At 41.3% G+C, this 44,521-nt stretch carries 55 protein-coding genes; 28 read left to right on the plus strand and 27 right to left on the minus strand.

The genetic code is table 11. The features are described 5' to 3' along the window. Nucleotides 1-139 precede the first annotated feature (139 nt). The 4 genes from D6774_02710 (at nt 140) to D6774_02725 (ending at nt 4,510) form a co-directional block, all read left to right on the plus strand. Nucleotides 140-892, plus strand: a complete 753-nt coding sequence (locus D6774_02710) for a hypothetical protein (GenBank protein RME77900.1) — start codon at nt 140-142, stop codon at nt 890-892. Nucleotides 893-1,003: 111 nt separating this feature from the next. Continuing rightward, the gene (locus D6774_02715; protein ID RME77901.1) at nt 1,004-2,866 is read left to right on the plus strand and encodes a hypothetical protein; all 1,863 of its coding nucleotides are present in this window, start codon (nt 1,004-1,006) and stop codon (nt 2,864-2,866) included. Between the two features lie 48 nt (nt 2,867-2,914). Next, nucleotides 2,915-3,706, plus strand: a complete 792-nt coding sequence (locus D6774_02720; protein ID RME77902.1) for a hypothetical protein — start codon at nt 2,915-2,917, stop codon at nt 3,704-3,706. 63 nt (nt 3,707-3,769) lie between these two features. Next, complete coding sequence (locus D6774_02725; protein ID RME77903.1) at nt 3,770-4,510, plus strand: DUF541 domain-containing protein; 741 nt, start codon at nt 3,770-3,772, stop codon at nt 4,508-4,510. Nucleotides 4,511-4,637: 127 nt separating this feature from the next. Here D6774_02725 and D6774_02730 read toward each other — a convergent pair whose 3' ends face one another. Together D6774_02730 and D6774_02735 are read right to left on the minus strand one after the other, a co-directional pair. Beyond that, nucleotides 4,638-4,994 carry a hypothetical protein gene (locus tag D6774_02730; GenBank protein RME77904.1) on the minus strand — a complete coding sequence of 119 codons (357 nt, stop codon included), beginning with the start codon at nt 4,992-4,994 and terminating at the stop codon, nt 4,638-4,640. A 58-nt stretch (nt 4,995-5,052) separates the two neighbouring features. Then, nucleotides 5,053-5,301 carry a hypothetical protein gene (locus tag D6774_02735; GenBank protein RME77905.1) on the minus strand — a complete coding sequence of 83 codons (249 nt, stop codon included), beginning with the start codon at nt 5,299-5,301 and terminating at the stop codon, nt 5,053-5,055. A gap of 130 nt (nt 5,302-5,431) precedes the next feature. On the opposite strand from D6774_02735, the gene D6774_02740 reads away from it, so the two are divergent. Continuing rightward, on the plus strand, nt 5,432-7,138 hold the full coding sequence (locus D6774_02740) for a hypothetical protein (protein RME77906.1): 1,707 nt from the start codon (nt 5,432-5,434) through the stop codon (nt 7,136-7,138). A 95-nt stretch (nt 7,139-7,233) separates the two neighbouring features. On the opposite strand, the gene D6774_02745 is transcribed toward D6774_02740, so the two are convergent. Together D6774_02745 and D6774_02750 are read right to left on the minus strand one after the other, a co-directional pair. Then, nucleotides 7,234-8,625 carry a dihydrolipoyl dehydrogenase gene (locus tag D6774_02745; GenBank protein RME77907.1) on the minus strand — a complete coding sequence of 464 codons (1,392 nt, stop codon included), beginning with the start codon at nt 8,623-8,625 and terminating at the stop codon, nt 7,234-7,236. A 48-nt stretch (nt 8,626-8,673) separates the two neighbouring features. Next, complete coding sequence (locus tag D6774_02750; GenBank protein ID RME77908.1) at nt 8,674-9,351, minus strand: hypothetical protein; 678 nt, start codon at nt 9,349-9,351, stop codon at nt 8,674-8,676. 144 nt (nt 9,352-9,495) lie between these two features. On the opposite strand from D6774_02750, the gene D6774_02755 reads away from it, so the two are divergent. Together D6774_02755 and D6774_02760 are read left to right on the plus strand one after the other, a co-directional pair. Next, nucleotides 9,496-10,422 carry a hypothetical protein gene (locus tag D6774_02755; protein ID RME77909.1) on the plus strand — a complete coding sequence of 309 codons (927 nt, stop codon included), beginning with the start codon at nt 9,496-9,498 and terminating at the stop codon, nt 10,420-10,422. 173 nt (nt 10,423-10,595) lie between these two features. After that, nucleotides 10,596-11,111 carry a hypothetical protein gene (locus tag D6774_02760; protein RME77910.1) on the plus strand — a complete coding sequence of 172 codons (516 nt, stop codon included), beginning with the start codon at nt 10,596-10,598 and terminating at the stop codon, nt 11,109-11,111. Here D6774_02760 and D6774_02765 read toward each other — a convergent pair. Continuing rightward, nucleotides 11,083-11,826 carry an alpha/beta fold hydrolase gene (locus D6774_02765; protein ID RME77911.1) on the minus strand — a complete coding sequence of 248 codons (744 nt, stop codon included), beginning with the start codon at nt 11,824-11,826 and terminating at the stop codon, nt 11,083-11,085. The two genes, D6774_02760 and D6774_02765, sit on opposite strands and share 29 nt — an antisense overlap. 175 nt (nt 11,827-12,001) lie before the next feature. On the opposite strand from D6774_02765, the gene D6774_02770 reads away from it, so the two are divergent. Together D6774_02770 and D6774_02775 are read left to right on the plus strand one after the other, a co-directional pair. Then, nucleotides 12,002-12,313, plus strand: a complete 312-nt coding sequence (locus D6774_02770) for a hypothetical protein (protein ID RME77912.1) — start codon at nt 12,002-12,004, stop codon at nt 12,311-12,313. Between the two features lie 69 nt (nt 12,314-12,382). Then, a complete protein-coding gene (locus D6774_02775; GenBank protein RME77913.1) occupies nt 12,383-12,784 on the plus strand; it encodes a hypothetical protein in 402 nt (133 codons plus the stop codon). Nucleotides 12,785-12,840: 56 nt separating this feature from the next. Here the strand turns inward: D6774_02775 and D6774_02780 are convergent, their stop codons facing one another. Continuing rightward, nucleotides 12,841-13,476: a hypothetical protein gene (locus D6774_02780; protein ID RME77914.1), complete on the minus strand. Its 636-nt coding sequence runs from the start codon at nt 13,474-13,476 to the stop codon at nt 12,841-12,843. 63 nt (nt 13,477-13,539) lie between these two features. On the opposite strand from D6774_02780, the gene D6774_02785 reads away from it, so the two are divergent. The 3 genes from D6774_02785 (at nt 13,540) to D6774_02795 (ending at nt 14,683) form a co-directional block, all read left to right on the plus strand. Next, nucleotides 13,540-13,734 carry a hypothetical protein gene (locus D6774_02785; GenBank protein ID RME77915.1) on the plus strand — a complete coding sequence of 65 codons (195 nt, stop codon included), beginning with the start codon at nt 13,540-13,542 and terminating at the stop codon, nt 13,732-13,734. After that, nucleotides 13,731-14,111, plus strand: a complete 381-nt coding sequence (locus tag D6774_02790; GenBank protein ID RME77916.1) for a DoxX family protein — start codon at nt 13,731-13,733, stop codon at nt 14,109-14,111. The genes D6774_02785 and D6774_02790 overlap by 4 nt, the downstream gene beginning before the upstream one ends. Before the next feature lie 167 nt (nt 14,112-14,278). Further along, nucleotides 14,279-14,683 carry a hypothetical protein gene (locus tag D6774_02795; protein RME77917.1) on the plus strand — a complete coding sequence of 135 codons (405 nt, stop codon included), beginning with the start codon at nt 14,279-14,281 and terminating at the stop codon, nt 14,681-14,683. 93 nt (nt 14,684-14,776) lie between these two features. Here D6774_02795 and D6774_02800 read toward each other — a convergent pair whose 3' ends face one another. Beyond that, on the minus strand, nt 14,777-15,172 hold the full coding sequence (locus tag D6774_02800; protein ID RME77918.1) for a hypothetical protein: 396 nt from the start codon (nt 15,170-15,172) through the stop codon (nt 14,777-14,779). 74 nt (nt 15,173-15,246) lie between these two features. Between D6774_02800 and D6774_02805 the strand changes: the two genes are divergently transcribed. Next, nucleotides 15,247-15,672 carry a hypothetical protein gene (locus D6774_02805; GenBank protein ID RME77919.1) on the plus strand — a complete coding sequence of 142 codons (426 nt, stop codon included), beginning with the start codon at nt 15,247-15,249 and terminating at the stop codon, nt 15,670-15,672. Between the two features lie 133 nt (nt 15,673-15,805). Here D6774_02805 and D6774_02810 read toward each other — a convergent pair whose 3' ends face one another. Further along, nucleotides 15,806-17,140: a DEAD/DEAH box helicase gene (locus D6774_02810; protein ID RME77920.1), complete on the minus strand. Its 1,335-nt coding sequence runs from the start codon at nt 17,138-17,140 to the stop codon at nt 15,806-15,808. Between the two features lie 269 nt (nt 17,141-17,409). Here D6774_02810 and D6774_02815 point away from each other — a divergent pair, with 269 nt between their 5' ends. Next, a complete protein-coding gene (locus D6774_02815; GenBank protein ID RME77921.1) occupies nt 17,410-17,799 on the plus strand; it encodes a hypothetical protein in 390 nt (129 codons plus the stop codon). 120 nt (nt 17,800-17,919) lie between these two features. On the opposite strand, the gene uvrC is transcribed toward D6774_02815, so the two are convergent. From uvrC to uvrB, 3 genes are all read right to left on the minus strand, one after another. After that, nucleotides 17,920-19,458: an excinuclease ABC subunit UvrC gene (uvrC, locus tag D6774_02820; GenBank protein RME77922.1), complete on the minus strand. Its 1,539-nt coding sequence runs from the start codon at nt 19,456-19,458 to the stop codon at nt 17,920-17,922. 56 nt (nt 19,459-19,514) lie between these two features. Then, nucleotides 19,515-22,355: an excinuclease ABC subunit UvrA gene (gene uvrA, locus D6774_02825; protein ID RME77923.1), complete on the minus strand. Its 2,841-nt coding sequence runs from the start codon at nt 22,353-22,355 to the stop codon at nt 19,515-19,517. A gap of 106 nt (nt 22,356-22,461) precedes the next feature. After that, a complete protein-coding gene (gene uvrB / locus D6774_02830; protein RME77924.1) occupies nt 22,462-24,420 on the minus strand; it encodes an excinuclease ABC subunit UvrB in 1,959 nt (652 codons plus the stop codon). 45 nt (nt 24,421-24,465) lie between these two features. Between uvrB and D6774_02835 the strand changes: the two genes are divergently transcribed. Together D6774_02835 and D6774_02840 are read left to right on the plus strand one after the other, a co-directional pair. After that, nucleotides 24,466-24,687 (plus strand): hypothetical protein, encoded by a 222-nt coding sequence (locus D6774_02835; GenBank protein ID RME77925.1) that lies wholly within the window; start codon nt 24,466-24,468, stop codon nt 24,685-24,687. Further along, the gene (locus D6774_02840; GenBank protein RME77926.1) at nt 24,688-24,936 is read left to right on the plus strand and encodes a type II toxin-antitoxin system RelE/ParE family toxin; all 249 of its coding nucleotides are present in this window, start codon (nt 24,688-24,690) and stop codon (nt 24,934-24,936) included. It abuts the gene before it with no gap. Here the strand turns inward: D6774_02840 and D6774_02845 are convergent, their stop codons facing one another. After that, on the minus strand, nt 24,937-25,791 hold the full coding sequence (locus tag D6774_02845; protein RME77927.1) for a hypothetical protein: 855 nt from the start codon (nt 25,789-25,791) through the stop codon (nt 24,937-24,939). Nucleotides 25,792-25,881: 90 nt separating this feature from the next. After that, complete coding sequence (locus tag D6774_02850; protein RME77928.1) at nt 25,882-26,073, minus strand: hypothetical protein; 192 nt, start codon at nt 26,071-26,073, stop codon at nt 25,882-25,884. A 57-nt stretch (nt 26,074-26,130) separates the two neighbouring features. On the opposite strand from D6774_02850, the gene msrB reads away from it, so the two are divergent. Then, nucleotides 26,131-26,520, plus strand: a complete 390-nt coding sequence (gene msrB, locus D6774_02855) for a peptide-methionine (R)-S-oxide reductase (GenBank protein ID RME77929.1) — start codon at nt 26,131-26,133, stop codon at nt 26,518-26,520. Here msrB and D6774_02860 read toward each other — a convergent pair. From D6774_02860 to D6774_02870, 3 genes are read right to left on the minus strand one after another with little or no spacing between them, the layout of a single operon-like run. Further along, a complete protein-coding gene (locus tag D6774_02860; GenBank protein RME77930.1) occupies nt 26,507-27,082 on the minus strand; it encodes a hypothetical protein in 576 nt (191 codons plus the stop codon). The two genes, msrB and D6774_02860, sit on opposite strands and share 14 nt — an antisense overlap. Then, complete coding sequence (locus D6774_02865) at nt 27,069-27,830, minus strand: dihydrodipicolinate synthase family protein (GenBank protein ID RME77931.1); 762 nt, start codon at nt 27,828-27,830, stop codon at nt 27,069-27,071. Before D6774_02865 ends, D6774_02860 begins: the two co-directional genes overlap by 14 nt. A gap of 12 nt (nt 27,831-27,842) precedes the next feature. Then, nucleotides 27,843-28,319 carry a hypothetical protein gene (locus D6774_02870; GenBank protein ID RME77932.1) on the minus strand — a complete coding sequence of 159 codons (477 nt, stop codon included), beginning with the start codon at nt 28,317-28,319 and terminating at the stop codon, nt 27,843-27,845. 123 nt (nt 28,320-28,442) lie between these two features. Here D6774_02870 and D6774_02875 point away from each other — a divergent pair, with 123 nt between their 5' ends. From D6774_02875 to D6774_02885, 3 genes are read left to right on the plus strand one after another with little or no spacing between them, the layout of a single operon-like run. Continuing rightward, nucleotides 28,443-28,913 (plus strand): hypothetical protein, encoded by a 471-nt coding sequence (locus D6774_02875; GenBank protein RME77933.1) that lies wholly within the window; start codon nt 28,443-28,445, stop codon nt 28,911-28,913. 21 nt (nt 28,914-28,934) lie between these two features. Next, the gene (locus D6774_02880; GenBank protein ID RME77934.1) at nt 28,935-29,201 is read left to right on the plus strand and encodes a hypothetical protein; all 267 of its coding nucleotides are present in this window, start codon (nt 28,935-28,937) and stop codon (nt 29,199-29,201) included. Continuing rightward, nucleotides 29,198-29,395 carry a hypothetical protein gene (locus tag D6774_02885; GenBank protein RME77935.1) on the plus strand — a complete coding sequence of 66 codons (198 nt, stop codon included), beginning with the start codon at nt 29,198-29,200 and terminating at the stop codon, nt 29,393-29,395. The genes D6774_02880 and D6774_02885 overlap by 4 nt, the downstream gene beginning before the upstream one ends. On the opposite strand, the gene D6774_02890 is transcribed toward D6774_02885, so the two are convergent. Continuing rightward, the gene (locus D6774_02890; GenBank protein ID RME77936.1) at nt 29,357-30,256 is read right to left on the minus strand and encodes a hypothetical protein; all 900 of its coding nucleotides are present in this window, start codon (nt 30,254-30,256) and stop codon (nt 29,357-29,359) included. The two genes, D6774_02885 and D6774_02890, sit on opposite strands and share 39 nt — an antisense overlap. A gap of 389 nt (nt 30,257-30,645) precedes the next feature. On the opposite strand from D6774_02890, the gene D6774_02895 reads away from it, so the two are divergent. From D6774_02895 to D6774_02915, 5 genes are read left to right on the plus strand one after another with little or no spacing between them, the layout of a single operon-like run. Then, the gene (locus tag D6774_02895) at nt 30,646-30,879 is read left to right on the plus strand and encodes a ferredoxin (protein RME77937.1); all 234 of its coding nucleotides are present in this window, start codon (nt 30,646-30,648) and stop codon (nt 30,877-30,879) included. Further along, a complete protein-coding gene (locus D6774_02900; GenBank protein ID RME77938.1) occupies nt 30,876-31,523 on the plus strand; it encodes a hypothetical protein in 648 nt (215 codons plus the stop codon). Before D6774_02895 ends, D6774_02900 begins: the two co-directional genes overlap by 4 nt. Next, nucleotides 31,523-32,323 (plus strand): FAD:protein FMN transferase, encoded by an 801-nt coding sequence (locus D6774_02905; GenBank protein ID RME77939.1) that lies wholly within the window; start codon nt 31,523-31,525, stop codon nt 32,321-32,323. The genes D6774_02900 and D6774_02905 overlap by 1 nt, the downstream gene beginning before the upstream one ends. Continuing rightward, the gene (locus tag D6774_02910) at nt 32,320-33,201 is read left to right on the plus strand and encodes a hypothetical protein (GenBank protein ID RME77940.1); all 882 of its coding nucleotides are present in this window, start codon (nt 32,320-32,322) and stop codon (nt 33,199-33,201) included. The genes D6774_02905 and D6774_02910 overlap by 4 nt, the downstream gene beginning before the upstream one ends. Beyond that, nucleotides 33,194-33,577, plus strand: a complete 384-nt coding sequence (locus tag D6774_02915) for a hypothetical protein (GenBank protein ID RME77941.1) — start codon at nt 33,194-33,196, stop codon at nt 33,575-33,577. The genes D6774_02910 and D6774_02915 overlap by 8 nt, the downstream gene beginning before the upstream one ends. On the opposite strand, the gene D6774_02920 is transcribed toward D6774_02915, so the two are convergent. The 3 genes from D6774_02920 to D6774_02930 form a co-directional block, all read right to left on the minus strand. Further along, nucleotides 33,563-34,342 carry a hypothetical protein gene (locus D6774_02920; protein ID RME77942.1) on the minus strand — a complete coding sequence of 260 codons (780 nt, stop codon included), beginning with the start codon at nt 34,340-34,342 and terminating at the stop codon, nt 33,563-33,565. The two genes, D6774_02915 and D6774_02920, sit on opposite strands and share 15 nt — an antisense overlap. 137 nt (nt 34,343-34,479) lie before the next feature. Further along, entirely contained in the window at nt 34,480-34,794 is a 315-nt protein-coding gene (locus D6774_02925; GenBank protein ID RME77943.1) for a hypothetical protein, read from the minus strand. A 20-nt stretch (nt 34,795-34,814) separates the two neighbouring features. Beyond that, nucleotides 34,815-35,072 carry a hypothetical protein gene (locus tag D6774_02930; GenBank protein RME77944.1) on the minus strand — a complete coding sequence of 86 codons (258 nt, stop codon included), beginning with the start codon at nt 35,070-35,072 and terminating at the stop codon, nt 34,815-34,817. A 201-nt stretch (nt 35,073-35,273) separates the two neighbouring features. Here D6774_02930 and D6774_02935 point away from each other — a divergent pair, with 201 nt between their 5' ends. Then, nucleotides 35,274-35,726: a hypothetical protein gene (locus D6774_02935; GenBank protein ID RME77945.1), complete on the plus strand. Its 453-nt coding sequence runs from the start codon at nt 35,274-35,276 to the stop codon at nt 35,724-35,726. Nucleotides 35,727-35,828: 102 nt separating this feature from the next. Here the strand turns inward: D6774_02935 and D6774_02940 are convergent, their stop codons facing one another. The 4 genes from D6774_02940 to D6774_02955 form a co-directional block, all read right to left on the minus strand. Continuing rightward, entirely contained in the window at nt 35,829-36,431 is a 603-nt protein-coding gene (locus D6774_02940; GenBank protein ID RME77946.1) for a hypothetical protein, read from the minus strand. 210 nt (nt 36,432-36,641) lie between these two features. Next, nucleotides 36,642-37,115, minus strand: a complete 474-nt coding sequence (locus tag D6774_02945; GenBank protein RME77947.1) for a hypothetical protein — start codon at nt 37,113-37,115, stop codon at nt 36,642-36,644. 144 nt (nt 37,116-37,259) lie between these two features. Continuing rightward, nucleotides 37,260-37,937, minus strand: a complete 678-nt coding sequence (locus D6774_02950) for a hypothetical protein (protein RME77948.1) — start codon at nt 37,935-37,937, stop codon at nt 37,260-37,262. Continuing rightward, on the minus strand, nt 37,934-38,542 hold the full coding sequence (locus tag D6774_02955) for a hypothetical protein (protein RME77949.1): 609 nt from the start codon (nt 38,540-38,542) through the stop codon (nt 37,934-37,936). The genes D6774_02950 and D6774_02955 overlap by 4 nt, the downstream gene beginning before the upstream one ends. A gap of 289 nt (nt 38,543-38,831) precedes the next feature. Between D6774_02955 and D6774_02960 the strand changes: the two genes are divergently transcribed. Continuing rightward, entirely contained in the window at nt 38,832-41,456 is a 2,625-nt protein-coding gene (locus D6774_02960; protein RME77950.1) for a hypothetical protein, read from the plus strand. Nucleotides 41,457-41,458: 2 nt separating this feature from the next. Then, on the plus strand, nt 41,459-42,283 hold the full coding sequence (locus tag D6774_02965) for a hypothetical protein (protein RME77951.1): 825 nt from the start codon (nt 41,459-41,461) through the stop codon (nt 42,281-42,283). A 4-nt stretch (nt 42,284-42,287) separates the two neighbouring features. Here D6774_02965 and D6774_02970 read toward each other — a convergent pair whose 3' ends face one another. From D6774_02970 to D6774_02980, 3 genes are all read right to left on the minus strand, one after another. Then, a complete protein-coding gene (locus D6774_02970; GenBank protein ID RME77952.1) occupies nt 42,288-42,794 on the minus strand; it encodes a hypothetical protein in 507 nt (168 codons plus the stop codon). A 635-nt stretch (nt 42,795-43,429) separates the two neighbouring features. Then, nucleotides 43,430-44,029, minus strand: coding sequence for a 30S ribosomal protein S7 (rpsG, locus tag D6774_02975; protein RME77953.1), 600 nt, complete (start codon nt 44,027-44,029; stop codon nt 43,430-43,432). Continuing rightward, the gene (locus tag D6774_02980; GenBank protein ID RME77954.1) at nt 44,026-44,463 is read right to left on the minus strand and encodes a 30S ribosomal protein S12; all 438 of its coding nucleotides are present in this window, start codon (nt 44,461-44,463) and stop codon (nt 44,026-44,028) included. The genes rpsG and D6774_02980 overlap by 4 nt, the downstream gene beginning before the upstream one ends. Between the last annotated feature and the right edge of the window lie 58 nt (nt 44,464-44,521).

A 44,521-nucleotide genomic window follows, 5' to 3' on the forward strand; every position in this document is an offset into this window, starting at 1 on the left:
AAGCAGATGACGGATCAAAGGGGAGTGCTGAAAGAGGAGCTGAGGTTGCTCTTTGGCAAACCTACAAAAATTTCAAAGCAAGCCATGGCATGGTCAAATGGTAAGAACATAATGGTAAGAACATAATGGTAAGAATATAATGGTAACAATATCCTACAAACAAAAACAAATGCGAAACGCGCCAAAACAAATCACACAACAACTCGGAGATATAGTACGTCAAGCAAAAACCATCAAGGGAATCTACTCACTCATCCTAGTAAACCCCTTTGATCAAGAACATCACCAAATACTCTGCATTATTGAAGATAACAACAAGGTTGCGGAAAAAAAAGCACTTGAACTAAGCTCATCATTTTGTACTGCGAAAACTATTTTTTGGTCACATTTTTGGCTTCACTTGAACAACAAGAACGCAATTGTTCTTGAATATCTTCGCAAAGGAGCAATTCTCTTTGACAACGGATACGCATCCCCCCTACAAGAACTTCTCTTTCAAGGAAAACTTCGACCAAGCAAAGAAGCAACTTGGAATGAAATGCTTGCAAGCCAAGAAGCAATGAAACGAGCAAATAATCACATCAAACAAGCAGTTGTAGATCTCTACTGGTGCATGGTTGACTGCGCTCACGCTCTTCTTGCAACTCTTGGAGAAGTAGCACCTTCTCCAAAAAACATGAAAACTCTTCTTAATGAAAAAGTCGTAAAAAGAAACCTACTCAGAAAAGAACACGTTGATAACTTTGAAGAAGTATTTTTAGTGGCAAAACGAATTGATCACGGCGAAGTCTTTGAACTATCTGGAAGAGATTATGAAGAACTTGAGAAAAAAGCTCAACACTTCCTCACAGATGTTAAAGAACTCATTAAGGAATTAAGCAAAATCTCCTGAGCATAACCTACAAAAATGTCACACTAACCATATAAACAATACGTGCATAAGTATAAAAAACTGATCGCACAAGCAATAACATAATAACATTGCTCCCACTAACCTAAGATCATGGAATTCCACAAGCCCTACTACAGTCCCCTTGATGAAGGTTTTCACGAGGCAAAGCCACTCTACTCCAAGCCTACACTAGAGCAACCTATCTTCTCCGCAAAAGAAATAGGAACAACAGTTCCCGAGTCCATTGGGGGACAAGGAAACTTCATTCAAAACATTGAATCCCAAATCCGAATGGGTACGGGAACCATGCAACTTGTTCTTACCACTTCACACATGCAACAACTCATGGGACGTATGAAAGCATACGGAAAAGAAGCAAGAGAACAAATGAGAGAACTTGCCCAAGCAGCAGGGGTGACTATTTCAGGAATAGAGATGCCTACCTCTTCCATGACAAACCTTTCAGGATTTGATCAACGCTCAGGCGCAGTAAGCGAACAGCTACGCAGATCCTCCATGGACGAAGCAAAAGAAGCAATTCGCTTCATTGGAGAAGTAGGTGGAGGAGGCGGAGTTGATATTTGGTCACAAGAATTTGCAAGATCCATTAACGAAGCAAACTACGAATCTGATGTCGTTTTCAAAGGCCATGAGCCCGAAGAGCAACAAAGCATAGGACTTGTAGTGGATACAGAAACAGGAAAAATAGTAGCAGATCTTAACAAATCAACACAAGTTCCACGTCTCAAATACCGAAGAGACGCTCAAGGATACTTCATTGATGAGAATGGCAATCGTATAACTGATTTCCATGATTTTGACAAAAGAGCAGTAGAAGTTGATGAACAAGGAAACTACCAAACAGAAGTCGTTACGTGGAGAGAAGTTCAAGAAGAAGCTCAAAAATGGAACCAACTCACAGGACAAGATTTGCGTCCAGAAGAATTCTTTGTGCGAGAACAAGTTGCAAGCCAACTCACACAAGGAAGAGCACAGCGTCTGCAAATGGAAGATCAACTTGATGAAATCAATCGCATAGTTGAAAATCTTAAACAAAATCTTCCCCCTCAAGAAGCAGAGTCAAAGATAAGATACTATGAACAGCGAAAAAAAGAGCTTGCAGAAGCAGTAGCACTCTCCAAACAACAAGAAGAACTACAAAAACAAAAACTAGACAAATACGAATCACTTCACCGATACGCAAAAGAAAAATCTATTGAAGGATACGCAGAGCTTGGAATAGAAGCCCTAAAAACACAAAAACAACTCGCAGATAAAATAACACATGATCTCTACGTCGGACCTGAGCTAGGATGGCCAACAGCATGGGGAGGGCACCCCCGCGAATTTACTGAGCTCATCAAAGGCGCAAGAGAAAAAATGGCAAAAAAACTCCAAGAAGAAGGATACAAAGAAAAAGAAGCCCGCGAACTAGCAAAAAAACACATCAAAGGATGCTTTGATACTTCTCACCTTGCCATGTGGTTTGATTACATGGACTGGAAATCCTTAGGACTAGAAAACGCACCACATGAGAAAAAACTAGAAGCATTCAACAAATGGTTCATGAAAGAAGTTGATTACATGGCAAAAGAAGGAGTTATTGGAAGTGTACAAGCAGTAGACTCCATGTCAGGAGCACACTCCCACCTCCCGCCAGGTCAAGGAGTATTTCCTGTTGTTGACGCAGTAGTACATCTCAAAAAACAAGGATGGGAAGGACCAATCGTCTCAGAAGGACACGAAGAAGAAGGACTCACCAAGGGAAGAATCCAACTTGAGGCGTGGAGAGCTTTTGGAGCGGATGTTGGCGGAGGATTAGGGTATCATCGCCACTCAGGAACCCAACCTGAACTATGGACTGATGTTGCAGGAAGTTACTTCGGGCGCACAAATCCTCCCAATTACATTTTTGGAAACTATGCTCCAGACCCTCAAGAGTGGGTGTTTTGGAGCGGGGTGCCTCTTGAGTGAGCACGTAGATAATCAAAATTATTAACTACAATCATGTGAGAATCTATTATGAATGAAGAACAATCAGAACAACACTCCGCACAAAAACTCGTCAAACAATTTTCAGATGACATAGTACGAGAAGCGCCAGACCTCCTCAAAGCAGTCGTGCATTTCGGATCAACCACAAACACTAAAACAAAGCTTCTAGGATCAGATATTGATGTTCTTCTCATCGTTGATGACTTAGTGCGTGTAATGAGTCCTGAGGTTATTCAAGGTTTCAGAGTGATCGTGGAAAGAGTTGCATCCTCAATAAGTCCTCGTTTTCACATAAACACCATGCGTATTACTCAATTCTGGGAGTATGCTAGGAAAGGAGACCCTCTTCTCGTAAACATCTTAAGAGAAGGTATGATTGTGTTTGATACTGGAGTGTTTGCAACAGCACAAAAAATGTTCAAAGATGATATGATCAAACCAACAGAAGAGGTGGTGTTTAGTTACCTTTCTAATGCTCCTAAAATCCTTAACAACGCGAAGTGGCATGTAACAAGAGCAGTTATGTCTCTTTACTGGTCAATGCTTCACTCAGCACATGCAGCACTCCTCGCACATGACATCGTTCCTCATGCACCTCAACAAGTAGGGGACTTAATCGAAGAATACTTTGTAGAACCTCTTGAAATAGAAGAACACTATCTTGACATTTACAGGCATCTCGAAGATTTCATGACGCACATCGGAAAAAGAGAAATTATGACGGCGAGCCCTCAAGAATATGATCGCATGCATGAAAAAGTAGAACTTTTCAATAAGAAAATGGAAGAACTCGTCATGCGAAAAGAACTCAAAATATAATGCTTCAAAGAGCACATAACTGCGCCTCCACAGCGCGAGGAAAGGCATTTAAAGAAGCTACCTATGAGAATAACTATGAAAGACAATAAAATACAACAAATACTTATTCTGGGCGTTGTGCTCTTAGCGCTTCTTGTCGCTGCAAAGTTTCTCTTCATACCTGCAACAATTGATGCAAGAACCATTAATGCAGAGGGAACAGCACAGATGACTGCCCAACCAGATGAGGCACAAATCTATGTTCGCATACACGTACTCGAACAAACTGCAGAACTTGCAGCAAGCAAGAGCAAAGAAGCCGCAAATAATGTTGTAAACGCACTTAAAAAGATTGAAGGCGTTCAAGTAGAGACCACAAATTATAACATCTACAAACGTGAAGACTGGACAGAAAACGGACAAGAGTTCAAGGGATACGAGGCAACGTACACTATCAAAGCAACCACTCAAAACCTTGATCGAGTAGGAGAGATCATTGACACCGCAGTAGATAGTGGTGCAAATGGCATTGATTCAGTACAGTTCACGCTCTCAAAAGAAAAAGAAGAAGAACTACGTGCTCAAGCAATTAAGAAGGCTGCACAAACTGCAAAAATGAAAGCACAAGCAACTGCAGAAGGTCTAGGAGTTAAACTTGGAAAGATCATCGCGGTTAATGAAGGTGGCTTTTATGCTCAGCCCTACTTCTACGATCGTGCGGAAAGCCTTATCGCAGAAGCAAAAGCACAAAGCGCACCTCTTGTAATTGAGCCGGGATCTATTCACGTTTCAGCATCAGTAAGCGTGACGTACGAGATCAAGTAAGAAGAGAGAGTAACACGAGATATGCAGTTTACTTTCATTAATCTTTTCCATTTTTTTAGGGATCTTTGATTCTTTTGTTCTTATGGTGGCGGTATAGTAAAGATATACTTTATCGTGGAGGGACTACTTACTTTGGTGAGTAGCTTTGCAAATCACGTTTCATGTAGTTTGAATTATTGTGCTCTTTTGAAAGATAGGGCATCATTGCTTCTAGTACGGGTTCAAGATAGCATAATCGCAGGGAATAACTTCCATTGTTATGGACGTCAAGAGCGATTTCGTATGGCTTTGTCTGTTCAATAAACTCGTAAAGTGCAGAGTCTTGTTGCAGCAATCCATAAAGAGGAGACTCTTCAAGAAGCGCAGGATAATAAAGCGCGTAGGGTTGCTGTTCCTCTGCGTGAGGAGCATAAGTGGTATCGGCCGCTTGAAAGCGGGGAATGCTTGTGGTGTTGATGGTTTGTTCTAAATTAGGTGTATTCATGATAGTACACCTCCGTTGTCTTATTTTTCTCTTACAAGAATGATGAAGTTTTCTAGCGTTATAAACACTTATTTGGTAAACTGGGTAGTACTGTGACAGTTTCGTCAGCTTCTTCTTCGTTCTTTTCTTCTGATTTTTTCTCTTCAGATTTCTTTTCTTCTGAGCTCTTCAATTGTTGATACATAACTTGCAGGGCTATTTTTTTACGTAGAATGGGGGATTTGGAAATGGTGGTGGTTGTGGTGGTTGTGGTGATTGTAGGTGGGGGTGATGCATTTCTTCGTTCCCCCCTTTCTTTGTTCTTCAACCTCTTTTCATTTATAAAGTTTATAAATAACAGGGGTTCGTGTGCACACCACTTACAACCCAACAGATATACCACTTTACAGTAGTTATTTTGGGAATGTTTATATATGGGTGGTGTAAAATAAAGCTCTATGAATAGAACAATCTTCACACAAATCCTGGTGATTTGTCTTTTTCTACTTACTTTGCAGACCATAAGTGCACAAAATAACGTTGCACCGATACTCGATGAAATTTCCAATCTCACACTAACAGAAGGCATTCAAGCAAACATTACCTTTCATGCAACTGACGCTGACAACGATACGCTCACCTATGCAAAGAACATCGCATTTGCAAATGAAACCTTCAACGCTTCAAGCGGTCTTTGGACGTTCACACCAAACGCAAGCGAAGTAGGAGTCTACACTGTTCTTGCAAGCGTAGGGGATGGTAATAATGGTACTGACTCACAAACATTCACCATTACGGTTACGTCTTCAAATACTACTTCAAACACATCCTCTTCAAATGCTTCTTCCAACACAGCACCTCAAATTGCACCCATCGAAGATCAAATAGCCATAGTAAACACCACTTTTACCTACCAAGTCATTGCAACAGATGCAGAAAATGATACACTCAACTACTCCTCAAACGTTCCCATTGACCAATCTGGGCTCATTGAATACGTTCCCCTCCAAGTGCAAACCAAAAACATCACCGTTACTGTCTGTGACTATGAACTTTGCACAATAGAGTCCTTCCTCCTTCAAGTATCAGAAGATCCCTTCGCACAAAACAACAATCAAAACAATAATCAAACAAACCAATCAAATCAAACACAACAAGAACAAGCAATGCGCTTTAAAGATATCACAGTAGAAGTTGATGGCAACAAAGATTCAAGCGCAAATGAAAATGGAGGAACCATAGACAAAGACGTAAAACCAGGATCAACTGTTAGCTTTGAAATGGAAATTGAAAACCTTCTTGACATCGACATAGAAGATGTTGAAATCACCCTTACCGTCTACGATATCGATGATGGTGACGATATTGAAGAAGATACAGAAATAGATAAAATCCGCGATGGAAAAGATGAATCAGCAACGCTTAGCTTTAAAGTACCTCTTGAACTAGATGAAGACTCCTATGATGTCCGCCTCGTCGCAGAAGGAGAAGACGAAGAAGGGAACAGCCACGAAATATCCGTAACATATACTCTTGAAATTGACAAAGATGATGATGACATTCGTATCCTCAACCTTGATCTGGACCCACAAAGACTCTCTTGTAATAGACAAACCTCGCTTGACCTAGAGATCATCAACGTAGGAGAAGATGATCAAGAAGACGTCAAGGTCAAAGTCTTCTCAACAGCACTAGGCATTCGTGAAGAACGCACAGGAATAGATCTTGAAGCAGACCCTGATGATGATAACAAGTGGGAAGGCAGATTCAACATCGAAATAAGCAACCAACAAAAACAAGGAACATACCCTCTTACTGTTGAAGTCTACTACGAAGACGGATCTCTTGCCCAACGAGAATCATTAACCGTACAGGTAAGCAATTGCGCTGCAAGCAATACTAACTCAGGATCAACTGGTTCCGGGACAGCCAGTTCAAGCAAATCATCAGCAAGCACGTCTGGAACAGACTCCTCAGAAGTTATCGTACTATATGGTGGTTCAACAACAGGAATTGCCACACAACCAGGAGCATACGCGAAAAATACCAAAACCACCTCCGCAATTCTTAACGAAGAGAGCTACACCATCATTCTCGGAGCGCTCATTATTCTCTGCCTTACAGGAATTTTCTGGGCAGGAAAGATCCTAAGAACCTGGAAGTAAGGCACTATAACAAAATAAGGTGTTTAACAAAATAGTGCGTTTACGCACACCGCTACACACCGTTCGTTTGTGCAGTTAGCTTTAAAGAAAAAGGACTATTGTTTCATACTCATAAATGCTTCTCTTGCATTTCTCGCCGCGTTTCGCACAATTTCAGGAAGAGCGGGGTGAATGTAAATCATCTCAAGAAGATCATCAAGTTTTGCTTTTTTCGTCATCGCATAGATTAATTGATGAATCATCGTCGCAGCTTCATCACCTATGATATGCGCTCCGATAAGGCGTTTTTTCCTATCAAAAATAAGTTTACAAAAACCATGATCTGATAATCTTGCCATACCCATAGCACTTTTCTGATATGGATTTAGACCAACAACGTAATCTTTTCCTCGCACTTTATTCAGTTTAATGAGCTCATCCTCAGTAACGCCAACCCCTGCAAATTCTGGTTGTGTGAACATTGCATGAGGCATGGGAGGATACTTAATCTTTCTTGGAATAATGCGTTTGTACAAGTTTTCAAAAAGGTATTCGCCTTGAAAATTTGCAGCATGCCTGAACATAAACTTACCAATAACATCTCCTAGTGCGTACACTCCCTTAACGGAAGTTTCCAAATAGTCATCAACTTCTATAAACCCTCTTTTATTTGTTCTAATTCTTGTTTTATCAAGACCAAGATCATCAGTGTTGGGAACAACACCAACAGCAACAAGCAAAGCATCTCCTTTCGTCTTGAAACGCTTACCTTTATGCTCATAGGTCAGAGTAAATTGTTTTCGTTTATACTCTACCTTAAGAGGAGTGGAGTCAAGATGTACAGTGTGTCGTTTAGTAAACACTTTTGTAAATTCTTCACGAATGTCTTTATCTTCGTGTGAGATAAGATCTGTTCGTACAATGAATTCTACTTCGCTTCCAAGCATAGCATAGGCAGCTCCAAGCTCGCAAGCAATATATCCTCCCCCAATAACGATAAGCTTCTTAGGAAGCACTTTGTTCTTAAGTGCTTGTGTGCTCGTCATGAAAGGAGTACCTTCAAGACCTTCAATATCAGGTATTCTTGGTCTTGCGCCTGTAGCAAGAACAATTTTTCGTGCAGTGATCTGCGTATTACCAACTTGCAGCACTTTATCCGAGATAAAACGTGCTTCGTAAGGGTAGAAGTCAAAATTCTTTGCAGCAACATACCTTTTTCGAATCGCCTCAGACTCTTCACTGACAGTTGCGTTGATACGCTCAATAATCTCCTTGAAATAAACTTTTCCTATCTTTGCTTTGGCGCCAAACTTTTCAAGATTTCTTGCAGCCTCAATTTGTTCAGCAGGGTAGATGAGCATTTTAGAAGGAATACAACCTCTGTTAAGACAAACACCGCCAAGTTCTGCTTTTTCAACAATTGCAACTTTCTTACCTAAGTGTATTGCAGGAACAGAAACCTTTGATCCCGCACCAGAACCTACCACGATTAAATCATAAACCTTCATAATGCGTTTGAATGGGCAAGAGTATTTAAGAATGTTTTGAAAAAAATCTCACCACTTGTTAAGTTTTCTAAACTTCTTAATAACGCTAACAATAAATCCTTGTTTTTTTAACTTAAAATAAACCCAGGACGCGACGCTAACAACTAACGCACCAAGTCCATCAACGATGAGATCCCCCATGGTGTCCATAAGACCTGATTTCTGCATTGATGTTCCAAATAGCTGATCCATGGTGAACTCAAAAATTTCCCACAAAGTACCCATTGCAAGTGCGAAACTGAAAATGAAGAGTGCTGTGAGGATAGGGCTCGTTTTGAGTTTTTTCTCCTTCGTAAGCAAATAGAGAAGAAGAAATCCACACAGACCTAAACCAATACCCGATCCCGCGTGAAGAACCAAATCCCACCACCAAAAACGAGTATAATAACTATGAATCTCGCCCAAAAAAAGCGAAGCATAAATGAAAAGAGTAACAAAAAATTCAAACTCAATAGGGAAATGAATGCGGTAATTTCTCTCAATAATTGACGGCATGGCACAAAGAAAAAATGCAAGCGAACTTACGAATAAAGTAAACCACTGTTGGTGCCACGCAGCCCACGCAATAGCAAAGGCGAGAACAACACGAAGAAACACCGATGCGTAAAATAAGGTCCTCTCAGCGCGACTCATGGGCAAAGGATGATCAGACGAGAAGAGAATGTGCAAGTACTCTTTAAGGTTCATAGTGTGTTCTCAAAGAAGACCTCTATATAATAGTTACTCTGTTCAGTTACTCTGTTTTGCTCATTTCTTATTGTGCTTGTAACTCACCTGCTTAAGAAGTTTCTGCGTTACAATTAAATAATTGAGATTGCTTGCACAGTAAACATGAAGCAAGCACCTATGAAAGACCTCATTAAAACTGCGAGAAAAGTAGTTGAAATCTGTCTTGAAATTAAACCCTGCGAGCGCGTAGTACTCGTCAAGGATCATGATTCCCGCATCATCAACGCGTTCGAACAAGTTCTTGACCAGTATGAACTTGTTGAGATTTCTCCTCATCGCTCAAACTCTTCGCCAATTCCCGAAGCAACAGAAGCGTTTTCCCGTTGCGACGTCATTATAGCACCAACAAAATACTCTATTAGCCACTGTGCAGAAACTACTGCGGCAAGAAAACAAGGTGCGCGCGTAGCAACGCTTCCAGGAATCACCGAAGAAATTTTTCTTAAGATTCTTGAGTGTGATATACAAGAAATTGAAATAGTAAACAGGAAAGTTTATGAGTGTGTGAAAAATGCTCGTACGATACGCATCACATCACCAGCAGGAACTGACATTCTGCTTGAACTTGACCCTCGACGTGAATGGATACTCTCAGGAATGAAATGCACATCTCCAGGGGATATTGTCAATCTTCCTGATGGAGAGATCTTCTGCGCACCACTTGAAACAAGCGCAAAAGGCATCATCATAATTGATCGCTGGGGAAAAATCACCACGCAAGACCGCGCACAAATAACAGTTGACAACGGACGCATCACCTCCTGGAATGCTGCAGCAAAACCCTATGTTGATCGACTGATAACAGGAGGGGAACGCGGATTAATCATAGCCGAGTTAGGCATCGGCACAAATAAACAACACACTCTTCCAATAGGAAACATTCTTTACGACGAGAAAATCTACCACTCTTGTCACATCGCTTTCGGAGAGAACACCTCTTTTGGAGGTGTAAACAAAGCAGGAGTCCATGAAGATATGATCATCATGCACCCTGTCATTCTCGCTGACGGGAAAAGAGTGGAGTATTAACGGTGTTAAACACTGGTCGATATCGAGTGGTAGGTATGAGCGCCACCACCAAGCGTAGCAAGACACACAGAAGATATTGTTAAATTTATGTAGAGCTGTACAACAAGTTCACGTGTGCTGTCTTCTGAAAGTGACAAGTATAATTTATATTTCCCCTTACGGACATTGGATACATGGTAGAGTACTTAGGCATTGATGAGTCTCATATTTCCGAACATGTTCACGTCTATGTAGGGGTTCCTAGCAATGAAGAGGTATCTTGTAGGAAAAAACAACTTGGAAAAACAAGAGGGTCTCTTCAGTACTCTCGTTTATGCAATCTTGACTTTCGCTTTGTAGTGGTGCGAGATTGGCATCTTCATCACGTTCCCTTTCACGTTGCACAATCTGCAGCGCATGCAACACTCATACAGTTCTTCAACCCGACCAGCGTATTCATCGATGGAAAACGCATAGAAAAACATGCACGCGCACTTGAAGAAAGACTTCACAAAGAATCAGAAATAGATATACACTACATTCGAAAAGGAGATAAAAAAATTCCTCTTATCAATCAAGCAGATCACCTCGCGTACTTACTTAGGCGTCACTTCGAGATTTATGGATACTTTGCGCGATGGGCGCAAGGAAAAGAATTACTGCCGCTTCCCTTTGAGTATTCTAATCTGTTTGTAGCATCCAATCAGTAAACCAATGTGTTGTTGCAAGAACTAATCGCTTCTCATACTCTCCAGAGAACATATGGTCCGCACCACCTATCGCAAGAAACTCCTTGGGTTCTTTTGCATGCAAGAACACGCCATGCGTGTTGGAAAGTGTGATTAATTCATCTTTGGCTGCGTGAATAACAAGGACAGGACAAGATACCTCTTCAATTATTTTTGTTGCATCATAGTTTCCAAGATCTTGATAAAATGAAAAATGAATCTTAATTGGTCCCTTGATTGAAGGAAACTCCACATAGCCCTTCTCCTCCCACTCCTTTTTTCGTTGATTAAAAAGAGTATCCCATGCAAGTTTTGCAGGAGCTGCTGCAACAACAAGAGCGTCAACTTTTGTTTTACAAGTAGCTGCAATGGCAGTAAGCCCACCGAGAGAATGGCCAAAAAGACCGATGTTTTTCACTCCTTGCGTCTTAAGAAAATCGATTGCTGAGAGTACGTCTTCAACTTGATGCGTAACAGACATATCTTCGCAAGTACCTTGAGACGAACCAATACAATCAGCGTAATCAAAGCGCAATACATGAAACCCTGCTTTAACGAGACTCTTTGCTAATCTATAATAGTGCTTATATTCTTTAAAACCGGTAAAGTGGGGACAAAGAACAATGCCAACTTCGCCAGTTCCTTCAACAACTCCACTTAAAAGATCCCCTCTTTTGTTGGGAAATGTTACGTTCATCACTGCTGTTGTTCGTAGCGTTGCATTTAAGTGTTGTGTTTGAAGAGTTCAAAGTCACTTTTCAACAATCACTTTTTGTATAGTTAATTCGTACACAGGTTTTATAGTCTGATCTTATGCATTGCTGTAAAGAGGTGATAGTATGAAAAACATAATGATAGTCATGACACTGCTTATGCTTATCTCTCTTGTCTTTGCAGTACAAGGAGTATATATGCATCAGCAAGTCACGAGCAAAGAAGCACAGTTCCATGCTGAGCAAAACGAATACTTTGCCGAACACACCAAAGCGGAACGAGACTCCGCAGCTGCAGGAAGCGAACTTGCACTTCAGCAAGCAAGAATTGCTAACACTCCGTCTGAGCTGTTACGTCTTAAGCTTGTGGGTATTGGTAAAATTCTTACAGGAATCTACGTCTTGCTTTTTGCAATCCTCGTAGCCCTTGTCATGATGCCAAAGCGTCTTGCAAAAGTTCTACACAAGTAAGGAGAAAAGTAAGACACAGGAGGAATTTCCCTCCTTAATTTTTTAAATGCTTCTTTGTTTTTTCAAAATATGGATACTAAATTTATCGGAAAAATCATTCGTGTTGATGACCATTCACTCATGCCCTATCACTTATGGGCGTTTAGCACTATCTTTGGTGTTGAAAACCCCCTTCTTGAAGGTGAAAGCGTATCAAAAGCACAAAGACGCTTACAACTCAACATTGCGTTCTGGTATGAAACCGAAGGGGAGAGCAAAGGCATTGAGGGTCTTGCACAAAAACTCTATGGTTTTTTAGAGGGGATGGAAAACAAACCCGATCTTTCAAGAAAATCCATTCTTAAAAAAGACCTCATACGAGAAGTTCTTCTCAAGAATCCGCAGTATGAACAACATATGAAGTGGTATAGGGAGGGGTATGATGCTGCACGAGAAGCACATCTTCGTATCACCCCCGAGTTTCCTCTTTAAGTATTCTTTTGGTGCTCTTTTCACTCTTTCACACGTATCATTTTAAGAGAGTAGAACTAACAACGCTGTTTGAGATACCCTCGCAAGAGCATGGTGCCCATTTGGGAAACCTTTACAAACATGCGATTCTGCTCTTCTTTTACATCCACAAGCCGATATTCCTTAAGTCCTTTATACTTTAGATTTCCATTAATGTGATAGGAGAGCAGGGAGAGTGACATGTTAAGCTTCTTTGCAAGATCGTTGAGCTGTACGTATCCTTCACCTATTGCTTCAAGAATGTCAAGTTTGGTCTGTGAGAGTTCGTGATAGTAAGAAAGCTTCATGATAGGGAGAAGCATTGCTTGGCCGTCTTCTACTCCAATCGCTTTAAGACCGTTTGCGTATGCTGCTGAGAGTGTTGCACAGGTGCTCATACGATCTCCTGTCGCAACATTGACGATAAGATCATCAAAATCATATTGTGTGATGATCTGGGAGAAAACACGAAACATCTCAGGCATGATTTGATCAGCGATCTCAATGATACGTGAGGGTATGGTAAACGTCTCAAGTTTTTTAACAAGTTTTTTTGCATCCTTGCATTTTTTCTTTGTGGTGATCAGAATGACTTCTCTTGTGGGAAATTCCTTCATTCCCACAAAGAGTGCTTTAAGATTATCTCCTACTGGTGCAATAATGGTGTAGCTCATGATGTTGTAGTTCTCCTCTACGACACTTAAATTATTCTTTTATTACTTAAAACTTTGTTTTAAGTGTTTGAGGAAGCTCCTAAAAGAGACGTTGCTTCATGGAGATCAACAAGAGGTGATAGTATGATACAAGACATTATTTGCTCAAAAGGGCGTTGCAAAGACAAAACACAGAAAACCTGTGAAGAGTTGTTCAGCAACCCTGTGGATATCATTGAGTGTGAACTCCTAAGAGTTCAGCTCGGAGAAGAACTATGAACAAAAATTATGCACCAACATTGCAAAGAGCAGCACTTGCGCTCATATTTCTTGTTGCAGGCATCGGCAAGTTGATGCACCCTTCAATGATCATCGATATGCTAGCAGGAATGGGATTCCCCCTTGCAGCATTCTTCGGATGGTTGGTCATAGCAATAGAAGTTCTTGGAGGACTTTCTTTGCTTCTTGGCTGGAAAGTAGAATACAGTGTATGGCCAATGGCAGCAGTACTCTTCGTTGCACTCGTCACGGTGCATCTAGGAAAACTTGCAGACCCTATGGGCCAGATCATCGCGGGATTCCATGTCCTTGGTATTACTTCACTCATCAGTCTCTACCTTTCAGGTCCTGGTGAGATGAGTGTATCCAGGGGTTGATAGGGGAGTTGATTCGCTAACTGAGAGGAGAATGGATCTGCTTTTCAGAAAAGGTTGTTGAATTTTTTTTGTATGTTTTTTTATGTTGCCTTTTTGATCGCAGGAATTCTTATCTTTTCCGATGTCTCGCGGTAACTTTTTAAAGTCTTTTTTGTGGCTAGTGTATCATGACTGATAAGTATTCGGAGTCTTTGGATAACATTCTTGAGTTTCCTCAAAAAAATCGTAATCTTGAGATCATAAGCTCCACTTGTAAGAGTGTTTTTTCTTATGGTCTGCCCTTCACATTGGGTGTTGGAGGACTTTTCTATTTTTCAAAAGTGCTTTTTGATGGCGATGCTGATTTATTTGGTTATAGTGGTGTTGCGTTGGGGATGAGTGTTTCTGGTTTTCTTACGGGATACGTTTTGCGTGATTTGTTCAAACGGTTATCTCGACGAGGTGGTGGGTATGACGATCCTGATCCTGACGATCCTGAAAGGGATGATATTCCCGAACGTCCTTTGAACGTTATTGAGTTGGATGCTGTGAGAGATAGGTTTTACAGAAATTCTGTTGCGAATTATGATTAGTCCTTTGTTTGTTGTTAGTTGGTGGGGGTGTTTTACGAAGTTGCAAAGTGTTTAGAATTCCGTTTAGACTTTTTTTGGAGGGTGTGAGACGAATTATACACAGCTACAAGGCTTAAAGCCTTTGTTAAGAGCGGTGTTTTTCGTTTTGAAAACAATTCTACTTTTTGGTTTGATGTTTTTTGCAAAGGGGCAGTGTTTGTCGTGAAATTTTTTCCCGGTTTTTGATGCCCAGTAGGTTTTCTTGGATGATTTTGATGGTGTTTTGACTTTTTTTTCAACAATTTTAGTAACGGCCTTTGCAGATTTTGATTTTTTCTCAAGTGCGTTGATTTTTGCATTGAGTTGTTCTTGATTTTTGCGTAGTTCGTCAATGATTTCAAGAAGTTTTTCTTGTGTTTGAGAGAGTGCGAGAATCTCTTGGTGTGTACGCATAATGTCTTTTTTCACCATGTGAAAAGAACGTCTGATGTTTTTTTCAAACTGCTTCATAATGTTACTGTACAGTAGTAAATATTTATAAATCTTTCGTAGGCTATTTATAAAAGATCTCCTTTTTTTAGCTCATGTTCATCTATGATGTGGCTCTCTACGTCCCGGAACAAGGAAAACACCACATAGAATTCAGACACAGTACAGACACCTATCTTTACTGCACATTTTCCCAACAAGATCCTTCTTTTTTTTGCTTGCTTGATCCGCGTCTACGCGTAGATGATCTCCCCCCACTTCTTCGTAGCATGGAAGAAGGAACCTTTTTTCGCGGAGAGAATCTGGTGCGATTCCTCTTACAACAAAACCCCTTGGAAGAGAGGTGGAAAACAAACATAGAAGAAGGCCTTCGTATAGGACACGACGTACAAGCATATTTTGAAGTGTGGCAAGAAGAACAAAAAGAATGTTTGGAACAACACGGCTACGTTCAAACAAGAGAAAATGATCTACGAATCTTTGACATCATATCCAAGACATTACAAAGAAGACGTTTTTAGGGCGTTCGTGGAGAAGGTCAAACATATACTTGGGCAAAATCACAACTGGTGCGGGTAAATAAAGTGAAAAGAATTAATGGCGTGTGCTTTCACGCCTCAAAGAGTTGTTAAGAGACTCTGTTTTCTTCCGGCTTTATGCTCTTTCTCGCCAGCTATCAGAGCCTATCTTAAACGCAGTTGGTTTTGGTGATCTTCGCGGACGATCTCCTGTTTTTGTTCTTTGAGAGAATTCTCCTCGCCTACTGCCAAATCCTGAATGAGACCTTCCTCGCTCATGTCTGCTTGAGCCTCCTCTGAAATTTCTCGAACTGCCTCCTCTGTTATCTCGCCTTACGTGGAAGGGGATGCGAGGGAATTCTTGAGGTTCCATTTTTTGAATCTTCAAATGAGGGTATCTTCGCTTAATTGCCGCGAAGTGCTCATGATCTCGTGGTGCAAGAAGGGAGTAAGCAGAACCTTTTGTTCCTGCTCTTGCAGTACGTCCGATCCTATGCACATATTCTTGCGGATCGCGCGGAAGATCGTAGTTAATGACGTGAGTTACGCCATCAATATGAAGTCCTCTTGCAGCAACAGTTGATGCTACGAGGAGTTGGATTTTTCCAGCATTAAACTTATCAATAATGTTCTGACGCCTGTTTTGCGAGAGTTTCCCGTGGATGTGTTCACATCGCAGATGCTGTTTCTTGAGATTTTCTGCAACGAGGTCAACCGTGTTTCTTGTTGAACAAAAGATGATGGTTCCGTCACGTTCGTCTTCAAATTTTTTGAGAAGGTGCATGAGCATGCTAAATTTATCTTTTGCACCTACATCTACGTAGAACTGTTCAAGATACTCTTCTTTAACGTGAGATTCTGATTTCACAGTAACGGGGGAGTTCATGAATTCTCGTTCAATGCCTTTAACTTCATCAGAGATGGTAGCTCCATACAAAAGGATTTGTCGCGTTTCATTAGTGTGACTAAGAATTCTGCGAACGTCCTCGATAAAGCCCATCTCAACCATTTTATCTGCTTCGTCAAGAACAAAGAGTTTGATTTTTGAGAGGTCGAGTGTTCTTCTTTCAAGGTGATCAAGAACCCGTCCAGGTGTTCCTACAACAATTTGTGATTTTGCAATTCTTTCTATTTGGGGGTTGATTGCAACTCCGCCATAGACTGTTGCTACTTTGATTTTTCTTGCACTAAATTTCTCAAATTCTCTTGAGATTTGCACTGCAAGTTCGCGAGTTGGTGCAAGAACGAGTGCTTGGATTCCTCCGAAAGGGTCAACCAGCTGTACTGTTGGAACGCCAAAACTTGCGGTTTTTCCAGATCCTGTTTTTGATATTCCAATAACGTCTTTTCCTTCTAGGGCAAGAGGGATGGTCTTTGCTTGAATGTCTGTTGGTTCGGTAATTCCTTTTTTCTTCAATGCTTGTACAATTTCTTGTTGTACTCCTAATTCTTCAAAATTTTTTGTGTTCATTGTTTGTACTCCTTGGAAAACGCTGTTTGATACTGTTCGGAGTTGTGGTAAACGTGGTGTCTCACTTTGTTTGACAAAGTGTCGAACAGGTAGTTGAGACAGAAAGAGTAATTTTCGGGAATGCACCCGCCTGTCTCGGCCTTCCAATTATGTTGTGCTGTACGTCTTGCGTTGCCTTTTTAAATGTTTTGTTTTCTCGCAGTTTTTTAGTCTCTTTAAAGTAGTGAATTTAGAAAGCTTTATAAATATCTGTTCAGCCCGTCCCTTTCATGTTTGAAAACTACATATCCTCAACACTTGCACACCATCCCTCCATAGATGAAGTTCCCCCCACTCGATGGGAGTCAGCCAGTTTTGCCATAAAACTGCTCAATAACATTGCGAAATTAGTTGAAGCGGGTAATGCAGATGCTGCATGCTCTTACTCAACACTACTCTCTCGTTTTCTCGACTCCAAATATTCCGATCTTGACGCAGTAAGCAGATCATACGTACAAGACTGCCAAGAAAGTCTGATTGTAGCAGCACAAGGAGTTTATCTGAACGATCCTCAACACTTTCATCTCGGTTATGATGATGCCAAAACCAGTCTTACCATTTTAAACGAAGTTCTTGAAAGAAGACTCTTTGATCAATACTCAGGAAAAACATCCCACTAACACAACTCAATAGGCGTCACAACAGAACATCCCCTTCTCGCGTGAAATCGGTGTTCCCATAAGATCATTTAAGAGATCACCTATCAACGATGTTATTTATTTAGTTGCGTTTAGTCGCTTTTATTCAGTCACTTTTTTTCGCTTTTTCAACCGGGAATAACTAATTGAAAACCTATGCACACTATCACGCATAGACCGAAGTAAGAGCATCATCTCAGAGTTCTTATCAAAACGAAGCGGCTCATCTTCGTGAGGGATGAAAATCTCTTCATTCTTTTTTGCTAACGCAATAAGCGGGATCTGCAAGCCCAGTTGTTCAAGACTCCAAAGCGCAGCATTTAACTGTCCTTTCCCGCCATCAATAAGAATAAGATCGGGCATGCGAACATTCTCTTCACGAAGTCGAGAGTACCTTCGATACACTGCTTCTCGCATCGCAGCAAAATCATCTTGCTTATTCGTCTTAATCTCAAACCGCCGATAATTACTCCTATCTGGTTTAGCATCAACCCAACGGGTCATACCCGCAACAACCACTTCATCACCATAATTAGAAATATCAAAACACTCAATTATCCGAGGCACATCTGCAAGGTTGAGCGCTTCTTGAAGTTCCAAAAGCCTCTTATCCTCTTTTCTGATATTTGCTAACGCTAACTGCATAAGCCTCAACTTTTCTCCTCGTTGAGGCCGCGTAAGGGTCACCTTCGCACCTTTAATTCTCTGCAAATACTTCTCAATACTTGGATCTTCCACCTTCCTATTCACAATGATTTCCTGAGGAATGTAATTTTGAGAATAATACAGTTTGAGAAACGACTCAAAGACATCATCTTGCATTTCAAATCTGAAATCTTGCCTTTTACTTATCACACCCTTATTAACAGATAAGAGCGAAAAAACCGCAATAGTATCAAACTCCTCCATTACCACAACATCCTGGTCGAATCGTTTAAGCGTATCCACTGCTTGTTTTTCCTGCAAGTGCTCAATTGCTTCAATCTGTCTCTTCTTCTCCAACGCCTGCTCAAAAAGAAGCTTGTCCGAAGCTTGTTTCATCTCCAAACGCAATTTCTTAACAACGTCTTTGACATCTCCCCTAAGAAACGCCCTTGCACCTTCAACCTGCTGTGCATAGTCGCTTTGAGACACGCGTCCAATACAAGGAGCAGTACAAAGTCCGATGTGATAATTAAGACATGCTTTTTTAGGAAGCGTTCTGCACGTGCGTAATTTGAAGAGCTTAAGCGCTAATCTTCTCAATTCATTTCTTGCAGAACCATCAGTAAAGGGGCCAAAAAACTCACCTTTCTTATCAACGCTCCTCGTAGAGATGAGCCGAGGATATTGTTCATCAGTAAGTTTAAGATACGCATACGTTTTTGCATCTTTGAGTAGAACGTTATATTTTGGCTTGTGTTGTTTGATGAGTTTGTTTTCCAGAAGAAGCGCTTCTACTTCATTACCAACTACGATGTAATCAATATCAGCAATTTGAGAAACTAAGAATTGTGTTTTGGGTGTTTTAGGAGACCTGTCAAAGTACTGCCTAACCCTCTGCCTGAGTTTTTTTGCTTTACCTACATAGATAATGTTGCCCTCTTTATTCTTGAAAAGATAACAACCAGGCTCAAGAGGAATGTTTTTTAGAGGAATCATTGCGGTTAAAAATTCCTCGTACTATATAAAAACCACCGCGTAGGACGAAGTAACAGCTACAAAAGAGGTTTCAAAAACTTTGCAGTATGACTCTTCTTTACTTTGATAATGTCTTCAGGCGTTCCCTGTGCAACAATTTCTCCTCCACCTGTTCCGCCTTCCGGGCCAAGATCTATGATGTAATCACAGCACTTTACCACATCCAAATTATGTTCAATGACGTAGGCAGTGTTTCCCTTTTCAACAAGCCTATTAAGAACTGCTAAAAGCTTACGAGTATCTTCAAAGTGAAGGCCTGTTGTAGGCTCATCAAGAAGATACACCGTATTTCCTCGTTTATATTTTGCAAGTTCTCTTGTAAGTTTTATACGCTGACTCTCCCCTCCAGAAAGCGTTGTTGCGCTCTGTCCCAATTTAATGTAGCCAAGACCCACATCAAACAATGTTTCGATCTTTCTTCTCATAGAAGGGTGGTTTTCAAAAAAGGGAAGGGCCTCTTCTACCGTCATGTCCAAAACATCTGCGATGTTCTTTCCCTTATACGTTACTTCAAGTGTTTCTTTATTATACCGTTTGCCCTTGCAGTCCTCACACTCAACATAGACGTCAGGCAAGAAATTCATCTCAATCTTGATAAGTCCATCACCAGCACAGGTCTCACACCTGCCACCAGGAACATTAAAAGAAAACCTCCCCGGTTTATACCCTCTTTTCTTTGCTTCCTTGGTTTCAGAAAACAATTTTCTAATATCATCAAAAAGCTTCGTGTACGTTGCAGGATTAGAACGCGGCGTTTTACCAATAGGTTCTTGATCAATGACAATAACGTTTTGTATTGTTTGAGGCACTTTGAGTTTTTTGTGCTTACCAATTTTCGACTCTCTTGCACCAAAATATTTTTTCATTGCGGGAATGAGTGTTTGATTCATCAGCGTTGATTTTCCAGAACCTGAAACGCCGGTAATACCACAAAGAACGCCTGTGGGAAAGCGAACATCAATATTTTTAAGATTGTTTTCTGCGCAGCCTTTAAGTTCAATAAAGTCAAGAGGTTTTCTACGCGTCAGCGGAACTTCAATCTTCTGCCTCCCAGAAAGATACGCACCAGTAAGAGACTCTTTATTCTTCATGATTTGTTTTGGAGTTCCCTGAGCAACAATGTGGCCTCCGTGAACACCTGCGCCAGGACCAATATCTATGATGTGATCAGCAGATTTCATGGTGTCTTCATCATGCTCAACGACGATCAAAGTATTTCCAAGATCTCGCAACCTATGCAACGTATCAATGAGTTTCGCATTATCTCGTTGATGCAATCCAATACTTGGCTCATCAAGAATGTACAAAACACCCATCAAGTTAGAGCCAATCTGTGTTGCGAGTCTGATACGTTGAGCTTCCCCACCAGAAAGCGTCCTTGCAGACCTTGAAAGAGTAAGATATGATAGTCCCACGTTATTAAGAAAGCCCAACCTGTCAGTAATTTCCTTTAACACTTGTTTTGCAATAAACCTCTCTTTTTCAGAGAGTTTTAAGTTCTTGAAAAAGTCCAAAGAATCCTTAATGTTCATATCCGTCACATCAATAATGGACTTTCCATTAATCTTAACCGCGAGAATTTCATCCCGTAATCGTTTCCCTTTACATGTTTTACAGGGTTTTGTTGTCATAAGCTGTTCAAATTTCTCCCTGCGATAATTAGAATCCGTATCTCTCCACAAACGCATGGTCTGAGGGATAACTCCTTCCCAACCATTTTCCATATTCATAGAAGCACCATTACTCCACTTCGCTTTAATGGGCTTTGACGTACCATACAACAACACCTCTCTTTGCTTTTTAGTAAGCTCTCGTATAGGTGTGAATACCGTAAAGCCAAACTGTTTTCCCACTGCTTGAATCTGCTGACCCCTCCAAGAAAGATCCATCTTACCATAACAGGCAAGAGCGCCATCCATAACACTCAACGAATCATCAGGAATGAGCAAATCCTCATCAATAATCATATGCTCGCCAATGCCGTTACACGTAGGACAAGCACCAAAAGGCGAATTAAAAGAAAACATCTTCGGCTCAAGTTCTTTGAACACTACTTCGGGATGTTTAGGACAAGCACCAAAGGTGGAATAAATGTGCTCAGCGTTTTGACGCTCAATTTCTTTAAGCTTTGAGAAATCTTTTTTCGCATCAACAACCTTAACTGTGCCCTTTCCCTTGTGCACTGCTTGCTCCACAGCATCACTTATCCTAAGACGATTATCTTCAGAGATAACGATGCGATCAATAACTGCTTCAACCCAATGTTTTTCGTACCGTTCGAGCTTTGGTTTAAACTCATCAAGACGATACACCACACCATCAACGCGCACTCGCACATAACCTTCTTTTTTCAAATCCTCAAAGACTTTTTCATGAGTTCCTTTTTTTCCGTCAAGAATTGGTGCGAGGATAAGGACTTCCTTGCCCGTATCAGAGAGGATAAGATTCACAATGTTTTCTGCAGATTGCGGTTTAATTGCAGAACCGCACTTAGGACAATGCGCAGTACCAATACGTGCAAAAAGTAGTCTAAAATAATCATAGATCTCCGTAACCGTTCCAACCGTTGATCGCGGATTCTTACTCGTCGTCTTTTGCTCAATAGAAATTGCAGGACTAAGACCCTCAATAGAATCAATATCTGGTTTGCTCATCAATCCCAAGAACTGTCTTGCATACGCACTGAGTGATTCAACATACCTTCTCTGACCCTCAGCATAGATCGTATCAAACGCCAAGGTAGATTTTCCACTACCTGAAAGACCTGTAATAACAACTAGCTTATTTCGAGGAATGGTTACTGTGATGTTTTTAAGATTGTGTTCCCTTGCACCACGCACTACTAAATTCTTCTGCATAGTCTAAAAAAACGAAAAAAGGTTTAAGAAAGTTGTGATTAGTGAGAACTACACGTTGCAGTCACATCAAACATACAACTATTTTTTCTAAACTCCTTACAATATCCTAAACCTCTTTCTTGAGCCTCTCCAAGGTATCTCGTATCTCAATTGCCTTCTCAAAATCTAATTCATCAGCAGCGCGTCTCATCTGCGCTTCAAGATCTGCAATTTTTTTCACAATATCATCATAGGCCATGTGCTTGACACCTTTGATCTCACGTCCCTTCTGCGCAACTTTCTTACGAATTGTAGTTGGTGTTATGCCATGTTTCTTGTTGAACGCTATTTGCGCCCTGCGACGTGCATGTGTTTTTGAAATTGCAGCTTCCATTGACTTTGTTATGGTATCTGCGTACATAATGACGTGGCCGTTTTCATTACGCGCAGCTCTTCCAATCGTTTGAATAAGTGAGGTCTCATTACGCAAGTATCCTTCTTTATCCGCGTCAAGAATAGCAACCAATGACACTTCCGGAAGGTCCAGTCCTTCACGCAACAGATTAATTCCTACAAGGACGTCAAACTCACCTGCACGCAACTGTCTGATCAGCTCAATCCTATCAAGGCTATCAATATCTGAGTGCATATAACGAACGGAAATATCTTGTTGGGAGAGGTAATTCGTTAAATCTTCTGCCATGCGTTTTGTGAGTGTTGTTATCAACACACGCTCATCTTGATCTACTCTCTTCTTAATTTCTTTAATCAAATCAGGAATTTGGTTCTTCGTAGGACGAACCTCTACTTGAGGATCAAGAAGTCCTGTGGGCCGAATAATAAGCTCAACAACTTGGCCTGAATGTTCTAGTTCATACGGACCAGGAGTTGCTGAGACAAACAACACCCGACGAAAATACTTTTCAAACTCCTCAAACTTAAGCGGACGGTTATCAAGAGCAGAAGGGAGCCTAAACCCAAAATCAACAAGGTTTTTCTTACGTGAGTAATCTCCTTTGTACATGCCATGTGCTTGAGGTATTGTTTGGTGTGATTCGTCAATGATGAGCAAGAAATCCTCCGGAAAATAATCAAGAAGCGTAAACGGAGGCTCACCTGGTTTGCGCGATTCAAAGTGGCGAGAATAATTCTCAATACCCGAACAATACCCCATCTCCTCAATCATCTCAAGATCATAGTTCGTTCTTTTCTCCAAACGCTGCCGTTCAAGTTCAGGAAGCTCTGGCAATCTTTTGTGAAGTTCAGCTCTGATACTCTCAATGGCCTTTTTTTGTTTTTCTTCAACCACGACGAATTGCTTTGCAGGAAATATCTTAATAGCATCAAGATGTGTGATGACATCACCTGTTACGTGATCAACTTCTTGCAAGCGTTCAATCTCATCACCAAAGAGTTCAATACGAATAATCTCTTCATCGTAAGCGGGAATAACCTCAATAACATCTCCGCGTACCCTAAACTTTCCAGGTTCAAGTGCGTCACGCGTACGCTCATACTGCATCTCCACAAGATGTGTAATCAGATCATCACGCTTAATAGCATCAAGCTTCTTGAGTTGCAACGAGAGTTGAGCAAAATCCTGCGGATCCGTAAGACCATAAATACAGGAAATAGATGCGACCACAATAACGTCATCACGCGCAAGCAAAGACGCAGTTGCCTTAAGGCGCATTTTCTCAATCTGCTCATTTACTGTTGATTCTTTTTCAATATAGGTATCAGATGAAGGAAGATATGATTCTGGCTGATAATAATCATAGTACGAAATGAAATACTCCACCTTGTTTTCTGGAAATAATTCTTTGAGCTCTTGGTAGAGTTGAGCTGCAAGTGTTTTATTATGTGCTAAAACTAGTGTAGGGCGCTGAACTTTTTCAATGACATTTGCCATAACAAATGTCTTTCCCGAACCCGTAATACCTAGAAGGGTTTGCTTAGGATATTTCTTAAAACCTTCAACAACTTTCTTGATTGCTTCTGGCTGGCCTCCTGCGGGCTTGTATTCAGATCTAAGATGGAATTTCACTAATTTACAAAAAAATTGGCCGTTTAAATACTTTTCAATATCGCCTGAGAAAAACTTATAAACTATAGATATCTATAGATATCTATGGCTCTCACGAGTATTCAAGTCAGCAAAAGCCTTGTCGAAGAACTCAAGAAAAGAAAGATGCATCCTAATGAATCCTATGAAGAGGTCATCTGGGATGCATTGGAAGATTCTCTTGAACTTTCAGAAGAGACAAAACGACGGGTCAAATTAGCTGAGGCAGATATCAAGGCAGGTAGAGTATACACTCTTGAACAAGTCAAGAAAGAACTAGGTCTGTAAATGTTTGATCTTATCTTTACCGCACAGGCAAAGAAATTCTTAAAGAAACTTGACAAGAGTGAGAGTGCACGTATCATCGCAACGCTTGAACGGTGCAGAGTACGACCTCATGCATATGCAAAAAAACTTGTCGCATCTCCTTATTTCAGGATCCGTGCAGGAGGGTATAGGATCATTGTCGACATCAGTTCAGGCGATCTAATCATTCTTGTTATTGAGATCGATCACAGGAGAAGAGTTTACAAATGATTACTCCCTTGCAATATTATATCTCTCCCTTGCTTCTTCTTCAATAAGTTTGAGATCAAGACCGCAGTCGTTCTTCGGATGAATGAGGCGAGTTTCCCAACGATTGTTGCGTGTACCAATAGAGGTCTCTTCATATTCACGCAACACCCCTACAACATCCTTTCCATCAAGATGCACAAAGACATCTGAAGAGCTTGGCGTTACTTTCGATTCAACTTCTCCTCGATTGAGTTCGTTAATAAGACTCGCAGTCACTATTTCTAAGGATGCTTCAGCAAATTCACCAAAACCACCATATCCTGCAATGTAAATAGGTGCAGCCATTTGCTCTTCTCTTCGACGAGTACAACCCGCCCACACAACATAGGGCATTGCCAAGACATCACCCGATCTGCTCTTAAGAGGGTGTTGTGCAAGAGCAATGCTTTCACGAAACTGAGTTTCTTGCTGAGGGCTCATATTCCTCAAAGATGCTTGCTCATGAACATAACGAGAAGGATTTGCCACAAGAACACTAAGGGCAGAAGCAAGCCGATTGCGAGCACCATATTTCTCAACCGTCTGAGGTGAATAGGCCTTATAGATAGCTTCTGCTTGAATATGCTTAGTTCTTGTAATCTTTGTACGATCTTCTCTTCTTGAATACAACCACTCATTGTTAAGTATTCTCAATGCGGTTTTAATCATCTCTCCCAGCGGAAGAAACACACCTCTGCTCATTGCATTCTCATAAAGAAGGGTCACACCATCATCTTGCATTTCTTCACGAACAGCCTGTCTAAAATCCTTTGAAGGAACTTCTTCACGAACCGGTTCAGTTCCTTCTGCAGTTTCAAGAATGTACTCTCCTGGCAAGAATAGACCCCCTTTATCGTCAAGGTCTCCTTTTGCTTGTTCAGCAGTAAGTGGTGGAGCAGTGCCTTGAAGCGTCTTGTGAAGAAGACTCTATGCAGTATCTGTGCGAAGAGCAATCAATTCTGTTACGAGTGCTGTTCCCACTAACTCCTTTTTAGTAACCAGACTCCTCTTCGGCTTTGCTCGTCTCTTATATATCTTAGTAAGAAAAAATACTACTTTGTTGCTATGTACATAGCATTTGGCAAAAATAAGCAAAGATGTAAGCACTGATAAGTGCATATGCGCATTCTGAGAAAATACAAGTCTTTAAAACGTCCGCTCCTTTTTCAATCATGTATGAGTACACAGCACACCGAAGAAGAATTCAAAAAGAAACTCACCAAAGAACAATACGCTGTTCTGAGAGAAAAAGGTACCGAGCCACCAGGCACAAGTCCGCTTCTTCACAATAAAGACAAAGGAGATTACAAGTGTGCTGCTTGCGGACAAACACTCTTCAAGTCCGATGCAAAATTTGATTCAGGGACTGGCTGGCCCAGTTTTGATCAAGCAATCCCTGGAGCAGTTGAGTACAAAGAGGATCATACGTTTTTCATGAAACGAACAGAAGTTGTCTGCTCCGCATGCGGATCGCACTTAGGACATGTCTTTGATGACGGACCCAAAGAGACCACGGGAAAACGATACTGCATAAATGGATGCGCCTTAGCCTTCAAGAAGAAGTGAACGTCTCATAGAATTTTTCAAGCAAGTCAAACCACGTCTCAATCGCGTTGGGATAATTATCAATGAGCTTTCCCCCGCTCATTTCAATGTAACTGGTGATCTGCGGATTCACCTTTGCTGCCAAGTTCTCCGCAAGACGAAGATCTGAGCGCAAAGCGAAGATAGGGCCGATCTCACGTCCTGCGTAAAAACCGATCTCTCCTGAAACACCATCATCAAGCGCATGTCCTCCATCAAGGATTGCGCCCATGCAATCAGACTCAATCATGCCTTTGTTATTCGTAGGACCTACTTGCCTGTTGAACTCCTCCCAAAACCTTTGATGGCCCGAAGCCTTATCACAGATCTCAAGAACGCTTAAGTCAAGAAGCTTGCCGCACTCTACAAAAGGGTCAAAGACATCAAAACCGATCTCTTTAAGCCGGGGTATGAAAAGGTGATCAAGGACATAACGCCCAGTCTCAGAAAATCCTAATTGGTTAGCAAGGTAAATTGTGACCATGGTGCTCCAGTTGATGCATTCTTTTTTAAACTTTGGTGAGAAAAGATCAAAACAGTTCATCAGATCGTAGCACTTGCATCTCTTTAAGCGCGTTTTTTATGCCTTTAATCATATTTCCCTTGCCACGCCTAAGCAAATCCTGTACGAGATCAGGAATTCTTGTAAGCAACATCTTATCTTTACTTTCAAGCACCGCATTGAAGTAATTCGGAGCAACATTAGCAGGACCCAATACATAATGAGAAACTCCAAGATCAAAAGAGTCTTCCAAAAGATCCACGTGTCCTTGTATGACCTTGAATGTTTCCGATTGCACATCAAGCAATTGGTGAAAATACCCGATCTGGCCTGAACTATCTTTAATGCCAGCAACACTTTGCTTATACTCGTCCACAACGTCAAGAGGTAAGTTTTCTCCTCGGTGAATTTCTGGATTATTGTAGAGGTAAAGAGGAAGCTCGCTCATATCAAGACAGGTCTCAATCACCTCACGAGGATTCTCATAACAAGCAGGTGCAAGAACAATGCTCTTAGCAGTACTCTTATTTGCCAGTTCTACTAGCACTTTTGTCTCCTCAAGAGAACTAGCGGTAACACCAATCCATACCGGTTTTGTTGCAAGCGTTGTTGTAAGATCAATGAGTTTTTCTTTTTGTTCAAGAGTTAATTTTTGAAACTCTCCTGTGGTGCCCAAGATGAAATGCGCATCAACAAAAGAATCCTCTAAGAAAAGAAGCAAATTGCGCAGTGATTCAACATCAATGTGTAGATCTTTTTTAGGAGTTACCAGTGGAACAATAAGCGCCATACTCTCGTTGAATCACTTCAACTCATAAACATATCGGTTAAGTTCAAGAGAAAAACGAAACCCTTGTTTCATCGCGGCTTGATCGTACCTTTTGAAAAGGCGCTCATAATTACTCTCGTTACAACCAGGAATAAGATCTGCGGGAAGAACCATTATGGCCTCGTAATCCCAGCCGGAAAATCTTTTTTTGGCAGCGTAGAGAAGTGATTCATCCCAACGAAGAGGGGTGAGCTCTTTATACGCACCACGTGCACCTTGTATTTGCAAACACTCAACAATAGTATCAAGACTAGAACAACCCGCAAATGCAACAACCCTCCCCCCAGTGCAAATGGTAGGCCCAAAAGGCGCAATATCGGGCAGGTAGGGAATGTTGCCCTGAGGAGGAAGTTCCTCATAAGCAAAACCAAAGGAGTACTCCTCAGGTCTAACGGGAAGGCCTGTTCCGTTAATAAAGAATTCTCGAGGAATCTCTGCAAGCGTCGTCATTGTATGCTTGCGTCCAAAAGAGCCTATTTAAAAATGTTCGCACGTACATGCAAATCCCTCTTAGAATCATTCTTGTTAATATCCGTTTAGTCTATATAGGAGAAGTTCTTCTCACCAAGTACTATGAAAGATCCATACGCACATCTTAACATTAGGTCTTTTACGTTCTGGGATCTCTACCTCCATGAACAACAATACCCTTATGTTGGGCGTAGCTATGCATGGGCCAAAAGAGATGCAAACACGGTCTTAGAAATAACTGCACAAGAACGTGAAGAACTCTATACTCTCATCATTCCAGCGTGGTGGAAAGTACTCAAACAACTCTTTAACCCTGATAGACCAAACATAGCTTGTTTTGGAAATGAAGCGCCTCACTTACATTATCACTTGATCCCTCGCTACCGGCATAATGTTTTTGTTCAAGGAATTCCTTTCACCGACCCCAAACCTGATAAGAACTACGCTCCCTATGAAAAAAGGGTTCTACCGGTTGAAGTTCTTTGCCATATCAAAGAGGAGATGCAAAGCACGATCGAGAAAATAGTGGAAGAATTGGTGTCATCACAAGGAGACAAAACCAGTTTTAAATAAGAGTGTGCCCTCGTTTCTTTTATGAATATTAAAATCAGAACCACAACCAAACACTTACAAGCACGCCAAGAGTTTAAAACATCTGTAAAAGAAATTATGATCCATGAAGATTTACTTAATCCAAAAAATGAAACCATTGCAATAGGCTTTGCGCAAGGAGAATCTTCAGGAATCATAGAATTTACCGTTGCAGAATTTGAAAAACTCTACAACGAAGTCAAAGACAAAATGCACCTCATTAAAAGCTTCAAAAAATTTGAAACAGGAGGAGCACTTCTCTTCAAATGAAAGTAAAATTCTTACAGGCGATGAGTATCATTGTTCTTGCCTTCTTCGCCATCTTTCTTCTTAGCTTTGTTCTTGCAAACAAAGGAATAAAAATATTTGACCTGGGATTTCCTGGCGTTGTTGAGAATTATATCGTCATCATCTTCTGCGTGGTATCACTTGTCAAGGCGTTCATTGAAATTTATGAAGCGTAAACTGACCCTTGCATTTCTTCCATATTTTTCACGATCAATGACTTTTTTATACTCCAAATTGGACAGCACCGCAGAAACTTTGGACTTTGACCAGCCCAATTCCTTAACGAGATCTTTTTGCATGACGGCATCCTTTTTTTTCTGCAAAACTTGCACCACAACTTTCTCATCAGGACTTAAAAGGTGAAGTGGAATTGATGAGATTTGTGCAGCGTAACTCTTTTTAGGTGATGAAAAAAGAACCCCTAGGATAAATCCTAACACTCCAAAAAATATCATGAGCGTCCATGCCTGCCATTCCTCAAACTCACTAAAGAATTCGCCTATGTTTTTTTCTTGTGCTTCAGCGGATGCGAAGGTAATCTCGTAGATTGCTGGAAGCTTAGGGCTATGATCACTCCATTTCACGATAATGTGCGATCCATCAGTATCAATCCCTGAAGGGAGAGGAACAATCGCAGGTGTATCTGACTTTTGCACGACGGCTCCTTGAGGCAGTTTGACATCATACTCAAACATCAAAGGTGTTACGGGAATTGAGACTGTCCTTGTGAACTTATGCACGTCGCCTTGTTCTGTTACTACGTTGGGAAGGGTGTAAGAGAATTCAATTAGACACGATTCACATTCCAATGAGAAGTTGAGAACATCATTTTCAAAGGTGTGTGCAAGATCGCTTGTAACATCTTTTGCTCCCCGGGGGAGGTTGAGTGAGAAATGGTCTTGCGTGTTATTCGTGAGCACGATGTGTACACTCTCAAGAGCATCATGCTCGGTAAGGGTATCTGCAAGGGTTACTTTTTCCACTTGTGCAGAAAGCACTGAGGGTAAGAGTAAGATTAAGATAAGGAGGTATTTCATGACTTTCTAAATTGTTCAGAACTATTTAAATATGGTGGTTGAAAATAAACGTTTTCTTTTATTGTTCTGAACTCTTAAACTATTGTATTGTCGCTTCTCAGAGCATTTCGAGTTCTTTTAAAGCATTTGGTTTGTATGGTTTACACAGATGTATTATATACTATTTATTGGTGATTGTCCACATAAATGGTTCGCGTATCCTTGCGACATTCCTCTTCATACTTGCAAGTTCTGCAAGATCAGAGAAGGGGATTTGTGCGGGAGCTTCCCACACGAACATCCTAAGACTTGCAAAGAATCTAAGAGCTGTGGGAGGAAGAACACTATGCATAAGAGTCAAAATAAGAAGTATTCGCGAGGAATACTATCAGTTGACTTAAGGAGGCGCTATGGCGTATATTATTGAATACAAACAAGAAGATTGCATCGGAGCAGGAGAATGCGAAGCCCTCTCAAAGGACTTCTGGAAACTTAACAATAAAGGAAAGGCAGAGCTTAAAGGGGCTGTGCGTAATCCCTCAACAGGAAAATATGAGCTTCTCATAAGTGATGAGGAATACGAACGCCAGCAACAAGTTGCAGGAAGCTGTCCAGTTGGGTGTATTTGCATTAAGAAGAAATGATTCCCGCAATACTGCACTCCATGGAGGATGTAGCACAAGGTGTGCGCAATATACACCTCAAACTCAAAGAGCCTCTTAATTACAAGGCAGGGCAGTATGTTATGCTCGCATTTGAGGATGCCCTTGAGCAAAAACGCGCGTTTTCCATTCTTAACACTCAAGGAGATCTACTCACTCTGGGAATACAAGAACATAAAGACTTTACCAAAAGACTTTTCTCTTCTACAGCTGGAGAACGTATCGCAGTTTTTGGACCTTATGGGAGGTTTACCTTACGCTCTCCTCATAAAAACAATATTTTCATTGCAGGGGGAATAGGTATTACACCTCTTCTTAGCATGTTGAGAGAGCTCCCTGAGCACGCGAATGCGCATCTATTCTACTGTGCAAAGTCACCTTCACACATGGCATATCTAAAAGAGGTACGCGCACTTCCTTTTGACGTAAGACTTTACTTTACACGAGTTGAAAGTTCTCTTGGGAAACATTCGCACATTACCCTGGAGGATATCAAGACGATCCCTCATTGGAGCAGTAGTGATTATTATATTTGCGGACCAAACGCCCTGATTGACACGTTTAGATCGGACCTCATCGCGGCAGGAGTCAAAGAAGATCACATATACAGCGAGGACTTCAGATAATGTATGAGCGTAGTTATCCTCTTATGGGAGATAAGATCACCTTCACAATCTATGGAATTGAAGAAGTGATTGCAGAACTGCTATGTGCTGACGCTTATGACTACGCCCTGAAACTTGAGAACATCTTCAATCTGTTTGATATGACCAGTGAGATTAACACTCTTAATGCTAAGCGGGACATTAAAGTTTCACAACACCTTAACAAAGTTATCAAAAAAGCACTGGTCTATTGTGAAAAGACCAAAGGAAGGTATGACATCAGTAAAGGAAAAGCATTTCTCGCGCGTAAAAACAAACAATCTTTACCACGACTTTCCTGTACCTACAAGGACATTTACGTTAAAAAAGATAGAGTCGCACTTACGCATCCGGATGTTGTAATTGATCTCTCCAGCATTGCTAAAGGATATATTGTTGATGAACTCACCGCGTTTTTTCAATCGCACGGTGTAGAAGAGATTTTCATAGATGCAAGAGGAGATATGCGCATCGCAGGAGGTGAAGAAGTGGTTGATATACAGCACCCCCGAAAAAAAGGTGCCATTACAACTATAACTCTTAGGAATGAGGCAATTGCAACATCAGGAGATTATTTGCAATATGACCTTGACTATGAACACTCTCACGTACTTGGCAATGAACTTATTAGTGTAAGTGTTATTGCTGATGATCTGTGTACCGCAGATGTTCTTGCAACCTGCTTGATGCTACTCAAACCACAAGAAGCTCAAGATTTCGCACGTAGAGAGGGGGTAAGAGCAATTTTACTTACTAAAGATCTTCAAGAGGTGCGAGCATGAAATCTTCACATCTTCTAATTCTTGGCAGTATTGTTGCTATACTCTATATTGTCCTGGCATCATTTATTACCACAACTCCACTTATCTGGATGCTCACACGCATCTTTGGACTGGTAAGTTTTTTCTTTCTTTTCGCAACCGTCTTCCTCGGAGAACTCCGACTCCTACGAAAAGTTAAAGCAGATCTTGCCATCTTCAAATATCACGTACCTTTTGCAATTGCAAGTTTCTATCTTAGTCTACTTCACGGAATATCTGCAGTAGCAGATAACTACAAATGGGGGAAGGGCCTTCACATATCAGATTATTTAGGATTTAATTTTTCGGATAAATGGCTTGCACTTCTAAGTCTCGGAGTTTTGGCGTTTTATCTCCTTATCCTCATTTCAATTACTTCTAGAAAACGAGTGATTCAATTTATTGGTTATAAGCGGTGGAAAAAAATTCACTACCTAAGCTACCCCCTCTTCATCATCGCGTTCATTCATAGTGTTGGTCTCGGAACAGATCTTAAGGTATCTGCGCTGCACACACCCATCTCATATATTTTCTGGATGTGTTTGTGGGTAATTCTCTCACTACTTCTTGCACGTATCCTTAACACAGCAGGTATATTTGAGACACAAGGAGAAGTGAATGCACTTATCATGATCTCCTTGCTGGTAATTCTAGGTGGTGCAGTTATCGGATCCTTGTTCATCAAGGCAGAATCAAAGATTTCTTCTCAGCAACAAATTGCAGATACGCTTTCACAGGAATACTCGTTTCTGCAAAAACAATACCAGGCAGCGCAGGCACAACACGCACAGCTTCTTGATGAGTTGAGCGCACTTCAAGCTCAAGAAGAGCAGTTACGAGGTGAGCTTAAGAATGGGTAAGGCTACGAAGATCTTCCTAGGGGTTGTTACTTTTGCAATTATCCTACTGTATAGCATAGCGGCATTGGGTATAGTTGACCTTTATGATAGGCTTTCCCTGATCGATCGGGACGTCACCATTACTGCAGCGAGAAAAGCAAATTTACAAGCATCATTTGAACACCTTAAGGCACAGAACCTTGCTCTTGATAAACAAATAGCAAATCAGATCACAACGGTGAAACAGCTTCTTGATCAAGTAGAGAAAGAACAAGAACGCGCAGCTCTTCTGGAAGAACAGGCGCGATTGCAAGAACAGCAAAGACGTGCACAAGAAGCGTTACTTGCAGTACAGCAACCAGCACCTAAACCTAGAAGAGTTTCACGAGCATCTTAATGTTCTTTTCGCAATTGCTGAGAAGAGTTCTTTTGCATCTCCCTTTTTTAGTAAGGTGAGCCGAACAAATCTTGCAGCTTTATCATGCACACCATTTCTTGCAGGCTCAGGCATATCCTTAAAGTTGCTTGCAAGACCAGCGATGTTAAACTCTTTAATCTTTTTCACCCAAGCAGCTTCAAACGCGTACGCCTTAGCTTCTTCATCAACGGGGTCATCTAAGGGAGGGGTGAGTACGTGACCAAGCTCATGCCCCAGTGTCTCGAGCACAATGTCAAGCTCGCCTTCACGCACAAAAATCCGCGACCTCTGATACGTTGCATGACCATTACGTGCAAAGCCAAGAATGCCTGGGTGAAAGTTTTCCTTGAGATGTTTTTTCATCGCTTCATAACTTAAGATGTGAATATCAATATCGCAAGGGAATTCTTTGTGCATAAGATGATCCCAGGTTTCAAGCAAATATTCCTTCACTTCTTCTGCTTTGCCGATGAATCGTGTCGGCGCTCTGTTCGGTTTCAAGAATGTGGTTGGTTGATCAATGTGCTGAATGCAAGTTGGTTCTTCTTGTTCATTTCCTTCGTAAAGAGTGGTTGGCGAGGCGTAGTGGGAAGGAGATTCATAACTTGGCATTGATCTTACGTGTTCAACAAAAGAAGGGGAGTATTCGAGAGGTCGCTCAACGCCTGTCGCAGAATACATAATGTTTGAAGCATAGCTTGTGCGGAAAGGTGCCTGATATAAGGGCTGTCGCGAATACATCATATGAGAGGTATAAAGACAGAGGGAAATAAGAAGATTGTGTGACAATCACATCAGAACTACTGTCTCCTTGCGCTATAGATGTATCCAAAAGAAAGGTTAAAGAAAAAAGGAGAAGAAATAATTTAACCGTTCAAGGTTCAAAGGCTTTTGAACCATTCTTGAGCTGGCTTACCGATGAGTGGAATTGGCTTTTCAACTCCTTGGATGGCATAGACGAATCCTATGATCCAGAAGACGAAGAGAACGATCCATGCAAACATACGTACCAGAGGGATCCAGCCTAGAATGATTCCTACAATTGCTAAAAGCAATGTCTGGCGAAGATGATAGCTGCCAAGTCTTGTCTTGCCCTGTGTGAAATGTAGCACCAGAGCGATGATCCACCCAATGATGGTCAAGTAGCTCAAAATAGCTACCAGCTGTCCCCTATGGGCTGTATTTGTTTTTGTCATGGAGCAGAACGTAAGAAAGTTTATTTATAAAGCTTCTTGCGGCGTATCTCTTTATACAAGAACAGGGAAACGCCGCCAAAGATCAAAGAGAGACCGAAAAGAACGTCAATCCAGTGTGGTTTCAGCTCTTCTGGGGGCATAGCGAACCCGCAAAGATTTTCAGGAGCGCAATCCTCTCCTGAGCAGCAACTCTGAGAGATTACGTAGCCTGTTATGCTGTTTCCTAGAAATAAACCTCCAAGAACGATGAGCGCAAGGGAGAATAAGTATATCTTCATCTGCTGACCCGTATGTCAAGAGTATATTAAATTCTTTTTGTTTTTTACAGGAGGTTTATCATTTGCTTCACTCTTCTGCACTGTACCTCATTGTATCGTACTCTTTCGCAAGCAAAAAGGAAGGGGCTGCCTCCTTACTCTTCTTCTAAAACACTCTTTTGTAGGAAGCCATATATACTCCCTCGAGGCGTAACACAGTCTATGACGTTCACTCTAGAACACCGCTATGAAACGACCCGTAAAGGGGATTTTGTTGTAGCGATAGCGCTTGACACTTATGAAGAGATCTTCAATGAATGGGATAATACTAAAGCATATCACAAAAAAGACCTTGATGAGGAGTTCGTAGCATATCTTATCGAGAGTTTTGATGAACTTAAAGGACGAAATGCAGTGATCCGCCTAGATATTCCTAAACGCGATAAGAAGAAAAAAAAGGCGATTAAAGGTATCCATCTCTATTTTGATTACCTGTCTGCACTCAAGAAAAAAGAATTACGTGTGTTCTTCTCAAAAATGGTTGGAGTTGTCATCATCGGAGCAACCTTCATCAGTGCATCAGTCATCTTCGCAGCACAGGAATCACTCGAGGAAAATTTGCTCAATTCATTGTTTCATGAAGGAATGGTCATTGTCGGATGGGTCACGATCTGACAAGTTGTCACTTGGCTGCTCTCTGATTGGATTGTTCTCATCAAAGAGCTTAACATCCTCAAGAAGATCGCAAAAGTAAGGATTGAATTCGAGAAGCAATGATCACTTCTTTCTCAAGAGGGTCTCATACGCGATGTCAAGCTTATGCGCGGCATCCCTAAGAGATGAGGACTCCTTAATCACGGCATTAATGAAGGCTTTTTCAAAACGCTCTTCTGCTTCTTTGAGAGTTGGGTGTTCTTCAGGAAGAAGGTCTACAATTTCACTGGAAACGTCATATACTTTATTGTATGCTTCACTGAGCCGTTGTGGGTGTACAATACCTTCGTATTGTCTGAGTTCGCCTTCAATTAACCCCGCAATTTCATCTTTTCTCAACTCATAAGGCTTGATCATCTCCTCACGAATGCGCTCAACATCAATACCTGTTTCTGAAATAAACCTATGAAGGCTTCTTCGATCAATGCCTGCAAGTTTTGCAGCTTCAGAAATATTTCCGTACGTCATGCGGAGCAAACGTCTAAAATACGTCACTCTGTAGCGTTTCTTTGCTTCTTTAAGAGTAAGAGACGTGTCAATATCAAAATCAAGAAGAGGGGATTGTTTGAGTCTTTGCGCAATGTTCTCATTCAGCTCCTCAATTGATACTCCGAGGAGTTTTGTAAGTTTTGGCTTGATTTGTTCTTCAAGAGAATGCTGCGACATGCATTGCAGAGTGCTGTTCTTGTATTTAAATGATCGTAGTTTTGCGTTTGTTTTCGCACAAACAAGGAACATCTGGTATTTGATAGACTTGTCAAGGAGTAATGCATAGATTCAGGTGTTGCATAGATTCATGCGTTATGTTTATGTGTGAGGGTAACAGAAGATGCACGAAGAGGTACGCTGGTTACAAGCACCTTGGATGCCTAGAGGTCAGAACTTAAACACAGCAAATGTTGTCAAAATCGCAATTGCAACGATGATAATAAATACTGCATCAAGAAATTGCTTTCCTTCAATTGCGGCTTCAGGGGTCTTTACAGCAGCGCCCGTAAATACTTCTTCTTCAAGTAACTGTTCACCCACAACTTGTGAGAGTGCAAAAGCAGATATCAAAACCGCTGCGATGATAAGCCAATACTTTGTCTCACCACCTTGCAAATATTGCTTGAAATGATAATCCCCGAAAAGAACCAGCAGACCAAAAAGCATCACAATCATAAAGGCAATGACAACAGCGTAGGAGAGAAAAGTGCTCAGTGCAGGAATTACAAAAGGAATGCTAAGTATCACACCCACCACAAGAGCAGCGCCAAAATTAGCATATCTTGTAGGTGCATCACGAAAGACATATCTTGCTATGAAAAATACAACAATTAGGACGAAGATCTGCTCTAACGAAGTCATACTGTATTCTATTGTTACACTCCTATAAATATGCTCATCTTACCAAGTAGTATAAAGTACTCTGTTGGAGCTATGAGAAACGTGACGAGCTAAGAAGGTAAAGAAGCTGCAGAGGGGGTTGTTGCTTGTCAAGAAGGTACGCCTTTACTTTTTTTTAATGTCATCAAGATTGACATGAATGTACGAAGCCTTTGTAAGGTCTTCAATATTGAGTACTTTGAGATCCTCGCGAATGCGTGGGCACTGTGTATTAATCCAGCACTGCACGAAGTTGAAATCTTCAAGAGACCCAAAGTCAAACGTGTTGTATGCAAAGAAATAAAACTGTTTTTCAGGGTATTGTTCTTGTAATTCAAAGATTTTTTTAAGCGAGCTTTGTACCGTTGCCTGACCTGATTTACAAGACATTAACACGCCGATCACATCAGATGAGTAAAACTTTGCAAGCATGCCACGTTTTCTTTTCTCAATCTCTTCATAACGCTCAGGTGGAACGGGATCAACTGTTTTTTCACCCGGTCTCCACGTATAACAAATCTTATCAAACTTATGTGCGATACCAACAGGATGGAAGTACCCTGAGCCCACGAAGAGAAATGCATCAACATCACGATTGATTGCAAGTGCTGCGTTTTGATCACAACCAAGCACTTGTCCTCCGACAAAAGCCTCATGACCTTTTGATTCTAAGTATTCTTTTACTCGTTCAAGATCTGGTTTGGTCTGAATAGTGCCGATAATACCAATGCGTTTTGGCAAAGGAGAAGTATCAAAGTCAATTTCTCCAATTGGTGTTGGTGCATGAAGGTGAAGGACTTTCATCGTCGAAGGTAGTGCAGGGATTCGTTGTGTTCTTGTACTAGCTGGCAGATGCTTCTTGTATGTCCGTGTGCTGAGCCTACAAAAGAAAAAGGAGCAACCTCTCTTGAGAGGATGCGTCTAACACCTTCAACTACTTGAGATGTTTCACAAAGCCTTTTTGATTTGCTTTTATCAAGCAGTATTCGATCATCAAACGCATCAAGTACTGCGTGGTAGGGAAAGTGCTCTATTCGAAAATACTCTTGTGAGAGCGGTTGGATTGAGATGAAGTCGTTTCGGACAGTTCTAAAACGACTTTGTGCTTTTTTGTGAATGGCGCTGTGACGCTCAACAAGCTTGTCAATGAAGAATTGATAGGTATCAACAAGTGCTCGTAAAGATGACTCAATAGCAATTCCTGCGCAGGATGGAATACAGCGCAGACCTTGAGCAATTGCAAGAGCAAGATCTGGTTGTTCAAAATGCAGGGTCATACGAGGACCTGTGCGCGGAATAAGAAAGTCATCTGTTGCTTCAACCTCATCTGCAGCGTAGGTTGAAATGCTCAGAGGTGCGGTTTGTGTATTTACGAATAGATAGTAGGGTGTTGTTGCTGCGTCTTTCATGATTTATTTGCTAGGAAAGAACTGGTTTATAAATGTGGTTGAAACACTATTTAAGTTTAGACCTTCTTAATATAGATATCTTATAATGCGGAGGTCTTTTTTGGTTCCTCTTCGTTTTGAGTGTTCTTGCAGTCCTTGTCAATTTCCTTTGCAGTTTTTGCGCACAGGGGGTGCGATGTGTTCTTCCTCGCTCTTCCTTTTTCATAAGATTTATAAATACAAAAACCAAAACAGTATACTAAATCCCCCACTAGTAGATTCTTGTCTATTGTGGGGGTAGGGCAAACAGATGAGAAAAGAGGTCATTATACTTATCACATGCATTCTTGCGCTTTCACTCTTTTCAGCAGTTCACAGCGCAACGGTGAACTTCTCAACAATTTCTCTTATGGAAACAACTGCAAGTGATGCAAATCTTACCATTAACAATTATGGCTCACAAGATCCCATCACCAAGGTTGAACTTGCTCTCAACGGATTTACTCTCAACTCAGTAACTAATTACACAGATTGGATAGAGACGCAAACTAACACTTCTGCCATGTGGGAGAACGGGACGATTGCAACTAATGTGCTCCTTGCTCTTTTTGAGATGAACATTGCAGCTCCCCAAGTAACTTCAAACACCACAGCACAGCTTAGCGTTATTACAACAGACAGTCAAGGAAGCACACAAACACATCTCTTTAACATTACTATTATCAACGATGACTCCGCACCTCTTCTTAGCGAAGAAGATCCGCAAAACAACGCGTACTTCAAGGAAGGTATAAGTTACCTTGTTGGTGTTAATGCAACAGATCCCGAAACAGGGATTGATTACGTCTCCTTCACGCATCAACGCTGTTCTGGTAACACATCAAGTCAAATCTCTCTTCTAGGTGGGCCTCGCTTCACGCAAACGGTTGACTTTTCAGGATATGTCAACGGAGATCAAGTGTGTTTTACGTACTTAGCAGCAAACAATGGCGGAGAAGAAATAACTCTTAACGGCAGTCTTTTCATTGATGGCATTGCGCCAAATGTTACTCTAGACGCTCCAGCAGAAGGTGCAATTGTAAATGCTCAGCAACAATTCCTCTTCACCGCAACAGACAACCTCGCACCAACACTTACTTGCGCAGTACTCATTGACAACACTCAGACAATCACACTTAACGTTACTTCTGGCGTGCAGGCAGCAATCTCTGCGCAAAACGTAACAGAGGGAGCACATACCTGGACGGTGCGCTGTGAAGATCTTGCAGGACACACAACTGCTGCACCTGCGCAAAACTACTTCCTCGACAAAACCCCTCCCAACGTCACTATCAACCCGCAAAACGCAAGTATCATCGCACCCTCAACGCAAATAACTCTCCTCACAACTGATAATTACGAAGTTAACTACACGCAGTTTGCCTATGCGAATACTACGATCAACACTACTGGCAATCACACCATCAATGCAAGCATCTTTACTGATGGCCCTCACACTATTACCGCATATACGCAAGACGCTGTTGGTAACAACGCAACCTTTGTCTTTACACTCATCGTCGATAGCACTGCACCTGTGATTACGAGTATTGGACCAAATACGTCTGATGTCTCTGTCAATTTCACTATCAACGTCTCAGACACGTGGGACTCAACACTTGAGTGTACTGTAAGCATCTCTGATGGTAGCACTGTTTCAGGAAAACTTACCTCAGGAGTTGAAGGAATTCTTCAACATACCTTGCCTGTCGGCGTCTACAACTACACCGTTACTTGTTCAGATGACGCACAAAACAGTATTACTTCACCTCAGCAAACACTCACCATCATCGACACATCAGGTCCAACCATCACCTTTAACCAGGACACACAAATTGTTCGAGGAGAGGATCTTCTCCTCAACGCAACTATCACGGACATCTCGGGTATTTCCAACGTGCTTGCAAATGTAACGTATCCTAACGGTAGTGTTGAGTTGCTCAACCTAATGGGGGCTGGTGATGAGTACACAGCAAGCATAACAACAGATGCAAACACACCAGAAGGAGACTACGTCTTTACCATTTACGCTGAAGATCCCTTTGCAAATACTAATACGGCATCTTCAACAGTGCAGGTAACCTATGACGTTATCATCACTTTGAGTGCAAACCCTGCTACCATAACCCTGGGAGAATCAACGACTCTACGGGGCACAGTTACTTATGATAACGGAACCAATTACCCCTCGGGAATTGTTGAGATCACCACACCTGAAGGAACAGATACTCTCACTCTTACAAACGCTTCCTACTCTTTTGTCTACACGCCCCTTACCACAGGTACAAAATCGGTAAGTGCATCATTTACTGCTTTGAATAATATCACAGCACAAGAAAACACAGCAGTAATTGTTAATGGAGTCTCTTCATCGGGAGGAGATGACAAAAGCTCTTCAGGAGGAAGAAGCAAAGGAGGCTGTAATCAAAAATGGACCTGTGACTCTTGGAGTGTTTGTAGTGGAGGCACGCAACAAAGAACGTGTACCAACGTTTGTGATAACGGAGGTAGCAGGGTGGAAACAAGAAGTTGCTCAGTTGAAGAAGAACAGCTACAAGTTACGCCTTCTTCGTCAGCTCGTCAAAACAACATCATTACCATTTGCATTCGTCCAGGAACTGATCAGCAAAAAGAGCTTAACATTCCTGTAAGAGAATGGAAAGCCTACGCATCTAAAGGCGCAAAACAAGGAGAATGCCCAGACATCTCACCATCTGAAGACGCATCATCAGCAATAGGGGAAGCAGCAGGTTTCTTGCAGGCATTAAACCTTGATGCTACTCGCTTCCTAGGCATTGTTCTTATTACTCTTGCACTTCTCTTAGGACTATTCCTCTACACAAGGAAATCTTCTGATGATGATTTTTGGGAAGATTACTTTGAGAAGCGAAGGTAACAATGTTTGAATCACTTGTGAATGGCAGACGTGCACTCGAACAACCGTGGGTGGTGTTTTTTTTTGGTCTTTTATTTACTTTAATCTCCTTTGCAGGAGCATTTGTTGCACTCCGAGAGGAAATTTCACTCCTCATGCTCTTTTTCTGGACTTTGCTCACCGTTCCTCTACTTATGGAAGTTCTCTTGCGATCAGAAGGGGAGTTTCGAGCAACACATCCTTTTTTTGAAGTCCATCGACGCGTTATTGAAGTATATGTATTGCTTTTTTTTGGGTTGTTTGTGGGTTACGTGTTGTTAAGCTTTCTTCTTCCACCAACCCTTGCATCAGAAGTGTTTTCATTCCAACAAGAGTATGTTCTTAACACGAAGGGACTCTCTCTTGAAACTTTTGAGAGTTTTCTTGAAGGTCTTCCTCCCATATCTTTGGAACAAACACTTGCAATACTCTCAAAAAACTTGTTTCTCGCTCTTCTTGCGTTTGGACTTTCCTTTTTGTATGGTGCTTCAAGTATGTTTCTTGTTGTTCTTAACGGCTCAGTTTTTGCAACTTTTCTTGTAGAAATGATTAAACTTATAGCAACAACAAAAGAGCAAGCAATTAAGATTGTTCTGTTATTCTCTATTCACCTCATCCCGGAGGTTACGGGTTTTCTTATTGCAGCAATAGCAGGAGGACTGCTCTCTCAAGCAGTACTCTCAAAAAAGTGGAAGAAGGCAATTGCGCGCGATGCGTTTAAACTCTTCGCACTAAGCATTTGTTGCATTGTTCTTGCTGCAATCCTTGAGGTCTACGTTTCAACAAGGCTCTTCCACTCTTTATTCTAAATAGTTATTCTACATAGTGGAGGTGGTATTCTGCATGTTCAAGAGCATCACAAATCCACGCATAATTTCCCATATCTCCGTGAATCATTAGTTCTTGTACGATGATATGTGCATTATTTTTTTCATGCAGTCTTTGCGCGAAATCTCCTGCGTTGAGAGGTGATGAGATGGTGTGTGTGAATTTTTCTTGTTCGCTTAGAAGAAAACCCATTCTTGCAGTTTTATACTCTACAAACAAGGCATCGCATAAGGGAAATTGATGATCTCTTCTTTGAATGATGTAGGTATTGGGCCACAATTGTGCACTCTCTTCAGATTGTCTGTATGGTTGAGGCAGTCCGAGCTCTGCTAGAACTTCGCTCACGTCGCGTTCTAATTGTTGTGCATCATGTTTAAAAGAGAGTGTTGGAAACACGCGAAGATTTGCAAAACTAAGTGTTTTCTCAAGATCTCTTTGCTGTGCAATGAGTCTTTGTGGTGTTCTTTTTGCTATTGCTGCTTGTATGGACATAGTGTTCACCTCTGTTGTATTCCTTTGTGTAAAAGCCCCCAACCTTTGTTGGTTCTGCTCATAACTAATGAAAATCCTGTAATGATGGTAAGTAGTGGTATGCTTACGGTTCCTGCAATAAGTGTGAGTAGCGCGTAGTATACGGCTCCTAGACTTATAGCTGACGCTACTTGTGTTAACATGTTGTTTTACCCCCTTTTTGTTACGCGAGTTCTCTTAGCGCCAGGTTAAGCGACTTTTTCACCCATTGATCTTTTCCTATGAAAAAATCAAAGAGGGGCAAAAACGCCCCTCTTGGGTAAACAACTTGGCCACCCCCATGTCCAAGTGAACTCATGACCCACACTCCCTTTCGTAAGCCCAGCTCCACCCCCCAGCAGAGTGAGCAGTTCGTGTGATAAGAAGTAGTGTAGTACCAATTATATATAAATGTTCCGATTTTTCCGTGATTTCCGTTACTTCCGTTTGTTACATTTGAAAACTTCTTTTTAAAGAAAGCCCTCCTGGTAAGTTTTCAAGAAATGCTCACGTGCCCACACAAATGCACAGAGACTGTGCTTTAGATTTCTGCAAAATAAATTGAAATAATCTGAAAGAAACAAACAGTTCGAAGTGACTGGATTCTTCTCCAAGCCTTATCTAGAAGAATCTGCTTGTCGTTCAATCTCGTTTTTCTTAGAAATAGCGACTGATTGGTTAGACAATTTGTAAGCGTTAACAATCTCGTCTGCAAGAGCAACTTCAATTGCCTTCTTAGAATCAAAAGACTTCGTTGTAGCAGCAGTTACAAGTTGACGAAGAGCAAAATCCACGCGTCGAGAAGGACTCATCTCAACTGCTTTTGGATAGCGAGCACCACCATATTCAATTGCGATAACTTCTTCACGAGGAGCAGCGTTTTCAATAGCCCCAACAACAACTGCAATAGGATTTTCTTTTGTACGCTCTTCAATAATTTCAAGCGCTCTTTGCATGGTGTTGTACACTAATTGAGCTTTTCCTGTGTTATGTCCTGATGAACGAACATGTTTTTTACCTGTGTGACCTGAGACTTGCAGGCGATTCATCATACGCTCAATGATGAATGTTTTTGACTTGTGGAATCGAGTCTTTACATTCTTACCTCCTGTTCGAGGAACGATGCGAGGTTCAAGATTGATGTATTTTTTAAGGCCTGGATCTGCGACGGTAATGCCTTGAGTTGACCACTTATTGAATGCTAGAACTTCACTCATTTTCTTGCTTTCTCCACTTTACCTTTTCTTAAGGATTCAAGAGCTTGATCATTCACTTTTATGACTTGCCAGCGTACTCCTGCAATGTCTCCTTTAGCACGGCCCATTTTCCCACCGATACACTCGATGATTACTTCATCGTGCTCGTTAACGAGTTTTTGAGCACCATCTCCTGGAAGAAATGCAGTTACTTGTTTACCGTTTTTAATAAGTTGAACACGCGCACATTTACGCATAGCTGAGTTAGGTTGTTTAGCTTCTTTTTGAATCTTCTGAAGAACAATACCTTTTGCTTGACTCGCACCACTAAGAGGGTCAGACTTCTTTTTTAGTCCAAGTACTTTAGCAGCATAACTTTTCTTTTTCCACAGACTCGTCTTACGTCTTTTCTTGAGTTTTGAGCCGGCATTAAGGCCGTTAGATTTTTTACCCATACCGTCAAAAATCAGCGAGGGGGTTTATAAAGGTTGTGGTTGTTGTACTTGTTTTTGC

Source organism: Candidatus Woesearchaeota archaeon (assembly GCA_003695435.1).
Taxonomy (GTDB): Archaea; Nanobdellota; Nanobdellia; order Woesearchaeales; family UBA11576; genus J101.

Bases quoted from the DNA above. Each gene is read 5' to 3' on its own strand.
- D6774_02710 (RME77900.1), top strand. From the start codon at position 140: ATGGTAACAATATCCTACAAACAAAAACAAATGCGAAACGCGCCAAAA.
- D6774_02715 (RME77901.1), top strand. From the start codon at position 1,004: ATGGAATTCCACAAGCCCTACTACAGTCCCCTTGATGAAGGTTTTCAC.
- D6774_02720 (RME77902.1), top strand. From the start codon at position 2,915: ATGAATGAAGAACAATCAGAACAACACTCCGCACAAAAACTCGTCAAA.
- D6774_02725 (RME77903.1), top strand. From the start codon at position 3,770: ATGAGAATAACTATGAAAGACAATAAAATACAACAAATACTTATTCTG.
- D6774_02730 (RME77904.1), bottom strand. From the start codon at position 4,994: ATGAATACACCTAATTTAGAACAAACCATCAACACCACAAGCATTCCC.
- D6774_02740 (RME77906.1), top strand. From the start codon at position 5,432: ATGAATAGAACAATCTTCACACAAATCCTGGTGATTTGTCTTTTTCTA.
- D6774_02745 (RME77907.1), bottom strand. From the start codon at position 8,625: ATGAAGGTTTATGATTTAATCGTGGTAGGTTCTGGTGCGGGATCAAAG.
- D6774_02750 (RME77908.1), bottom strand. From the start codon at position 9,351: ATGAACCTTAAAGAGTACTTGCACATTCTCTTCTCGTCTGATCATCCT.
- D6774_02755 (RME77909.1), top strand. From the start codon at position 9,496: ATGAAGCAAGCACCTATGAAAGACCTCATTAAAACTGCGAGAAAAGTA.
- D6774_02760 (RME77910.1), top strand. From the start codon at position 10,596: ATGGTAGAGTACTTAGGCATTGATGAGTCTCATATTTCCGAACATGTT.
- D6774_02765 (RME77911.1), bottom strand. From the start codon at position 11,826: ATGAACGTAACATTTCCCAACAAAAGAGGGGATCTTTTAAGTGGAGTT.
- D6774_02770 (RME77912.1), top strand. From the start codon at position 12,002: ATGCTTATCTCTCTTGTCTTTGCAGTACAAGGAGTATATATGCATCAG.
- D6774_02775 (RME77913.1), top strand. From the start codon at position 12,383: ATGGATACTAAATTTATCGGAAAAATCATTCGTGTTGATGACCATTCA.
- D6774_02780 (RME77914.1), bottom strand. From the start codon at position 13,476: ATGAGCTACACCATTATTGCACCAGTAGGAGATAATCTTAAAGCACTC.
- D6774_02790 (RME77916.1), top strand. From the start codon at position 13,731: ATGAACAAAAATTATGCACCAACATTGCAAAGAGCAGCACTTGCGCTC.
- D6774_02795 (RME77917.1), top strand. From the start codon at position 14,279: ATGACTGATAAGTATTCGGAGTCTTTGGATAACATTCTTGAGTTTCCT.
- D6774_02800 (RME77918.1), bottom strand. From the start codon at position 15,172: ATGAAGCAGTTTGAAAAAAACATCAGACGTTCTTTTCACATGGTGAAA.
- D6774_02805 (RME77919.1), top strand. From the start codon at position 15,247: ATGTTCATCTATGATGTGGCTCTCTACGTCCCGGAACAAGGAAAACAC.
- D6774_02810 (RME77920.1), bottom strand. From the start codon at position 17,140: ATGAACACAAAAAATTTTGAAGAATTAGGAGTACAACAAGAAATTGTA.
- D6774_02815 (RME77921.1), top strand. From the start codon at position 17,410: ATGTTTGAAAACTACATATCCTCAACACTTGCACACCATCCCTCCATA.
- uvrC (RME77922.1), bottom strand. From the start codon at position 19,458: ATGATTCCTCTAAAAAACATTCCTCTTGAGCCTGGTTGTTATCTTTTC.
- uvrA (RME77923.1), bottom strand. From the start codon at position 22,355: ATGCAGAAGAATTTAGTAGTGCGTGGTGCAAGGGAACACAATCTTAAA.
- D6774_02835 (RME77925.1), top strand. From the start codon at position 24,466: ATGGCTCTCACGAGTATTCAAGTCAGCAAAAGCCTTGTCGAAGAACTC.
- D6774_02840 (RME77926.1), top strand. From the start codon at position 24,688: ATGTTTGATCTTATCTTTACCGCACAGGCAAAGAAATTCTTAAAGAAA.
- D6774_02850 (RME77928.1), bottom strand. From the start codon at position 26,073: ATGCACTTATCAGTGCTTACATCTTTGCTTATTTTTGCCAAATGCTAT.
- msrB (RME77929.1), top strand. From the start codon at position 26,131: ATGAGTACACAGCACACCGAAGAAGAATTCAAAAAGAAACTCACCAAA.
- D6774_02860 (RME77930.1), bottom strand. From the start codon at position 27,082: ATGAACTGTTTTGATCTTTTCTCACCAAAGTTTAAAAAAGAATGCATC.
- D6774_02865 (RME77931.1), bottom strand. From the start codon at position 27,830: ATGGCGCTTATTGTTCCACTGGTAACTCCTAAAAAAGATCTACACATT.
- D6774_02870 (RME77932.1), bottom strand. From the start codon at position 28,319: ATGACGACGCTTGCAGAGATTCCTCGAGAATTCTTTATTAACGGAACA.
- D6774_02875 (RME77933.1), top strand. From the start codon at position 28,443: ATGAAAGATCCATACGCACATCTTAACATTAGGTCTTTTACGTTCTGG.
- D6774_02880 (RME77934.1), top strand. From the start codon at position 28,935: ATGAATATTAAAATCAGAACCACAACCAAACACTTACAAGCACGCCAA.
- D6774_02885 (RME77935.1), top strand. From the start codon at position 29,198: ATGAAAGTAAAATTCTTACAGGCGATGAGTATCATTGTTCTTGCCTTC.
- D6774_02890 (RME77936.1), bottom strand. From the start codon at position 30,256: ATGAAATACCTCCTTATCTTAATCTTACTCTTACCCTCAGTGCTTTCT.
- D6774_02895 (RME77937.1), top strand. From the start codon at position 30,646: ATGGCGTATATTATTGAATACAAACAAGAAGATTGCATCGGAGCAGGA.
- D6774_02900 (RME77938.1), top strand. From the start codon at position 30,876: ATGATTCCCGCAATACTGCACTCCATGGAGGATGTAGCACAAGGTGTG.
- D6774_02905 (RME77939.1), top strand. From the start codon at position 31,523: ATGTATGAGCGTAGTTATCCTCTTATGGGAGATAAGATCACCTTCACA.
- D6774_02910 (RME77940.1), top strand. From the start codon at position 32,320: ATGAAATCTTCACATCTTCTAATTCTTGGCAGTATTGTTGCTATACTC.
- D6774_02915 (RME77941.1), top strand. From the start codon at position 33,194: ATGGGTAAGGCTACGAAGATCTTCCTAGGGGTTGTTACTTTTGCAATT.
- D6774_02920 (RME77942.1), bottom strand. From the start codon at position 34,342: ATGATGTATTCGCGACAGCCCTTATATCAGGCACCTTTCCGCACAAGC.
- D6774_02925 (RME77943.1), bottom strand. From the start codon at position 34,794: ATGACAAAAACAAATACAGCCCATAGGGGACAGCTGGTAGCTATTTTG.
- D6774_02930 (RME77944.1), bottom strand. From the start codon at position 35,072: ATGAAGATATACTTATTCTCCCTTGCGCTCATCGTTCTTGGAGGTTTA.
- D6774_02935 (RME77945.1), top strand. From the start codon at position 35,274: ATGACGTTCACTCTAGAACACCGCTATGAAACGACCCGTAAAGGGGAT.
- D6774_02940 (RME77946.1), bottom strand. From the start codon at position 36,431: ATGTCGCAGCATTCTCTTGAAGAACAAATCAAGCCAAAACTTACAAAA.
- D6774_02945 (RME77947.1), bottom strand. From the start codon at position 37,115: ATGACTTCGTTAGAGCAGATCTTCGTCCTAATTGTTGTATTTTTCATA.
- D6774_02950 (RME77948.1), bottom strand. From the start codon at position 37,937: ATGAAAGTCCTTCACCTTCATGCACCAACACCAATTGGAGAAATTGAC.
- D6774_02955 (RME77949.1), bottom strand. From the start codon at position 38,542: ATGAAAGACGCAGCAACAACACCCTACTATCTATTCGTAAATACACAA.
- D6774_02960 (RME77950.1), top strand. From the start codon at position 38,832: ATGAGAAAAGAGGTCATTATACTTATCACATGCATTCTTGCGCTTTCA.
- D6774_02965 (RME77951.1), top strand. From the start codon at position 41,459: ATGTTTGAATCACTTGTGAATGGCAGACGTGCACTCGAACAACCGTGG.
- D6774_02970 (RME77952.1), bottom strand. From the start codon at position 42,794: ATGTCCATACAAGCAGCAATAGCAAAAAGAACACCACAAAGACTCATT.
- rpsG (RME77953.1), bottom strand. From the start codon at position 44,029: ATGAGTGAAGTTCTAGCATTCAATAAGTGGTCAACTCAAGGCATTACC.
- D6774_02980 (RME77954.1), bottom strand. From the start codon at position 44,463: ATGGGTAAAAAATCTAACGGCCTTAATGCCGGCTCAAAACTCAAGAAA.